This is a genomic window from Pseudomonas sp. GD03875 (genome assembly GCF_029840585.1).
Lineage (GTDB): Bacteria > Pseudomonadota > Gammaproteobacteria > Pseudomonadales > Pseudomonadaceae > Aquipseudomonas > Aquipseudomonas paralcaligenes.
Window position 1 is genome coordinate 107,750 of record NZ_JAOCCV010000009.1, and the last position, 56,432, is coordinate 164,181.

Sequence of the window (56,432 nt, forward strand, 5' to 3'; positions counted from 1 at the left end):
ACTGAAAGGAGCTTTTCCATGCAATACGTCACTCCCGATCTGTGCGACGCCTACCCGGAGCTGGTGCAGGTGGTCGAGCCCATGTTCGCCAACTTCGGCGGCCGCGACTCCTTCGGCGGCGAGATCGTCACCGTCAAGTGCCACGAAGACAACTCGCTGGTCAAATCCCAGGCCGACGAGCCGGGCAAGGGCAAGGTTCTGGTCGTGGATGGCGGCGGCTCCCTGCGCCGCGCGCTGCTGGGCGACATGATCGCCGAGAAGGCCGCGAAGAACGGCTGGGAAGGCATGGTGATCTACGGCTGCGTGCGCGACGTCGACGTGCTGGCGCAGACCGACCTGGGCGTGCAGGCCCTGGCCAGCCACCCGATGAAGACCGACAAGCGCAACATCGGCGACCTCAACGTGCCGGTGACCTTTGGTGGCGTGACCTTCAAGCCGGGCGACTACGTATATGCCGACAACAACGGCGTGATCGTTTCCCCCGAGCCGCTGAAGATGCCGGAGTGATGCCGTCGGGGCTCGTCTTCAGCGGGCCCCGACAGGATGCGAATAGGGATGTACGAGAAAGACAACCTGCACTGGGGGCTGGTACATGCCTTCGTGCTCAATGGCGAGGGCGGCGCCCGCAGCCTGGAATGGGACCAGCTGGAAGGCCTGCGCCTGGCCGAGCACGAGAGCCTGTGGCTGCACTGGGATCGCGGCCATCCGCAGACCGGCGCCTGGCTGCGCGAGCACAGCGGCCTCAGCGAATTCAGCTGCGACCTGCTGCTGGAAGAGAACACCCGCCCACGCCTGCTGACGCTGCCGGAGCACGAGCTGCTGCTGTTCCTGCGCGGCGTCAACCTCAATCCTGGCGCCGATCCCGAGGACATGGTGTCGGTGCGCATCTTCGCCGGCGCGCGCCGGGTCATTTCCCTGCGTCTGCGCCCGCTGCGCGCCACCGAGGAGCTGATCGCGCTGCTGGAGAAGGGACAGGGGCCGCGCAACAGCGCCGAACTGGTGCTGGAGCTGGCCCATCACCTGACCGATCGCGTCGATGGGCTGATCGACAATCTGTCCGAACAGCTGGAGGGGCAGGAGGAACTGCTCGACGGCGACGAGCGCTTCATGCCCGACCACGGGCTGGTGCTGCATGTCCGGCGCAGGGCCGCCGGCCTGCGTCGCTTCCTGGCGCCGCAGCGGGATATTTTCGGCCAGCTCACGCGCAGCGGCTTCGGCGATGGCGACTACTGGAACGAGCTGAACAACCGGCTGACCCGCTACCTGGAAGAGCTGGAGATGGTCCGCGAACGGGTGGGCTTGATCCTCGAAGCCGAGCATCGGCGCATGAGCGAGAAGATGAACCGCGCCATGTACCTGCTCGGTGTCACCACGGTGTTCTTCCTGCCCATGAGCTTTCTCACCGGCCTGCTCGGCATCAACGTCGGCGGCATACCCGGGGCGGACAGCCGGTATGGCTTCCTGCTCATCTGCGCCATCCTCGCGGGGATCGGCACCCTGCAGTGGTGGCTGTTCCGCCGTCTGCGCTGGCTGTAGATGTGACCTCGCCCGCGAGCGCCACGTCTAGCCAACAAATCCGTGCGAGGTAGGCATGTACGATCCTTTCGAAGAGTCCCTGCGCAATCTGCTGAATTCGTCGCCCTCCGAGCATGACGATGATGCGGCCCTCGGGCGCGTGCTCAAGACCGCCAATCGCCAGGTGGGCGCCGGCGATCTGTTCGGCCTCATGGGCCGTGGCCTGGAGGCTCTGATGATCGCCCTCAACAACGGCTCGGGCCACCTGACGCCGGTTTCCCGCTCCACCGCCCGCTCTGCAGACAAGGCTGACTGACTATGGAACTCGATCCCTGGACCCAAGCGCTCGTGGCCGCCATGACCACCCTGTGGAGCAAGATCGCGGGCTTCATTCCCAATCTGTTCGTCGCGCTGATCCTCGGCCTGCTCGGCTTCGTGGTGGCCAAGCTGCTCGACACCCTGATCTCCAAGCTGCTGGCCAAGCTCGGCCTCGACCGCCTGATGGCGGGCACCGGCCTGACCAAGCTGATGGCGCGGGTGGGCATCCAGGTGTCGGTGTCGACCCTGATCGGCAAGATCATCTACTGGTTCGTGCTGCTGATCTTCCTGGTCTCCGCCGCCGAGTCGCTGGGCCTGCAGCGCGTGTCCGCGACCCTCGACGTGCTGGCCCTGTACCTGCCCAAGGTATTCGGCGCGGCCCTGGTACTGCTCGCCGGCGTGCTACTCGCCCAGCTGGTCAGTAGCCTGGTCCGCGGCGCCGCTGAGGGTGTCGGCCTGGACTACTCGGCGGGCCTCGGCCGCATCGCCCAGGGCCTGGTGATCATCATCAGCATCTCGGTGGCCATCGGTCAGCTGGAAGTGAAGACCGACCTGCTGAACAACGTGATCGCCATCGTGCTGATTTCCGTGGGCCTGGCCGTGGCCCTGGCGCTCGGCCTGGGCAGCCGCGAGATCGCCGGGCAGATCCTGGCCGGCATCTATGTGCGCGAACTCTACGAGGTCGGGCAACAGGTGAAGGTCGGCGAGGTCGAAGGTCAGATCGAGGAGATCGGCACCGTGAAGACCGTGCTGCTCACCGACGACGGTGAGCTGGTCTCGGTGGCCAACCGCACTCTGCTCGAGCAGCGCGTCAGCAGCCGCTGACGCGCCAATCCCTGCTAATGTATGCGACCGGCGCCACTCGCGTTGCGCTGTGGCGCTGCCATCTGATCTGACTGTCGGCACGAGCTGTTTTGAACAAGGCCCAATCGCTTCCCACGCGGTACGACCCACGCGAGCTCTCGGACGAGGAGCTGGTGCAGCGTGCTCACGTCGAGCTGTTCCACGTCACCCGTGCCTATGAAGAGCTGATGCGGCGTTACCAGCGCACCCTGTTCAATGTATGCGCGCGTTACCTTGGCAACGAGCGCGATGCCGACGATGTGTGTCAGGAAGTTATGCTCAAAGTTCTTTATGGTCTGAAGAACTTCGAGGGCAAGTCCAAGTTCAAGACCTGGCTCTACAGCATCACTTACAACGAATGCATCACCCAATACCGCAAGGAGCGCCGCAAGCGCCGACTGCTTGATGCGCTCAGCCTGGACCCGCAGGAAGAAGCCTCGGAGGAAAAGGCGCCGAGGCTGGAGGAGAAGGGCGGTCTCGACCGCTGGCTGGTTCACGTCAATCCGATCGACCGGGAAATACTGGTGCTGCGTTTCGTCGCCGAACTGGAGTTCCAGGAGATCGCAGACATCATGCACATGGGATTGAGCGCCACGAAGATGCGTTACAAACGTGCGCTGGACCGGCTTCGGGAAAAATTCGGGAATATTGGTGAAACTTAATTAGCCCGAGCGCCTCTTACGCGCTGGGTGCGTGAAATATCAACTACACCACCGTGTGTGGTTTTGTTACACTCGCCGCCCTGTTGTTCTCGGTCTCTGGAGCGGGCAACTACTAATCGTCTTTTTGATGGGGATTTACGGATGAAACTTAAAAACACCTTGGGCGTAGTCATCGGCTCGCTGGTTGCTGTCTCTTCTCTGAATGCACTGGCCCAAGGCCAGGGCGCCGTTGAAATCGAAGGCTTCGCCAAGAAGCAGTACTTCGACAGCGCTCGCGAGTTCGACAACGACGGCAACCTCTTCGGCGGTTCCATCGGTTACTTCCTGACCGATGATGTCGAGCTGCGCCTGGGTTACGACGAAGTGCACAACGCTCGTTCCAACGATGGCCGCAACATCAAGGGCTCCAACACCGCCCTGGATGCTCTGTACCACTTCAACTCCCCGAGCGACAGCCTGCGTCCGTACATCTCCGCTGGCTTCTCCGACCAGAGCATCGGCCAGAACGGCCGCAGTGGTCGTAATGGCTCCACCTTCGCCAACCTGGGCGGCGGTGCCAAGTACTACTTCACCGAGAACTTCTACGCCCGCGCTGGCGTTGAAGCTCAGTACAACATCGACCAGGGCGACACCGAGTGGGCCCCGAGCATTGGCATCGGCCTGAACTTCGGTGGCGGTTCCGCCCCGGCTCCGGCCCCGGTTGCCGAGCCGGCCCCGTACGTCGAAGAAGCTCCGGCTACTCCGGAAGCCGCCGAGACCGTACGTGTCGAGCTGGACGTGAAGTTCGACTTCGACAAGTCCAAGGTCAAGGAAGAAAGCTACAGCGACATCAAGAACCTGGCCGACTTCATGAACCAGTACCCGCAGACCAACACCACCGTTGAAGGCCACACCGACTCCGTCGGCACCGACGCCTACAACCAGAAGCTGTCCGAGCGTCGTGCCAACGCCGTTCGTGACGTACTGGTCAACGAGTACGGTGTAGGTTCCGAGCGCGTTGGTTCCGTTGGCTACGGCGAGTCCCGCCCGGTTGCCGACAACGCCACCGAAGCCGGTCGCGCGGTCAACCGTCGCGTAGAAGCCGAAGTGGAAGCCCAGGCCAAGTAATCTGGTCTGACGCTCTGCAGAAAACCCGGCCTCGGCCGGGTTTTTTGTTGCCCGCGATTTGTCATGTCCGCGTCATTCCTCCGCCATATCACTGCGCTGCAATCGCCATACAAGGACTCTCGGGAGCCAGGCGATGCGACTGTGCGTGATCGGTGCGGGTTATGTGGGGCTGGTGACGGCGAGCTGCTTCGCCGAGATGGGCAACCGGGTGGTCTGCGTGGAGCGCGACCCAGGCCGGCTGGCGCAGCTGGCCCGCGGGGAGTCGCCGATCTACGAGCCAGGCCTAGAGCCGATGCTCAGGGCCCATCTCGCCAGCGGCCAGCTGAGCTTCACCGGGATGCTGGCCGAAGGCGTGCGCCAGGCCCAGGTCGTGTTCATCGCCGTGGGCACGCCGACCGGGGAAGACGGCTCGGCCGACCTCAGCCATGTGCTGGCGGTCGCCGACCAGTTGGGGCAGTGCCTCTCCGCGCCGTGCCTGATCGTCGACAAGTCCACCGTGCCGGTGGGCACGGCGGAGCGGGTCGGCCAGCGCATCAACCGGGGGCTGGCCGACCGTGGCCTGCCGTTCCGGGTGAAGGTGGCGAGCAATCCCGAGTTTCTCAAGGAGGGCAGCGCCGTCGAGGATTTCATGCGCCCGGACCGGGTCGTGCTGGGCTGCGACGACGGCGAAAGCCAGGAGCAGCTGCGCCGCCTCTATGCGCCGTTCCTGCGCAACCACGACCGGGTGTTGTGCATGGGGGTGCGCGCGGCCGAGTTCACCAAGTACGCGGCCAACGCCTTTCTCGCTACGCGGATTTCCTTCATGAACGAGATGGCCGGGCTCTGCGCGCGCCTGGCGGTGGACATCGAGGACGTGCGGCGTGGGATCGGCAGCGACAGGCGAATCGGCACCCACTTCATCTACGCCGGGTGCGGTTACGGCGGCTCCTGCTTTCCCAAGGATGTGCGCGCGCTGATCCGCAGCGCCGAGCTGGAGGGCTTCGAGCCTGGCATCCTGCGTGCGGTGGAGGCGCGCAATGCGCTGCAGAAGACCCTGCTGTTCCAGGCCCTGCGCGAGCATTTCAACGGTTTCCTGCAGGGCCGTGTGATCGCCCTCTGGGGACTTTCCTTCAAGCCGGGGACCGATGACCTGCGCGAGGCACCGAGCCTGGTCCTGCTCGATGCGCTGCTGGCCGCCGGTGCCCGCGTGCAGGCCTGCGACCCGGTGGCGTGCGCCGCTGTGGCCGGGTGCTATGGCGAGGCGCTGGAAAGCGGGCAACTGAGCCTAGGCGAGTCGCCCTATGCGGCGGTGCAGGGTGCCGATGCCCTGGTGCTGGTCACCGAGTGGAAGCAGTTCCGCCAGCCGGATTTCCAGCGCGTGCGGGCGACGATGCGAATGCCGGTGCTGTTCGATGGTCGGAACATCTACGATCCGGCCGAGATCGCCCGGTCGGGCTTCCTCTACCGGGGTATCGGCAGGCCACCGGCGGGGCATTGTAAGGCCGACGCCGCCTGATTAGACTGCGCGGCAATTCCGCCCCGCAGTTCCAAGGATTGCCATGATCAAGAAATGTCTGTTTCCGGCGGCTGGCTACGGCACCCGCTTCCTGCCCGCCACCAAGGCCATGCCCAAGGAAATGCTGCCGGTGGTCAACAAGCCGCTGATCCAGTACGGCGTCGAGGAGGCCCTGGAGGCCGGCCTGAGCGAAATCGCCATGGTCACCGGCCGTGGCAAGCGCGCCCTGGAAGACCACTTCGATATCAGCTACGAGCTGGAGCACCAGATCCAGGGCACCGACAAGGAGAAGTACCTGGTCGGCATCCGCCGCCTGATCGAAGAGTGCACCTTCTCCTATACCCGCCAGATCGAGATGAAGGGCCTCGGCCACGCCATCCTCAGCGGCCGCCCGCTGATCGGCGATGAGCCGTTCGCCGTGGTGCTGGCGGACGACCTGTGTTTCAACCTCGAAGGCGACGGCGTGCTGCAGCAGATGGTCAAGCTGTACAACCAGTTCCGCTGCTCCATCGTCGCCATCCAGGAGGTGCCGCGCGAGGAGACCTCCAAGTACGGCGTGATCGCCGGCGAGATGATCCGTGACGACATCTTCCGGGTGAACAACATGGTGGAGAAGCCGAAGCCCGAGGACGCCCCGTCGAACCTGGCGATCATCGGCCGCTACATCCTGACCCCGGACATCTTCGACCTGATCGAGAAGACCGAGCCGGGCAAGGGCGGCGAGATCCAGATCACCGATGCGCTGATGAAGCAGGCCCGGGACGGCTGCGTGATCGCCTACAAGTTCAAGGGCAAGCGTTTCGACTGCGGTGGTGCCGAGGGCTACATCGAGGCGACCAACTTCTGCTACGAGAACCTGTACAAGACCGGCAAGGCCTACTGACGGGCCGCCAGCCGATCGAAGCCACCTGCGGGTGGCTTCGTCGTTTCCGGCGCCCCGGTTCAGGGTATGGGCATCGCCTCGGAGCCCGGCCGCAGCGGCTGGCCGTAGCTGAACTCGACGTAGTTGCCCGCCGGGTCGCGCAGGCCGCAGTAGTAGCCGACCGGGTAGGGCTCGTCGCGCGGCGCCCAGACCAGGCAGCCGCGTTCGGCGGCCCGCGCGGCAATCGCGTCGACCTCCGCGCGGCTGGCGACGGCGAAGCCGAAGTGGCTGTAGTCGTCGGCGGCCAGTTCGCGGTCCGTGCCGCCGGGCATGATCACGAAGATGAAACGGTGCTCCTGGCCCGGTTCGGCCATCCAGACGATCCTGGAGCCCTTGCCGGCGCGCTCGTGGATCACCCGCATGCCGCAGAAGTCCCGGTAGAAATCCACGCAGGCCTGCAGGTCCGGCACGTGCAGGGCGACGTGGGTGAGGGCGGGGCGCATGGCGTTCCTCCCGACCCGAACCGCTGCGTTCGGTCGCGGGTCTAGTCAACATGGATGCATTTCAGCATACACCCAGCCCGCCGGGCTTCTCCGGTATGCTGTACGGCCTGCGAGGAGACCTTCGATGTCCTATGAATTCGACCTGTTCGTGATCGGCGCCGGTTCCGGCGGCGTGCGTGCCGCCCGTTTCGCCGCCGGTTTCGGCGCCAGGGTGGCGGTGGCCGAGAGCCGCTACCTGGGCGGCACCTGCGTCAACGTCGGCTGCGTGCCGAAGAAGCTGCTGGTCCACGGTGCGCATTACGCCGAGGACTTCGAGCAGGCCGCCGGCTTCGGCTGGAGCGCGGGCGAACCGACCTTCGACTGGCCGACCCTGATCGCCAACAAGAACCGCGAGATCCAGCGCCTCAACGGCATCTACCGCAACCTGCTGGTGAACAGCGGCGTGACCCTGCTGGAAGGCCACGCCAGGCTGCTGGGCCCGCACGAGGTCGAGGTGAATGGCGAGCGCCACAGCGCCAGGCACATCCTGATCGCCACTGGCGGCTGGCCTCAGGTGCCGGACATTCCCGGCAATGAACTGGCGATCACCTCCAACGAGGCGTTCTTCCTCGAACAGTTGCCCAGGCGCGTGCTGGTGGTCGGCGGCGGCTACATCGCCGTCGAGTTCGCCTCGATCTTCCATGGCCTGGGCGCGCAGACCTCGCTGCTGTATCGCAAGGACCTGTTCCTGCGCGGCTTCGACGGCGCGCTGCGCAAGCACCTCAAGGAGGAGCTGGAGAAGAAGGGGCTGGACCTGCAGTTCAATACCGATATCGACCGTATCGAGCGGCAGGACGACGGTAGCCTGCTGGCCACGCTCAAGGACGGGCGTCAGCTCGAGACCGACTGCGTCTTCTATGCCACCGGCCGCCGGCCGATGCTGGACAACCTGGGGCTGGAAAACACCGGCGTGAAGCTGAACGACAAGGGTTTCATCGAGGTGAACGACAACTTCGAGACCCACGAGCCGTCGATCCTGGCCCTGGGCGACGTGATCGGCCGGGTGCAGCTCACCCCGGTGGCCCTGGCCGAGGGCATGGCGGTGGCGCGCCGGCTGTTCAGGCCCGAGGAATACCGCGAGCTGGACTACGACCTGATTCCCACCGCCGTGTTCAGCCTGCCGAACATCGCCACCGTCGGCCTGACCGAGGAGCAGGCGCGCGAGCGCAGGCATGAGGTGAAGGTGTTCGAGAGCCGCTTCCGGCCGATGAAACTGACCCTCACCGAGTGCCAGGAGCGCACCCTGATGAAGCTGGTGGTGGATGGCAAGACCGACAAGGTGCTGGGTTGCCACATGATCGGGCCGGAGGCCGGCGAGATCGTCCAGGGGCTGGCCGTGGCGCTGAAGGCCGGCGCCACCAAGCGCGTCTTCGACGAGACCATCGGCATCCACCCGACCGCCGCCGAGGAGTTCGTCACCATGCGCACCCCGGTCGCCGACTGAAGGCGCCATGCAGCAACTGTTCTACCTGGCCGACCTGTTCGGCGTCGCCGTCTTCGCCATCACCGGCGCGCTGATGGCCGGGCGCAAGTCCATGGACCTGTTCGGCGTGCTGGTGATCGCCGTGATCACCGCCCTCGGTGGCGGCACCCTGCGCGACCTGATCCTGGACAACCACCCGGTCAGCTGGATCCGCAACGACACCTACATCCTGGTCGCCTCGCTGGCGGCGGTCGGCACCGTGCTCTGGGTGCGGCTGACCCGGCCGATCCACGAGCGCGGCCTGCTGGTCGCCGACGCCTTCGGCCTGGCCGTGTTCACGGTGATCGGCACCGAGGTGGCACTGCAGCACAACATGCCTTACAGCACCGCGGTGATCATGGGCGTGGTGACCGGCGTGGCCGGCGGGGTGATGCGGGACGTGATCTGCAACGAGATACCGCTGATCTTCCAGAAGGAAATCTACGCCACCGCCTGCATCTTCGGCTCGCTGGTCTTCATTGCCCTGCGCGAGCTGCAGACGCCGCACTGGCTGGACACCGGCATCGCCATGCTGAGCGTGCTGCTCACCCGCCTGGCGGCGATCCGCTGGCGCCTGTCGCTGCCGCGTTTCCACCTGCTGGACCGCGACTGAGGCGGTCGCTGTCAGCGGCGGGTAATATCCGGCGCATACCGCTCGAGAGGTGAAACATGGAGCATGCCGACAAACCGACCCCCGGCCAGCTGCCGCCGCTGGAGGCGCTGATCGCCTGCCACGAGTGCGACCTGCTCATGCAGCATCCGCGGATCGGCGAGGAGCAGAAGGCCTGTTGCCCGCGCTGCGGCTACGAGATGGTCGTCCACCGCGCGCACATGCGCCGCCGCTCCCTGGCCCTGGTGCTGACCGCGCTGATCCTGTTCGTGCCGGCCAACTTCCTGCCGATCATGAGCCTCAACGTGCTCGGCCAGAATGCCGTGGACACCGTCTGGAGCGGGGTGCTGGGGCTCTACGAGTCGGGCATGCAGGGCGTGGCGCTGGTGGTGTTTTTCTGCAGCATGCTGGTGCCGCTGCTCAAGCTGCTGTGCCAGCTGTTCGTCCTGCTGGCGATGCCCAACCCGGCGCTGCGGCCGCTGGCGTGCCACTGCTACCGGGTCTACCACCACATGCGCGAGTGGGGGATGCTCGAGGTCTACCTGTTCGGCATCCTGGTCTCCATCGTCAAGCTGATCGACATGGCCGAGCTGCACCTGGGCGTGGGGCTGGGCTGCTTCATCGCGCTGATGCTGGCCCAGGTCTGGCTGGAGGTGACCATGTCGCCGCACCAGGTCTGGGATGCGCTGAGCGAGGACGAGGAGGGCGACCATGCGCGCGCTTGATGCCGGCATCATCGTCTGCGGCGAATGCCACAAGCTGGAGTACCTGCGCGAGGGCGAGGTGCAGCACTGCACCCGCTGCGGCGCGCGCCTGCACGCCCGCCGGCCGGACAGCATCGCCCGCACCTGGGCACTGCTGGTCACCGCCGCGATCCTCTACATCCCGGCCAACCTCCTGCCGATCATGACGGTGAACTTCCTCGGCAAGGGCACGCCGGCGACGATCATGGAAGGGGTGGTGGAGCTGATGCACGCGGGCATGCTGCCGATCGCCATGGTGGTGTTCGTCGCCAGCATCCTGGTGCCGACCTTCAAGCTGGTCGGCATCGCCCTGCTGCTCTATTCGGTGCAGCGCCACCAGCCCATGTCGGCGCGCCAGCGCATCCTGATGTACCGCTTCATCGAGTGGATCGGGCGCTGGTCGATGCTGGACATCTTCGTCATCGCCATCCTGGTGGCGGCGGTCAACTTCGGCAACCTGGCGAGCATCGAGGCCAACCTGGGCGCGGCCGCCTTCGCCAGCGTGGTGATCCTCACGATGATGGCCGCGGTCACCTTCGACCCGCGCCTGATCTGGGACAACACCTTCGATGGCAGCGAGGACGAAGAGAAGGGCGAAGAAGGAGTGGAGGGAGAGGGCGAGGGTGCTGCGGCGCAGGGCCGACGGGGCTGACAGCCAAGACCGCAGCGTGAGGGAGGAGCCTCCGCTCCGCCCTCGAACCACTCACAGACTAATTGCGTCCGCCGTGGCTGTTCTGGCCGCCCTTGCGGCCGGCCTCGGAGGCACGCTGTGGGTCGTTCCGGAAATTCCCGCCGCTAACATGGCCGCCTTTCTTGCCAGCTTCGGAAGCGCGCTGGGGGTCTTCTGCAAAGTTGCCTTTACCGCCTCTATGTCCAGCCATAGTCACTATCCTCGTCAGTAATTTAAGGGTTGTGCCAACCGGCACCCTTATTCGGAGGTGTGGGGGCAGGCGGTGTTCAGTATTTTTTGATTCCTTGTCGGTATATCAGGCCGGGTTCGGGCTTCGGAAGGTCCGAAAGATGCGCCCGGTCAAACAGCCTGAATCATTGCCCGCCCAGGCGAGTCGACAGAGAAACCACTGCGACTGGAGCAGCCCCATGAGCGAGCACAAACCCCGAGTGACAGAGATCGACGACGTTGAGGACCGCATGGGCTCCATGCATGAGCTGGACTTCAGCGAGCGCCGCGACGAGCGCCAGGGGCGGATCGGCGACGAGCGGCCGGCGGACGAGGTGGCCAGGGAGTTCCCGCCGGAGCGAGAGGCCCAGGCCGGCATGAGCGGTGGCGAGGCGCTCTCGGAAAGCGTCCACGAGGACAACGTGACCCTGGACGACCTCAGCCCCGAGACGCTGATCGACGAGAGCGGCGCCTATTCCCCGGGCGAGCGCGGTGAGGTTCGGCCGGCGGACAAGGAACTGAGCGTGGTGGACGGATCGGAGATCGGCGGCGGCATCGGTCTGGACGAGGCCGAACTGGCGCGCTCGGCCCCCCTGGACGGCCAACCCTGGACCGACCAGGTGTCGCCGCCGGACGAGGAGCGCTAGCGCAGGGCTTCGAGCAGTTCAGCCTTGCGCATGCTGGAGCGGCCGCGGATGTCGCGCTTGCGGGCCAGTTCCATCAGCTCCTGGCGGGTCATGGACTCCAGCTTGGCGCCGGGCCGGGGTGTGCCGCGACGGGTCGCCACGGCGCGGCGCGCCGAGGACTTGCGGGCCGCCGCCTTCTTCTGCGGGCTGGTGTCCTGGCCCGAGCCGCCCTTGCGCTCGCCGCCGCCGGACTGCTTGTTCACCGTGGCCCAGGCGCGGGCCTCGGCTTCCTCGCTGGGAACGCCGCGCGCCTCGTAGCTTTCTTCGATATGCGCGGCCTTGCGCTTCTGTTTGTCCGTGTACTTGTCCTTGCTGCCGCGTGCCATGGTCTTCACCTCTCGGGTTCGCGTGAGTACGGCTTCATCTCAAGAGAAGCGCGGCATTTCCGATAGTTCGAAATTTCTCAAACCTTCCGCGCTGCGCCAGGGTCATCTTTCTGAGACCCATGGAGATGGAGCCTGCGTCATGAGACTGCTTTGCCTGATTTCCGGTTGCCAGTGGCTGCCGGGCCCGTCCGAGGCGGCGCCGCGTGTGTGCGGCAGCGACCTGGTGCACGAGTGCTGCAGCCGCTGCGGATTCCGCCGCTATCTGTTGCCGGGCGAGCCGCGCGCGCTGTTCAACTTGCGTCCCGGCCAGCGTCTGCCGTGGAGCTGAGCGACTACCTGTGGGCGGTCGTCTATGACGAATTCGCCGACCTGGGCCAGCCCGAGCAGATGTTCCGCGCCGGCCTGCGCCTGGTAATGGCCGCGGCGCTGGGCGGGTTGCTGGGCTTCGAGCGCGAGGCCAAGGGCAAGGCGGCGGGGCTGCGCACCCACATGATGGTCACCCTCGGCGCGGCGCTGTTCGTCATGGTGCTGGACCTCGACGGCGCCGAGCACGACGCCATCAGCCGCGCCATCCAGGGCATCGCCGCGGGTATCGGCTTCCTCTGTGCCGGCACCATCCTCAAGGGCGACCGCACCAGCGAGATCAAGGGCCTCACCACCTCGGCCTCGCTCTGGTTCAGCACCGGCATCGGTATCGCTGTCGGCCTCGGGCGCGAGGGCACGGCGCTGCTCGGCACCGTGCTGGCCCTGCTCATCCTGCACGCCCTGCCGCTGCTCGAGCGCGAGGCGCGGCAACAGCAGCCACCCGGCAACGATCCGTAACCGAGAGAGTCGCGCCATGTTCCGCGAATTCGAACACTGCACCGCCTGGACCGACGCCATGTACAACGGCGCCAGCTTCATCGGCCTGATCGAGTACCAGCCCAAGCGCTACGGCGGCGAAGTGACCGTGCTCTGGGTGATCGACCCGAGTTGTGTCTGCGAGCGCGAGGCCGAGGACGCCGCCGAGCGCATGCTGTGCGCCATCCTCGACATCCACCCGGACCGCGGGGTGCTCTACGCCGACGGTATCCCGCTCTAAGCGACCTGAACTTTTGCCGGCGCGGCGGGCTCGGAATTCCATGAGCCGGCGCCCGACGCCGGCCTTCATCCCGTTCCCCAGACAACGTCCTCCAGGCGTCAAGGAGCCCGCCGAGATGCACTCGATTCGTCAGGACGAAGCCCGTACCCACGCCATCCGCGCCGCCAGCGCTCCCCGCATCGCCATCGAATCCGTGACGCCCCAGGTGGAGGGCGGACGCTTCGCCGCCAAGTGCGTGGTCAACGAGGCGCTGGAGGTGGGCGCGGTGATCTTCACCGACGGCCACGACCAGATCGCCGCCGCGCTGCTCTGGCGCCAGGAGGGCGAGAGCGACTGGCGCAGGGTGCCGATGCGCGCCCTGGGCAACGACCACTGGCAGGCCTGGCTGACCCCCGAGGCGCTGGGCCGCGCCGAGTTGGTCGTCGAGGCCTGGCAGGACATCTATGCCAGCTACCAGCACGAGCTGAAGAAGAAATACGCGGCCGGCGTACCGGTGAGCCTGGAGGTGCAGGAGGGCGAGGCGCTGCTCCGGCGCATCGGCGCCGAGGCGCCAGCGGAACTGGCCGGGCGCCTGGGTGAGCTGCTGGCGCGCTTCGCCGATTGCGAATCCCTGGATCAGCGCGTGGCGGTGCTGCTCGACCCGCAGACCGGCGAGCTGCTGGGGCGCGCCGAGCACCGCCCCCACCGGGTGCGCAGCGAGACCTTCGCCCTGGACGTGGATCGCAAGCTGGCCCGGTTCGCCAGCTGGTACGAGCTGTTCCCCCGTTCCGAGAGCGGCGACCCGGCCCGCCACGGCACCTTCCACGATGTGCACCGGCGCCTGCCCGAGATCGCCGCGATGGGCTTCGACGTGCTGTATTTCCCGCCCATCCACCCCATCGGCCGGACCCATCGCAAGGGGCCGAACAACAGCCTCAAGGCCGGCCCGGACGATCCCGGCAGCCCCTACGCCATCGGCAGCGAGGATGGCGGCCACGAGGCGGTGCATCCGCAGCTGGGCAGCCTGGAGGATTTCCGCGAGCTGGTGCGGACGGCACAGGAGCACGGCCTGGAAGTGGCGCTGGACTTCGCCATCCAGTGCTCGCCGGACCATCCCTGGCTGAAGCAGCACCCCGGCTGGTTCAGCTGGCGCCCGGACGGCACCATCCGCCACGCCGAAAACCCGCCGAAGAAGTACGAGGACATCGTCAACGTCGACTTCTACGCCGAGGCGGCGGTGCCCGAGCTGTGGATGGGTCTGCTGGAGGTGGTGCTGGGCTGGGTGGAGCAGGGCGTCACCCTGTTCCGCGTGGACAACCCGCACACCAAGCCGATGCCGTTCTGGGAATGGCTGATCGCCGAGGTGCGGCGCACGCACCCGGAAGTGATCTTCCTCGCCGAGGCGTTCACCCGCCCGGCCATGATGGCGCGCCTGGGCAAGCTCGGCTTCGCCCAGAGCTACACCTACTTCACCTGGCGCAACACCAAGGAGGAACTGGCCGAGTACCTCGCCGAGCTGAACCAGTCGCCCTGGCGCGAGTGCTACCGGCCCAACTTCTTCGTCAACACGCCGGACATCAACCCCTTCTTCCTGCACCACGCCGGGCGCGCCGGGTTCCTCATCCGCGCCGCGCTGGCGACCATGGGCTCGGGCCTGTGGGGCATGTATTCCGGCTTCGAGCTGTGCGAGTCGGCGCCGGTGCCGGGCAAGGAGGAGTACCTGGACTCGGAGAAGTACCAGCTGCGCGCTCGCGACTACCACGCGCCGGGCAACATCGTCGGCGAGATCACCCGGCTCAACCAGATCCGCCGCGACAACCGCGCGCTGCACAGCCACCTCGGCTTCCAGGCCTACAGCGTCTGGAACGACAACATCCTGCTCTTCGGCAAGCGCACCGCCGAACTCGACAACTTCATCCTGGTGGCGGTCAGCCTCGACCCGCACCAGGCCCAGGAGGCGCATTTCGAGCTGCCGCTGTGGGAGTTCGGCCTGGCCGACGATGCCGCCCTGGAGGGCGAGGACCTGATGAACGGCCACCGCTGGACCTGGCACGGCAAGGTGCAGTGGATGCGCATCGAACCCTGGCATCTGCCATTCGGCATCTGGCGCGTGCGCCCGGTGCGTTGACAGGAGTAACCCGATGGCCCGAAGCAAGCCCTTCCTCGACGACCCGCAGTGGTACAAGGACGCGGTGATCTACCAGCTGCACGTGAAGTCCTTCTACGATGCCAACAACGACGGCATCGGCGACTTCGCCGGGCTGATCGACAAGCTCGACTACATCGCCGACCTCGGCGTGAACACCCTGTGGCTGCTGCCGTTCTACCCCTCGCCACGGCGCGACGACGGCTACGACATCGCCCTGTACAAGGGCGTGCACCCGGACTACGGCACCCTGGCCGACGCCCGCCGCTTCATCGCCGAGGCGCACAAGCGCGGGCTGCGGGTGATCACCGAGCTGGTGATCAACCACACCTCGGACCAGCACCCCTGGTTCCAGCGCGCGCGCCGCGCCAAGAAGGGCTCCAAGGCGCGCGACTGGTACGTCTGGTCGGACACCGACGACAAGTACACCGGCACCCGGATCATCTTCCTCGACACCGAGAAGTCCAACTGGACCTGGGACCCGGTCGCCGGCCAGTACTTCTGGCACCGCTTCTACTCGCACCAGCCGGACCTCAACTTCGACAACCCCCAGGTGCTGCGCGCGGTGCTCGGGGTGATGCGCTACTGGCTGGACATGGGCGTCGACGGTCTGCGCCTGGACGCCATTCCCTACCTGATCGAGCGTGACGGCACCAACAACGAGAACCTGGCCGAGACCCACGTGGTGCTCAAGCGCATCCGCGCCGCGCTGGACGAGCGCTACAGCGACCGCATGCTGCTGGCCGAGGCCAACCAGTGGCCCGAGGACACCCGTCCGTACTTCGGTGGCGAGGACGGCGGCGAGGGTGACGAGTGCCACATGGCCTTCCACTTCCCGCTGATGCCGCGCATGTACATGGCCATCGCCCAGGAAGATCGCTACCCGATCACCGACATTCTGCGCCAGACACCGGACATTCCGGCCAACTGCCAGTGGGCCGTGTTCCTGCGCAACCACGACGAGCTGACCCTGGAGATGGTCACCGACGACGAGCGCGACTACCTGTGGAACTACTACGCCGCCGACCACCGCGCGCGCATCAACCTGGGCATCCGCCGGCGCCTGGCGCCGCTGGTGGAGCGCGACCGGCGGCGGGTCGAGCTGCTCAACAGCCTGCTGCTGTCGATGCCCGGCACCCCGGTGCTGTACTACGGCGACGAGATCGGCATGGGCGACAACATCTACCTCGGCGACCGCGACGGTGTGCGCACGCCCATGCAGTGGTCGATGGACCGCAACGGCGGCTTCTCCCGCGCCGACCCGGCCAAGCTGGTGCTGCCGCCGATCATGGACCCGCTGTACGGCTACCAGACCATCAACGTCGAGGCCCAGTCCCGGGACAACCACTCGCTGCTCAACTGGACGCGGCGCATGCTCGCCGTGCGCGGGCAGCAGAAGGCCTTCGGCCGCGGCAGCCTGAAGATGCTCTCGCCAAGCAACCGGCGCATCCTCGCCTACCTGCGCGAGCATCGCGGGGCGGACGGCCGCGAGGAGAGCATCCTGTGCGTGGCCAACCTGTCGCGGGCGGCCCAGGCGGTGGAGCTGGAACTGTCCGCCTACGACGGCCGGGTGCCGGTGGAGATGGTCGGTGGCGCCTCGTTCCCGCCGATCGGCGAGATGACTTACCTGCTGACCCTGCCGCCCTACGGCTTCTACTGGTTCTACCTGGCCGACGCCTCGCAGATGCCGAGCTGGCACGTGGTGCCGGTGGAGCGAATGGCCGAGCTGCCGACCCTGGTGATCAAGCGCGACCTGCAGGAACTGACCCGGGCGCCCGCCCGGCACACCCTGGAGAAGGACCTGCTGGGCAGCTACCTGGGTCGCCGCCGCTGGTTCAGCGCCCGCGAGAACGACACCGCCGCGCCGGAACTGGCCTACGTGCAGCCCTTCGGCGACCTGCGCGCGCTGGCCGAGGTCACCCTCGGCGACGAGCGCTACCAGCTGCCGCTGGCCTACGTCGACGAAGGCTCGGCCGGCAACCCACTGGCCCAGCAACTGGCCCTGGCGCGCCTGCGCCGCGGCCGCCAGGTCGGCCTGCTGACCGACGGCTTCAGCCTGCCGGAATTCACCTACGAGGTGCTCGCCCACCTGCACGGCCGACAGGTGCTCCAGGCCGGCGACGGCGAAATCCACTTCCTGCCCGCCAGCCAGTTCGCCGACTACCCGGCGGTGGCGGGCGAGGAGACCCGGCTGATCTCCGCCGAACAGTCCAACAGCTCGGTGATCATCGGCGAGCGCATGGTGCTCAAGCTGGTGCGCCGCCTGTTCCCCGGCGTGCACCCGGAGGCGGAGATGGGCGGCTTCCTCACCGCCCGCGGCTACGCCAACATCGCGCCGATGCTGGGCGAGGTGCGGCGGGTCGGCGCCGACGGCGAATCCGTCACCTTGATGATCCTGCAGGGCTACCTGAGCAACCAGGGCGACGCCTGGGAATGGACCCTGACCAACCTGCAGCGGGCCATCCGCGACGAACTGAGCGGCGGCATCTCCAGCCTGGAGAGCGAATACGACGCTCTGGCCGAGCTGCAGAACTTCGCCGCCACCCTGGGCCGGCGCCTCGGCGAGATGCACCTGGTACTGGCGCAGCCCAGCGAAGACCCGGACTTCGGCGCGCGCCCGACCGATCAGCGCGACAGCGCCGAGTGGGGCGAGTCCGTCGGCGCGCAGCTGGGTGAGGCGCTGGATGCTCTCGACCGCGGCCGCGAGCGCCTGGGCGAGGCCGACCGGCGCCAGGTCGACCTGCTCCTGCAGCAGCGCGACGAGCTGCAGCGCCTGGTCCATGACCTGGCCCGCCTGGCCGCCGGTGGCATCCGCATCCGCGTGCACGGCGACCTGCACCTGGGCCAGGTGCTGGTGGTGCAGGGCGATGCCTGCATCATCGACTTCGAGGGCGAGCCGAGCCGGCCGCTGGAGCAGCGCCGCCAGCGCCACAGCCCGATGAAGGACGTGTCCGGCATGCTCCGCTCCTTCGACTACGCGGCCGCCGTGGCCCTGCGCCACAGCCAGGGCGGCGACTCCTCGGACGAGGCCTCGGTGGCGCGTCAGCGCATCGCCTCGCGCTACCGCAGCGAGGCGCGCACCGCCTTTTACGATGCCTACCGGCTGGCCGCCGCCGACCTGCCGCACGAATGGCACGCCCGCGAAGGCGAGGGCGCCGCGCTGGCGCTGTTCAGCCTGGAGAAGGCCGCCTACGAAATCCTCTACGAGGCCGCCCACCGTCCCGACTGGCTGGACGTACCGCTGCACGGGCTGCTGGAACTGATCCATCAACTACAGGGAAACCGTCGATGACCGACCTGGAACGCCTGCGCCGCGCCGAGCACGGCGACCCCTTCGCCTTCCTCGGGCCGCGGCCCGATGGCGAGGGGGTGCTGGTGCGGACCTGGCTGCCCGGCGCGCTGGCCGTGGAACTGCTGGCCGCCGACAGCGGCGAGACGCTCGGCGCCATGCAGCTGGAGGACGCCGCCGGGCTGTTCACCCTGCGCCTGTCTGCGCCGCGGCCCTATCGCCTGCGCATCCACTGGCCGGAGGCCGAGCAGGAGACCGAGGACCCCTACGCCTTCGGCCCGCTGCTCGGCGAGATCGACCTCTACCTGTTCGCCGAGGGCAACCACCGGGCGCTGGGGCGCTGCTTCGGCGCCCAGCTGACGGAGCAGGACGGCATCCCCGGCGTGCGCTTCGCGGTGTGGGCGCCCAACGCACGGCGGGTGTCAGTGGTGGGTGGCTTCAACGGCTGGGACGGCCGCCGCCACCCGATGCGCCTGCGCTACCCGACCGGGGTGTGGGAGCTGTTCATCCCGCGCCTGGGGGCGGGCGAGGTGTACAAGTTCGAGATCCTCGGCGCCGATGGCCTGCTGCCGCTCAAGGCCGACCCGGTGGCGCTGGAAGGCGAGCTGCCGCCGGCGACCGGTTCCCGCGTCGCGGCGCCGCTGGACTTCGACTGGCACGACCAGGACTGGCTGGCGCGTCGCCAGGAGCTCCAGGGCCACGACCGGCCGCTGAGCATCTACGAGATGCATGTCGGTTCCTGGCAGCACGTCGACGACCGCCCGCCGACCTGGGCCGAGCTGGCCGAGCGGCTGATCCCCTACGTGCAGGACATGGGCTTCACTCACATCGAACTGCTGCCGGTGATGGAACATCCGTTCGGCGGCTCCTGGGGCTACCAGCCGCTGTCCCTGTTCGCGCCGACCTCGCGCTACGGCTCGCCGGCCGACTTCGCCGCCTTCGTCGACGCCTGCCACCGGGCCGGGATCGGCGTGATCCTGGACTGGGTACCGGCGCATTTCCCCACCGACGAGCACGGCCTGGCGCGCTTCGACGGCACCGCGCTGTACGAATACGAGCACCCGTTCGAGGGCTTCCACCAGGACTGGGACACCTTCATCTACAACCTCGGCCGCACCGAGGTGCATGGATTCATGCTGGCCTCGGCGCTGCACTGGCTGCGCGTCTACCACATCGACGGCCTGCGCGTGGACGCGGTGGCCTCGATGCTCTACCGCGACTATTCGCGCAAGGACGGCGAGTGGATTCCCAACCGCCATGGCGGGCGCGAGAACCTGGAGGCCATCGAGTTCCTCCGTCACCTCAACGAAGTGGTCGCCAGCGAGGCGCCCGGCGCCCTGGTGATCGCCGAGGAATCCACCGCCTGGCCGGGCGTGAGCCGGCCGAGCGCGGAGGGCGGCCTGGGCTTCTCCTACAAGTGGAACATGGGCTGGATGCATGACAGCCTGGCCTACATCCAGCAAGACCCGGTGCACCGCAGCTTCCATCACCACCAGCTGACCTTCGGCCTGATCTACGCCTTCTCCGAGCACTTCGTCCTGCCCATCTCCCATGACGAGGTGGTGCACGGCAAGGGCTCGCTGCTGGGCAAGATGCCCGGCGACCGTTGGCAACAGTTCGCCAACCTGCGCCTGTTCCTCAGCAACATGTGGACGCACCCGGGCAAGAAGCTGCTGTTCATGGGCTGCGAGTTCGGCCAGTGGCGCGAGTGGGACCACGACCAGCAGCTGGACTGGTACCTGCTGCGCTACGGCGAGCACGCTGGCGTGCAGAGCCTGGTACGCGAACTCAACCGGCTGTACCGCGAGCGCCCGGCACTGCACCGCCAGGACGGCCGCGCCGAGGGCTTCCAGTGGCTGATCGGCGACGACCAGCGCAACAGCGTGTTCGCCTGGCTGCGGCATGCCGGGGAGGGCGAGGCGCCGCTGCTGGTGGTGCTCAACTTCACCCCGTTGCCGCGCAGCGGCTACCACGTCGGCGTGCCCGTGCGGGGGCGCTGGCAGGTGCTGCTCAACAGCGACGACGAGCACTTCCTCGGCTCCGGCGCCGGCAGCCGCGGCGAACTCGACTGCACCGTGGAGTCGGCCCACGGCCAGCCCCAGTCGCTGTGCCTCGACCTGCCACCGCTGGGCGCGCTGATCCTCGCCCCAGTGAGCTAAGTGATTGATCTATCGAACCATACCGCCCATCGGGTAGGTGGAACACCCATCGAAACGGCGCAGTCGACACTTCAGGCGGCGCGAAAGCAGGACAACACCGCGCCACTGCGATCATCCCACCCAACCGCCGGCACGACCGGCAAAGGAAGACAGTGATGAGCGATACCGTCAAAGACACTATCAAGGTCCTCAACAACCTGATCGAAACCAGCAAGGACGGCGAAGAAGGCTTCCGTACCTGCGCCAAGGACGTCAAGGACCCGCAGCTGCAGGCACTGTTCAGCAACCGCGCCCGCGAGTGCGCTGCTGCCGCTGGCGAACTGCAGGGCCTGGTTCTGGAACTGGGCGGCAAGCCGGAAGACAGCACCAGCCTGGGCGGCGACATCCACCGTCGCTGGGTCGACCTCAAGGCCCTGGTCACCGGCAAGAGCGACGAAGCCATCCTCAACGAGTGCGAGCGCGGCGAGGACGTGGCCAAGAAGCATTACGCCGAGGCACTGGAAGAAAAAGCGCTGCCGATCAAGGTGCGCGAAGTGATCCAGCGCCAGTACGCCGGCGTGCTGCGCAACCACGACCAGATCAAGGCCCTGCGCAACATGGCGCGCGCCAGCTGATCCTGTTGTAGCGAACCGCGGCCGGCATTTTGCCGGCCGTTTTCGTTTTCATCGTTCTGTCATGGGGAATCTTCAGGCTGTTGGCATGGTCCTTGTTGGGAACATGATGCAACCACAGGAGGATGAACCTATGGACGACTACGTCGAAGAACTGCTCGAGTCCCGCGCCTTCGAGCAGGACACCCTGGAACCGGCCGACGACGCCACCGAACTCTAGACTCCCCCCACCCTAGGGTGCGCCGAGCACGCCAGCCTCCTGCGCCTCAGGCCAGCAGGCGCTGGTGGCGGCGGAATTCCCCGGGCGTCTGCCCGCTCCAGCGCTTGAAAGCACGCTGGAATGCCTCCGCCGAGGCGAACCCCAGCAGGTAGGCGATCTCGCCGAACGTCAGTTCGGTATCGCGGATATAGGCCATCGCCAGGTCGCGCCGGGTCTCGTTGAGCAGGGTGCGGAACTGGGTGCCTTCCTCAGCCAGCTTGCGCCGCAGTGTCCAGCTCGGCAGCTGCAGCCTTCTCGCCACTTCTTCCAGCTCCGGCTCCCGCCCGTGCAGCATCGGCCCCAGTAGGTGGATGATGCGCTCGCGCAGACTGCGGGTGCGGGTCAGCTGCTCCAGTTCCCGCTCGGCCAGTTCCAGCAGTTGCTGCCAGGTGCTCGGGCAGTGCTGCGAAAGTGGCTGGTCGAGGCTGGCGTTGGCCAGGCGCAGCCGGTTGTGGGCGGCGCCGAAGTCCACCGGGCAGCCGAAGCAGGTCTCGTAGCGCTCGGCGTAGATCGGGGCGGGGAATTCGATCTCCACCCGCTCCAGCGCCAGGGTCTCGCCCAGCAGGGCGCCGAGCTGGTGGTGCCAGCTGGACAGTACCGAATCCACCACGAAGCGGTTGAAGCCGTTGTACGGGCTGATCGAGTAGAAGCTCAGCCAGGCGCCGCCGGCGTCCTCGGTGAAGCTCGACTGGCCCCGGTAGTTGTGGGCGTAGAGGGGCTCGAAGCGGATCAGCGTGCGCGCGGCCTCGCGCAGGGTCGGCGCCTGGGCGGCGGTGACGCCGGCCAGCCCGGCCTGGCTGATGCGGCTGTGACGGCCCATTTCCAGGCCCAGGGCCGGGTCGCCGCACAGGCCGATGGCGCTGTGGCCCAGGCGCATGTAGCGCGGGATCGACAGGCGCTCGCGGGGCAGGGCGAGCCGCGCGGCGTCCAGGCGGAACTGGCGCAGCAGCTCGTCGCTGGCGACGCCCTTCTCGTGCAGCGCGGCCACCAGGCTGTGGACGAAGGCGACGGAGAGGTCGCCCAGCCGCACGCGGGTCGGTTTCATCACAGCCACAGGTTGAGCAGGCGCGCGCCGGGCATTTCGTCGACCACCTGCTGGCCGTCCCGCTGCACCGCCATGCTGCGTCCGTCGCTGCCCAGGCCCCACAATTGCCCACGCATGAACACCGCCATGCCGGCCCGTGCCGGCGTTTCCGCCAGCTGCGCCGGCAGCGAATGGCGCAGCCAGGCCTCGCCCTCGCTGAGCTGGCTGGCGCGGCTGCGCAGGTCGCTCGGCGTGCCGGCCCAGGTGCCGTTCCAGTGGCCGTTGCCGTGAAGGAAAGCCGGCACCGCGAGCAGTTCGACCTGCTGCGTCGCCAGCCGCGCGTAGCTCTCCGGCCGCCAGCTGTCGGTGCCGATCAGCACGCCCAGGCGCCCGGCCGGCGTGCTGACCACCTGCAGCGCCTGGTCGGAGGCGGCGGCGGTGAAGCTGTCCTCGTCACGGTGCGGCAGCACCTTGCGCTGCGGCTGGCCGATCGGCAGCCCGTCGCTGCCGAACACCAGGCTGACGTTGTACAGCGGGCCGTCGCCGACCTGCAGCACGCCTTCCGCCACGCTGGGCTCGGGCAGCACGATGGAGCCGGCGACGATGGTCACCCCGTAGGTCTCGGCCAGGCCGCCGAACAGGCTCTGGTAGTCGGCGGCCATCTGTTCGGCCTTCATCCGCAGCAGGGCGTCGCTGAAGCGCGCGGTACCCTGGTTGGCGAGCAGCGCGCGGATCAGCTCCAGCGGGTGGCTCAGGCCCAGCCAGACGCGGGCCTCGGCCAGGTCGCGAGCGGCGAACACCTCGCGCTTCTCGCCGACCGCGACCAGCCAGGTGCCGATGTGCTCGGGCAGCACCACCACCGTCTTCGGGTTGAGCAGGCCTTCGTCCTGGGCCTGGTCCAGGTAGGCGGCCAGCTTGCGGTGCAGGTGCAGGGCGCTGCGGTAGTCGGCGCGGTACAGCTCGGGCTGAATGCCCAGCAGATTGCCGCGGCCCTGGTCGCTGCCCTGGCTGAAGGCCAGCGAGCTGCGCAGGTCGCTGAGGAAATGGCTGGCGGGGCGCCACTGGATCCAGGCGGCGTAGGCGACCAGAAGGACGACGAGCAGCAGCCAGAAGGTGCGATGGAGCAACTTGAGCATGATGAGGCCTGGTGGTGATGAAGCCGCCAGCCTAGGGCAAGGGGGGCCTCCTTGGCTAGTCGACCTGTAATTTACGATCAATAACTTGTGCTTTTCGATCATTGAGCGGTCGGCGGCCGCTCTTTATCGTCTGCCGCAACAACGACCGCGCCCCTTCGAGCGCGCGGCGCCCCGTGACGAGCCCGACGCTGTGGAGATGACCATGAGCAACGCCTACCCGAACCTGCTGGCCCCCCTGGACCTGGGTTTCACCACCCTGAAGAACCGCACCCTGATGGGTTCCATGCACACCGGCCTGGAAGAGAAGCCGAACGGCTTCGAGCGCATGGCGGCCTACTTCGCCGAGCGCGCCCGCGGCGGCGTCGGCCTGATGGTCACCGGCGGCATCGGCCCGAACGAGGAGGGCGGCGTGTACTCCGGCGCGGCCAAGCTGACCACCCCGGAAGAGGCCGAGAAGCACAAGATCGTCACCCGCGCGGTGCACGAGGCGGGCGGCAAGATCGCGATGCAGATCCTTCACGCCGGCCGCTACGCCTACAGCCCGAAGTCGGTGGCGCCGAGCGCCATCCAGGCGCCGATCAACCCGTTCAAGCCGCGCGAGCTGGACGAGGAAGGCATCGAGAAGCAGATCCAGGACTTCGTCACCTGCTCCGTGCTGGCCCAGCAGGCCGAGTACGATGGCGTCGAGATCATGGGTTCGGAAGGCTACTTCATCAACCAGTTCCTCGCCGCCCACACCAACCACCGCACCGACCGCTGGGGCGGCAGCTACGAGAACCGCATGCGCCTGCCGGTGGAGATCGTGCGCCGGGTGCGCGAGGCCGTGGGCCCGAACTTCATCATCATCTACCGCCTGTCCATGCTCGACCTGGTCGAGGGCGGCAGCACCTGGGACGAGATCGTGCTGCTGGCCAAGGCCATCGAGCAGGCCGGCGCCACCATCATCAACACCGGCATCGGCTGGCACGAGGCGCGCATCCCGACCATCGCCACCAAGGTGCCGCGCGCGGCCTTCACCAAGGTCACCGCCAAGCTCAAGGGCGAGGTGAACATCCCGCTGTGCACCACCAACCGGATCAACACCCCGGAAGTGGCCGAGCAGGTGCTGGCCGAGGGCGACGCCGACATGGTGTCCATGGCCCGCCCGTTCCTCGCCGACCCGGACTTCGTCAACAAGGCCGCCGCCGGCCGCGCCGACGAGATCAACACCTGCATCGGCTGCAACCAGGCCTGCCTCGACCACACCTTCGGCGGCAAACTGACCACTTGCCTGGTCAACCCGCGCGCCTGCCACGAGACCGAGCTGAACTACATCCCCACCACCACGGTGAAGAAGATCGCCGTGGTCGGTGCCGGCCCGGCCGGGCTGTCCGCCGCCACCGTGGCGGCCGAGCGCGGCCACCAGGTGACCCTGTTCGACGCGGCCGGCGAGATCGGCGGCCAGTTCAACGTGGCCAAGCGCGTGCCGGGCAAGGAAGAGTTCTACGAGACCCTGCGCTACTTCAAGAAGAAGGTCGAAAGCACCGGCGTCGACCTGCGCCTGAACACCCGCGTGAATGTCGATGACCTGGCCAAGGGCGGCTTCGACGAAGTGATCCTGGCCACCGGTATCGCTCCGCGTACCCCGGCCATCGACGGCATCGAGAATGCCAAGGTGATCAGCTATCTGGACGCCATCCTGCAGCGCAAACCGGTCGGCCAGCGGGTCGCGGTGATCGGCGCCGGCGGCATCGGCTTCGACGTCTCCGAGTTCATCACCCATAGCGGCGAGGCCACCAGCCTCGATCGCGACGCCTTCTGGAAGGAGTGGGGCATCGACACCGCGCTGGACGCCCGTGGCGGCATCGCCGGGATCAAGGCCGAGGTGCACCCGGCGGCGCGCGAGGTGTTCCTGCTGCAGCGCAAGAAGACCAAGGTCGGCGACGGCCTGGGCAAGACCACCGGCTGGATCCACCGCACCGGCCTGAAGAACAAGAACGTGCAGATGCTCAACTCGGTCGAGTACCTCAAGGTCGACGACGAGGGCCTGCACATCCGCATCGGCGAAGGCGAGCCGCAACTGCTGCCGGTGGACACCGTGATCGTCTGCGCCGGCCAGGACCCGCTGCGCGAGCTGCACGACGGCCTGGTGGCCGCCGGCCAGAACGTGCACCTGATCGGTGGCGCCGACGTGGCCGCCGAGCTGGACGCCAAGCGTGCGATCAACCAGGGCTCGCGCCTCGCCGCCGAGCTGTGACCGGAACGCCCCGCCCCGTGCGGGGCGTCTTCCTTATGGCACCACAACAACAAGGAGAAGCCCGATGTCCCTCGAAAACCAACTGAACCCCGCCGCGGCCGCCAGCCTGCAACGCTGGCACCAGCTGATCGCCGCCAAGGACCTGAGCCCGCTGCCGGAACTGCTGCATGCCGACGCGGTGTTCCGCTCGCCCATGGCGCACACGCCCTATCCGGGCGCGCAGAAGGTCAACCTGATCCTCAACACGGTGCTGCAGGTGTTCCAGGACTTCGCCTACCACCGCGAACTGGCCAGCGCCGACGGCCTCAGCGTGGTGCTGGAGTTCAGTGCCCGGGTCGGCGAACGCCAGCTCAAGGGCATCGACATGATCCGCTTCGACGAGAGCGGCAAGATCGTCGAGTTCGAGGTCATGATCCGTCCCATGAGCGGCCTGCAGGCCCTGGGCGAGGAAATGGGCCGGCGCCTGGCGCCTTTCCTGGCCGCCAAGCAGGCCTGATTCGCCCAACCCGTCACACTTTCGCTTCGTCGCCGGCCCTAGAGCGGTCGGTGGCGGGCGGCTGCCAACCCAGTCACATTGCCCGCATTCCGTTTTCCCCTAGACTTGCCCGAAACAAGGGATTGCGCCTGCCTCGCAGGCTGTGCGCACGCAGGGCAGGCCCGCTGCGTGCCGACCATGATCCCGATGGCCTTGAGGAAAACCCATGAGCATGCAGAACAAAGCGCAGATGGTCGAGGCCGTCCTGTTCTTCAACGAGCGCGGGATCTGCAAGGAGATGCTGTTCCCCGAGTTCGAGGCGCTGCTCGACAACGTGGTGAGCATGGCGGAATTCGCCGATCAGCAGATGCGCCTGGCCTACGTGCTGATCAACCCGCGCCTGCTGGTGCGCGCCGTGGTGTTCTTCTACCTGGACTTCGACGAGAACGGCTCCGCCGACAAGGGCTGGAACCTGCCGCTGCGCCACCTGGCCGACAACGCCGGGCGCGGCCCGGACCTGGGGGCTGGCCCCATCCGCCTGGCCTGCCGCAGCCAGTGCCCGGTGTCCTGGCACCAGATGCACTTGTGGGACCCGAGCCTGGCGCCCGGCAAGAACGACCTGGTGCTGTTGCGCGACACGGTCAAGCGCAACGCCCTCGGCCTGCTGGTGGAGGAAGAGGCGCCGGTGGTGCTGCCCGAGCGCCTGCAGGTGGCCGCCGAGGATACCTGGCAGGCGCCCGACCCGGCCCGCGAGCAGGCCGAGAAGCAGGCCGAGCAGAAGGAGCAGGAGAACCGTCTGAAGACGGCGCAGCTGATCAAGCAGCAGCGCCTGCGCATCAGCACGCTGGGCAAGCAGCACGAAGAGGATCTGGCCCGCATCAAACTGGCGGCGGAGGAGCGCCATCGCGCCCTGCAGGCGGAGATCGGCGCCCTGCAGCAGTCGCTGCGCCAGCAGGAAGAACTGAACAACAGCCTCAAGACCCAGCTCGGCGCCCAGGCCGACAGCATGCAGCAGAGCCGGGAGGACATGTCCCGCCAGCTGCGCGACCTGGAGCGCCACGGCCGTACCGAGGCCGATATCCTGCGATCCCAGTTCGATTCCGAGTTGCAGGCCCGGGTGGCGGCGGCCGTGGCCGAGTACCGGGAGCAGGTGGCGATCCGCGACGTCGAGCTGGCCTACCGCGCCGAGCAGGACACCCAGCTGCAGCAGGAAATTGACCGCCTGCGCCGCGAGCGCGACGACCTGGCCAGCCAGGGCGGCGAGCAGATTCTCGAGCGCCTGGCCAAGCTCGGCGTGGTGTTCGTGGTCTATCACCCGGGCGCCGGCCACCTGACCATCCCGCTGCAGGACATGGCCCGCTACCAGAACAATCCCCTGGGCTACGCGGCGGCCAAGTGCTTCGTCTCCGAGGAGCAGTACCGCCAGTGGCTGGCCCACTACCAGCAGCCGACCTGCGAGAGCACGCTGCCGTCCGGCGAGCGCTGCGCCATGCCCATCGACCGGGTGGAGACGCCGAGCCGCTTCGTCTTCGGCGAGACCAACTGCTGCGCCCGGCACAAGGCGGGCGCACGCCTGCGCACCGTGAGCGGATGATCCGGCGGGCGCCCGATCCGCGGCCCGTCGTCCTTCCCTCCTGGCAGCCCTCGGCCCCCCTGCAACCGCTGTCGATCGACTGGCTGGCACGCGCCGGCGTCGAGGTGGCGGTGTTGCGTCTGGACCTGCTAGACCCGCTGATCTCGGGCAACAAGTGGTTCAAGCTGAAACCCCATATCGAGGCCGCCGCGGCCAGTGGCGCCGAGGGTCTGATGAGCCTGGGCGGCGCCCATTCCAATCACCTGCACGCCCTGGCCGCGGCCGGGCGGCGCTTCGGCTTCGCCACGCTCGGCCTGCTTCGCGGCGAGCCGCAGGACACGCCGACGGTGCGCGACCTGCAGGCCTTCGGCATGCGCCTGCACTGGCTCGGCTACGCCGGCTACCGCAAGCGCCACGATGCGGACTTCTGGACTGCCTGGCAGGCCCGCTACCCGGGGCTGCTGCCAGTGGCCGAGGGCGGCGGTGGGGTGCTGGCGGCCAGGGCCTGCGCGGCGATAGCCGAGTTGGCGAGGGCGCAGCTGGCCGGCCTAGGCTGGAGCGACTACCACGGCTGGTGGCTGGCCGCCGGTACCGGCACCACGGCGGCCGGCCTGGTGCTGGCCGAGCGAGGGGAGCGAATCGTCCACGTGGCCATGGCGGTGCCGCCCGGCCATGGCGTGGAGCAGCAATTGCCGGCGATCCTCGACGAGGCGGGGCAGGCCGATGCCGGCTACCGGCTGGTGGATGCCAGCCGTGGCGGCTTCGGCCGGGTGGATGCGGCGCTGGCGCGCTGCATTCTCGATAGCGAACGGTGCTGCGACCTGCCACTGGAGCCGCTCTACACGGGCAAGGCGCTGCTGGCATTGCGCGGCGAGGTGGAGGCCGGTTACTTTGCTCCGGGTACGCGCCTGCTGTTGCTCCATACCGGAGGGCTGCAAGGACGCCGGGCCATGGCCCAACGCCTGGAAGAACTGGCTGCGGTACGCCAAGAATAATGAAGGACAGGTGTCGATGACCGAGCCGCTGAACCCTGAACAGCTGCGCAGTTTCACTCCCCTCAACGTGCTTTCCGAACAGCAGTGGCGAGAGCTGCGCAACCAGCTGGTGCCGCAGCCGCTGCTTGCCGGCCAGCTGCTGTTCCGCCAGGGCGACCATGCCCGCACCACCTACTACCTGCTGTCCGGCGAGCTGCTGCTGCGCGACGGCGACGGCCGCGAGGAGCTGCTACAGGCCGGCAGCGAGGCCAGTTGCCACCCGCTGTCGCCGACCCTGCCGCGCCAGCACGAGGCGCGGGCGCTGAGCGATGTCAGCGTGCTGGCGCTGGACAGCGCCAACCTCGGCCGCCTGCTCACCTGGCGCCTGTCCTACCAGGACCTGCTGCTGGACCTGGGCGGCGGCGGCGAGGACGTCGAGTGGCTGGAGCGCCTGCTGGAAAACCCGCTGTTCACCAAGGTGCCCTCGGCCAACGTGCGGGCCATGCTCGATCGCCTGCACCCCATCGACCTGCCGGCCGGCAGCCGGGTGCTGATCGAGGGCGAGGGCGGCGACTGCTGCTACTTCCTCAAGAGCGGCCGGGCCGAAGTGTTCCGTGGCGGCGAGGGCAGCACCCGCCAGGTGCTGGCCGAGCTGGACGTCGGCGCCTGCTTCGGCGAGGAAGCGCTGCTGTCCGACCAGCCGCGCAACGCCACGGTGACCCTGATCGAACCCGGCGTGGTGATGCGCCTGGACCGCCAGGACTTCTTCGCCCTGCTCAAGGCGCCGGTGGTGGACGAGGTGTCGTTCGGCGAGGCCGCGCGCCTGCTGTCGTCCGGCGCCCAGTGGCTGGACGTGCGGCTGCAGTCCGAATACGAACGCAGCCACGCCCAGCAGGCGCTGAACATGCCGCTGCACCTGCTGCGCCTGAAGGTGCGCCTGCTGGACAAGGAACGCACCTACCTGTGCTACTGCGACAGCGGCAAGCGCAGCGCCAGCGCCGTGTTCCTGCTGTCCCAGCTGGGCTTCACCGCCTATGCCCTGCGCGACGGCCTGGACGCGCTGCCGGCGGTGCACCGCGCCGGCCTGCTGTGCGAGAGCGGCCCCGGCTACCTGGCCCGCTCCGGCGGGCGCACCGAGCGCAGCGGCTAGCCCCGCGCATCGCCCATTGCCGCATCGAGAACGACCGGAGGCCGGGATGGCTCCGGTCGTTTTTCATGGGCGCTGGAAGGCGAGGAGGGTGCGCCGGGCGATCTCGAGGATTTCTTCCCCGGCGAACGGCTCGCCGGTGATCACCCCGCGGAAGAACAGGGGCGACGAGGCCAGTTCGAGGAACTGCCGGGGATCGGTGCCCACGGGCAGTTCGCCCCGTTCGATGGCCCGTTCCACGAACCGGCCGCTGACGGCGAACCGCTCGGCCCAGAAGCGCACCCGGGCCTGTCGGATCGTCTCGATGTCCCGCCCCTGGGTCACCACGGCCTGGAGCAGGCCGGCGATCAGCGGCGAGCGCAGCGTCGCCTCGATATCCAGCAGCAATCGGTGCAGGTCGCCCAGCAGCGTGCCGGTGTCCGGTAGCGGCACGTCCTGCCGCATGCGCAGCAGGGCGATCTCGAGTACCAGCTCCGCCTTGGTCGGCCAGCGGCGGTAGACGGTGGTCTTGTTGACCCCGGCGCGGGCGGCCACCTCGGGCAGTTCCAGGCGCTCGTAACCCCCTTCGCCGAGGATTTCCAGGGTGGCGGCATGGACCGCCGCGACCACCTGGGCCGCCCGCCCGCCGGGGCGCGCGCGCTTGCCGGCGCCGGCTGCCTGCTCGGTCTCGCTCATCCGAATCTCCCTGCTGGTTTTCCTGCCTCTGTCGCAACGATTGTTGCATTTGCGCGCCGAGCAGAGAAAGCCGGCGATCCGTGCCCACGCCATGGGGGCGGTTTACTTGTCTTTTAAAAGCAACTAAAGTTGCTATTAAGGGTGCCAAGACAACCAGATCCATGACCGCTTCGGTTCGTCGCTTGCGATGGGCCGGGCGGAGCAGGGCAGGCAGGCGCCCGTCAGCGTACCCACCAACTCCAGTGGAACTGCCATGAAAACAACAACAACGCACCATGGGCGGCAGCGGCCCCTCGGTGCCATCGCGGCGGCCCTCGCCGTGGTCGGCGCGCCGGCCGCGCAGGCCATCACGTTCAACCTCGGCGATATCCAGGGCCAGCTCGACAGCAGCCTCTCCGTTGGCGCCAGCTGGGCGCTGCGCAGCCCGGACCGCGACCTGATCGGCGACGACAACGGCGGTCGCGGCTCGTCCACCACGGCCGACGACGGCCGCCTGAACTTCAAGAAGGGCGAGACCTTCTCGAAGATCTTCAAGGGCCTCCACGACCTGGAGCTGAAGTACGGCGACACCGGCTTCTTCCTGCGCGGCAAGTACTGGTACGACTTCGAGCTGAAGGACGAGCACCGCCTGCTCTACGACATTGACGACGGCAACCGCAAGACGGGCGCCCGCAGCGCCGGCTACGAGCTGCTGGACGCCTTCGTCTACCACAACTACCTGATCGGCGACCTGCCGGGCTCGGCCAGATTGGGCAAGCAGGTGGCGAGCTGGGGCGAGAGCGTGTTCATCGGCAACAGCATCAACGCGATCAACCCGGTGGACGTGGCGGCCTTCCGCCGGCCCGGGGCGGAGATCAAGGAAGGCCTGATCCCGGTGAACATGTTCTACCTGTCCCAGGGACTGTCGGAGAACCTGTCGGCCGAGCTGTTCTACCAGCTGGAGTGGGACCAGACCGTGGTCGACAACTGCGGCACCTTCTTCGCCTCCGTCGACTTCGTCGCCGACGGATGCACGCAGGGGCTGAGCGTCGCCGGCACGGATTTCGACCGCGACGACCCGGGCTACATCCACGTCCCGCGCCGCGGCGACAACGACGCGCGGGACGCCGGCCAGTACGGGGCGGCCCTGCGCTGGTTCTCCGAGGCGCTGAACGGCACGGAATTCGGCCTGTACGCCCTGAAGTACCACAGCCGCATGCCCTTCACCAGCATGTACGGCACCACGGCCAACCCGCTCACGGCGCCGGCCTTCGGCGCCGCCGACACGGCCTATCGGATCGAATACCCCGAGGACATCCGCCTGTACGGCCTGAGCTTCCAGACCAACGCCGGTTCGGCGAGCCTGGCCGGCGAGATCAGCTACCGGCCCAACCAGCCGTTGCAGCTCAACGCCTTCGACTTGGCCACCACCTCCTACAACCTGGGGCCGTTCCTGCCGACCCAGCTGGGCGCGGCCGGGCTGCCGGACGAATACATCCAGGGCTATCGGCGCAAGCCGGTGACCCAGGCGCAGGTGTCGCTCACCCAGACGTTCGACCAGGTGCTGAAGGCGAGCCGCCTGATCCTGATCGGCGAAGCGGGCTACAACCACATCGCCGGCATCGGCGAAGGCAGCGGCGACGAGCCCCGCTTCGGCCGCGACTCCGTGTTCGGCTCCGGCGAGTACACCCAGCCGTCGCTGCTGGGCGGCAACCTCTGCGAGACGCTGCTGAACCCCCAGGCCGAAAACTGCAACGACGACGGCTTCTACACCCGCCATTCCTGGGGCTACCGCCTGCGGGCCAGCCTCGAATACGCCAACGTTATCGCCGGCATCAACCTGACGCCGACGCTCGCCTGGTCCCACGACGTCGACGGCTACGGCCCCAACTTCAACGAGGGCGCCAAGGCCATCAGCGTCGGCCTGGGCGCGGACTACCTGAACACCTACACCGCCGCCATCACCTACACCGACTACTTCGGTGGCGATTACAACTCCCTGGTCGACCGCGACTTCCTGTCCGTCACCGTTGGCGTCAATTTCTAAGGATCGAACCGATGATCACTGCAACCAGACTCGCCTCGGGCGTGGCGCTCTGCTGCGTCCTTTCCGCCCCCGTCTTCGCGGCCGTTAGCCAGGAGCAGGCCGCCCGCCTGGGCAGCTCGCTGACGCCGGTGGGCGCCGAACGGGCCGGCAACGCCGACGGCAGCATCCCCGAGTGGCAGGGCGGCCTGCCGACGAACGCGGGCGACGTGCGCAACGGCTTCAGGAGCAACCCGTTCGCGGCCGAGAAGCCGCTCTTCGTCATCGACGCGCAGAACCATGCCCAGTACCTGGACCGGCTCAGCCCCGGCCAGGTCGCCCTGTTCAAACGCTACCCGGCGAGCTATCGGATGCCGGTGTACCCCACCCACCGTTCTGTGGGCATCCCCGACGATGTAGCGCAGAGCATCGGCAAGAACGCGCTCGCCACCCGCCTGATCGAGGGCGGCAACGGCGTCGAGCACTTCACCACGGCCGTTCCGTTCCCGATCCCGCAGAACGGGCTGGAGGTGATCTGGAACCACATCGCCCGCTACCGCGGCAAGAGCATGCAGCGCCAAACCTCCCTCGCCGCGCCTCAGGCCAACGGCGTGTTCGTCCAGGTGGACGCCGAGGAACGCTACGTGCTCGCGGACCAGGCGACCGACTACGATCCGCGCAACGCCGGCAACCTCCTGTACTACTACAACTCCCGGATCACCGCGCCGTCGCGCCTGGCGGGCAACGTCCTGCTGGTGCACGAGACCCTCAACCAGGTCAAGGAGCCGCGACTGGCCTGGCTCTACAACGCCGGCCAGCGGCGCGTGCGCCGCGCGCCGCAGGTGTCCTACGACGGCCCGGGCACCGCCGCCGACGGCATGCGCACGGCGGACGGGCTGGAGCACTTCAACGGCTCCCCCGACCGCTACGAGTGGAAGCTGGTCGGCAAGCGCGAGATGTACATCCCCTACAACAGCTATCTCGCCGGCTCGCCGGACATCAAGCTGAAGGATCTGCTGCTGCCCGGCCACCTGAACCCCGACTTCACCCGCTACGAGCTGCACCGGGTGTGGGAGGTGGTGGCGACGCTCAAGCCCGGCGAGCGCCACATCTACGCCAAGCGCCACCTCTACATCGACGAGGACACCTGGGCCATCTCTCTGGCCGACCACTACGACAACCGCGACGCGATATGGCGCGTCGGCGAATCCCACCTGCAGTACTTCTACGACGTGCAGACCAGCCACCCGACGCCGGAGGCCCTCTACGACCTGATCGCGGGGCGCTACATCGCCTCCGGGATGATCAACGAGCGGCCCATGGCCTACGACTTCGCCTTCAAGGCGTCGAAGAAGGACTTCCTGCCGGCGACGCTGCGCACCATGGGGATTCGCTGAGGCCCAGGGCCGAATCGACGGCGCCCGCGGTTTGCGCGCGGGCGCTGCTCCTGTCGACGGCGCGAGCCCGAGACCCTCGGCCGCCCCCGTGGCGGCCTTTTTTATGGCTATGTCCCCGTTAGTTGTTGCACACCTTGTGGGAGCGGATTTATCCGCGAATTTCGCGGCCAATCGGAATGCCGCCCAGCCGCTCCCACAAGAGCAGGATTGCGCCACCAACACGTAACGGGGACACAGCCTTTTTATCACCCGGCGATACGTCCGGGCGTAGATCACAACAACAACGGAGCTGGGCTCATGGCTATCGGTATCAGAACCTTCATCGGCGAGCGCGAGATTCCCCGCGGGCACGTGCTGGAGTGGGAGCGGCGGCGCGCGCTGGTGGTGCTCCGGAGGCTGGGCGAACGACCCGGCGACGGCGAGGACCTGGAGAGCCTCAGGCAACAACTGTTGGAGCGCAAGATCGCCCTCGGCGCCGACGGGGTCCGGCACATCCTCCGGCGCGAGCTGGCCGTGGCCCAGCCGCTGGCCAATGCCGTCGCCCGGATCTCGTGCGGGTTCCGTCGCTTCAGCGTGACCGAGCTGCTGGTCGACCGCGGCTCGGCGAAGGATTTCGTCGAATGGTTCCTCGAGCGTGCCGAGCGCAACGACGAGATCGCCATGCTGGCCGCGTGTCCCGACCATTACCTGATCCGGACCAACGCCGAAGGCGCCCAGGAGGTGATCGAGACCACCGGCGGCTCGCCGCTGGTGGGCCGCTTCCTGATCGACTACCGGGACCTCTCCAGCCTGCGTTCAGTGCCCGATCCCCGCTATCCCTGCCAGGCCGCCGGCGTCGCGCGGGCGGAGAACGGCCTCGCTCTCGGCGGGGTGCGCCACCAGTTCAGGAACGAGGGCTTCGGCTTCCGCGCCAGGCTGACGGTCGAGTTCCCGGCCATGATCCTGCCGGGGGTCGTATCCGCCCACCGCTGGCACCTGGCGAGCGAGTTCTCCAACTGGATCGAGGCGGCGCTCGGCTAGTCCGTGGCTGAGCATGGAGAAGCCTATGCCGAACGGTTGGTTAATCCTGCTGCCGCTGCTCGCGGGCGCGATGCTGGCGCTGCAGGCCGGCATCAACGGGCAGCTGGCGAAGAGTCTGCCGGGAGTGCTGGCGGCATCCCTGGTGTCGTTCGCGGTCGGTGGCGCCGCGTTGCTGCTGCTGGCCCTGGTCCTGGCGGGCCAGCTGGGGATGGCCCTGCTGCTCGACCACCACGGCTGGGCCGGCTTCCGCGAGTCCCCGCTGACGCTGGGCAAGGTCCTGGGCCTGGCGCTCATCGTCGGTGGGATATGGCTGATCCGCCGGGGTTGAGATCGCTAGCCGCTGTCCTAAGGCGGAGCGGGCCAGTCGTCGCTCACCAGGAACAGCCGCTCGCGCTCCCACCAGTCGCCGTCCGCTCCCTGTTCCAGGCGTACCAGCAGTTGCGCCGGCGCGTGTGCGTCGAGCTGGTCCAGCCAGGCTCCCAACTGCCCCTGGGGCCAGCACTGGGCCAGGCGCGCGGGTGCCAGCCAGGCCTGGCGCGGCAGCGGTTGCCAGTGCTGTTGTGCAGTCGTCAGCTTCGGCCAGTCGTGTCGGTGCAGCCAGCGCCCGCGCAAATGGTTGGCCGCGCAGCCGTTGGGCGCCGTGCAGGAGTGTTCGAAGGGGTAGAACAGATAGCCGCCCAGCCAGGCGGCGGCGTTTGGCGCGGCCGGCGTCAGCGTCGCCAGCGCCTGGCGCCCGGCCGGGCTTGCGGAGAGCGGTAGCTGGTGCCGGCGCAGGTGTTCCAGCTTGAGCCCCAGGCGGTCCTCGCTGGCGGGGCCCAGCCAGTGGCCCGGGTCTTCCCCCGAGTCCCGCTTCGGGCCTAGGTACAGCTTGATCGCCAGTTCCAGGTGGTGGACGCCCTCGGCGTCGCGCAGCAGCAGGTCCAGTTCGCCCAGGGTGCGACCGTGCTCGCGCACGGGCAGGTTGGCCGCCAGCAGCTCGACATCGGGTGCGGCGGCCAGGGCGAACAGCCAGAGCCGTTCGTAGTAGCGGCCCAGGCGCCTCGATCCGCTGGCCAGGTGGGCGTGCAGCGCGGTGGGGTCGGCCTCCTGGCGCAGCAGCCAGTCGGCCAGGCGCTGGTGGTCGGCGAACCAGGCGCTGGCGGCCAGCGGATGGCGCAGCGGCGGGTCGCCGCCAGCGAGCAGGGGCGGGGAGAGCAGGGCCCAGGCCAGATCGCGCACCCGGGGCTGGCGCAGCCGCGCCAGCAGGTCGTCCAGCGGCAGGTTCATCGGCCGAGCATAGCCGAGCCGGTTTGCTGCGGTCAGCGCCTTTCGCCCATAATCCGGGCGAATCTACCCCCGTTGCAGAGCGCCCCATGGAGCAATTCCGCAATATCGGCATCATCGGCCGGCTGGGCAGCGCCCAGGCGCTCGACACCATCCGCCGCCTGAAGAAGTTCCTGCTCGAGCGTCACCTGCACGTGATCCTCGAAGACACCATCGCCGAAGTGCTGCCCGGCCACGGCCTGCAGACCAGCTCGCGGAAGAACCTCGGCGAGGTCTGCGACCTGGTCATCGTGGTCGGCGGCGACGGCAGCATGCTGGGCGCGGCGCGGGCGCTGTCGCGCCACAAGATCCCGGTGCTCGGCATCAACCGCGGCAGCCTGGGCTTTCTCACCGACATCAAGCCGGACGAGCTGGAGGTGAAGGTCGCCGAGGTGCTGGAAGGGCGCTTCCTCGAAGAGAGCCGCTTCCTGCTGGAGGCCGAGGTGCGCCGCCACGGCGAGGCCATCGGCCAGGGCGACGCGCTCAACGACGTGGTGCTGCACCCGGGCAAGTCGACCAAGATGATCGAGTTCGAGCTGTTCATCGACGGCCACTTCGTCTGCAGCCAGAAGGCCGACGGCCTGATCATCGCCACGCCCACCGGCTCCACCGCCTATTCGCTGTCCGCCGGCGGGCCGATCATGCATCCGCGCCTGGACGCCATCGTGATCGTGCCCATGTACCCGCACACCCTGTCCAGCCGGCCCATCGTGGTCGACGGCAACAGCGAGCTGAAGATCGTGGTGGCCGACGACCTGCCGATCTACCCACTGGTCTCCTGCGACGGCCAGAACCACTTCACCTGCGCCCCCGGCGACACCATCACGGTGGCCAAGAAGCCGCAGAAGCTGCGCCTGATCCACCCGCTCGACCACAACTACTACGAGGCCTGCCGGACCAAGCTCGGCTGGGGTGGCCGCCAGTGGAGCCACGACTGACATGCTGCTCGACAGCGGGCGCGGCTACGATCTGATCGGCGACGTGCACGGCTGCGGACGCAGCCTGGCGCGCCTGCTCGAACAGATGGGCTACCACCGCGAGAAGGGCGTCTGGCGGCATCCGCAGCGGATGGCGCTGTTCCTCGGCGACATCATCGACCGCGGCCCGCGCATCCGCGAGGCGCTGCACCTGGTGCACGACATGGTCGAGGCCGGCCAGGCGCTGTGCATCATGGGCAACCACGAGTACAACGCCCTCGGCTGGTACACCGAGGCGCCGCCGAGCAGCGAGCGGCGCCATGTGCGCGAGCACACGCCGCGCCACGAGCGCCTGCTGCAACAGACCTTCCGCCAGTTCGAGAACCACCCGGCCGATTGGCACGACTTCCTCGACTGGTTCCAGCGCATGCCGCTGTTCATCGACGCCGGGCGCTTCCGCCTGGTCCACGCCTGCTGGGACAACCGCCTGATCGGCGCGCTCAAGGCCGACTACCCGGACGGTCGCATCGACCGCGACTTCGTGGTGGCCTCGGCGGTGCCGGGCAGCTTCGCCAGCCGGGTGTTCGAGCGCCTGCTGCGCGGCACCGACCTGCGCCTGCCCCAGGGCCTGACGCTGACCAGCGAGGAGGGCTTCACCCGGGCCTATTTCCGCACCAAGTTCTGGGAAGACGACCCGCAGACTTACGGCGACGTGGTGTTCCAGCCCGACGGCCTGCCCGACGGGGTGGCCAGCCTGCCGCTGAGCGCGACCGACAAGGGCCGCCTGCTGCAGTACGGCCTGGACGAGCCGATGCTGTTCGTCGGCCACTACTGGCGCCGCGGTCGCCCGGCGCCGCTGCGCCCCAACCTGGCCTGCCTGGACTACAGCGCGGTGATGTACGGCAAGCTGGTGGCCTACCGCCTGGATGAAGAGACGCGGATCGACCCGGACAAGTTCGTCTGGGTCGAGGTGGAACGCCCGGAGGTGCCGCAATGAAACCGGTGGAAGCGCTGCGTCGCCCGCTGCAGGAAGACCTCGGCGGTTTCGTCGCCCTGCTGCGTCGCCTCCAGGTGCCGCACCGGGTCAGCGAGGAGCGCGGCTCGCAGGTGCTCTGGGTGCCGGCCGAGCCGCTGGCCGCCCAGGTGCGCGAGCTGTACCTGCGCTACCCGCACGGCGCCGCGGAGGAGGAGCTACCGAGCCCGGCGCTGCCCCAGCGGCCCGGCTTCGTCGCACAGCTGCGGGCGAGCTGGATGACCGCGCTGGTGCTGCTGGCGACCCTGGTCGTGGCCGGCCTGACCCTGCTCGGCGACAACTTTGCCGCCCTGCGCTGGCTGACCTTCCAGGACTTCCACATCCAGGGCGAGTACCTCTACTTCGTGCCCTGGGAGGCGAGCCTGGAGGCGGGGCAGTGGTGGCGCCTGGCGACGCCCATGCTGATCCACTTCGGCATCCTCCACCTGGCAATGAACAGCCTGTGGTACTGGGAGCTGGGCCGGCGCATCGAAGCGCGCCAGGGCGGCTTCGCCCTGCTGGGGCTGACGTTGCTGTTCGGCGTGCTGTCCAACCTGGCCCAGTTCCGCTTCGGCGGGCCGGCGCTGTTCGGCGGCCTGTCCGGCGTGCTCTACGGCCTGCTCGGCTACTGCTGGATCTTCCAACTGCTGGCGCCGACGCCGGCCTACGTGCTGCCGCGTGGCGTGCTGGGCATGATGCTGATCTGGCTGGTGGTGTGCCTGAGCGGGGTGATCGATACCCTGGGCTTCGGCTCCATCGCCAACGCCGCCCACGTCGGCGGCCTGGTCGCCGGCTGCGCCGCCGGCCTGATCGGCGGTGCGCTGGCGCGCGCGCGCCGGTAAACTGCCCCCCAGATTGTGGGAGCGGCCTTGGCCGCGAAGCTGTTCCTGCATGCGTTCTGACGTTACCGGAGCCCCGTATGTCGTCCTTTGCCGAAATGATCGAGAACATCACCCCCGAGATCTACCAGAGCCTCAAGCTGGCCGTGGAGATCGGCAAGTGGCCGGATGGCCGCAAGCTCACCCAGGAGCAGAAGGAGCTGTCGCTGCAGGCCATGATCGCCTGGGAGATCCAGAACCTGCCCGAGGAAGAGCGCACCGGCTACATGGGCACCTCGGAGTGCGGCTCCAAGTCCGAGCCGATCCCCAACCTGCTGTACACCTCCGTGGACACCCTGCACTGATGGTCGAGCTGGCCCGTGGCTCCCTGAGCAAGATGAAAGCGCAGCTGGATGCGCCGGTGCAATACGCCTTCCGCCTGGGCGACGAGGAGGTGCCGGTCAACCCGCTGATCGGCAAGACCCTGCGCCTGGAATACCTCGGCGCGATCCACTGCAGCCACTGTGGGCGGCGGACCAAGACCAGCTTCAGCCAGGGCTACTGCTACCCGTGCATGCAGAAGCTGGCCCAGTGCGACATCTGCATCGTCAGCCCGGAGCGCTGCCACTTCGAGGCCGGCACCTGTCGCGAGCCGAGCTGGGGCGAGCAGTTCTGCATGACCGACCACGTGGTCTACCTGGCCAACTCGTCCGGGGTGAAGGTCGGCATCACCCGCGCCACCCAGATTCCCACCCGCTGGATCGACCAGGGCGCGACCCAGGCGCTGCCGATCCTGCGCGTCGCCACCCGCCAGCAGTCGGGCTTCGTCGAAGACCTGCTGCGCAGCCAGGTGGCGGACAAGACCAACTGGCGCGCGCTGCTCAAGAGCGATGCCGCGCCGGTCGACCTGCCGGCGATCCGCGAGCGCATCCTCGACGCCTGCGCCGAGGGCCTGCACGCCCTGCAGCAGCGCTTCGGCATCCAGGCCGTGCAGCCGCTCGGCGAGCAGCCGGTGGTGGAAATCCGCTACCCGATCGAGGCCTACCCAGCCAAGATCACCAGCTTCAACCTGGACAAGGAGCCGCTGGTGGAGGGCACCTTGCTCGGCATCAAGGGTCAGTACCTGATGTTCGACACCGGGGTCATCAACATCCGCAAGTACACCGCCTACCAGTTGGCCGTGCACCACTGAGCCACTCGAACTCATCGCCAACGGGCCGTATCGCCGGCCCGCACAACAAGGGCCACAAGCCATGCGTACCGAACAGCCGAAAATGATCTACCTCAAGGACTATCAGGCCCCCGACTACCTGATCGACGAGACCCACCTGACCTTCGAGCTGTTCGAGGACCACACCCTGGTGCACGCCCAGCTGGTGATGCGGCGCAACCCCGAGGCCGGCGCGGGCCTTCCGCCGCTGGTGCTGGACGGCCAGCAGCTGGAGCTGCTGGAACTGAAGCTGGACGACCGCGAGCTGGGTGCCGGCGACTACCAGCTGAGCGACAGCCACCTGACCCTGCAGCCGACCCAGGAACGCTTCGTGGTCGACAGCAGCGTGCGCATCCACCCGGAAAGCAACACCGCGCTGGAGGGCCTGTACAAGTCCAGCGGCATGTTCTGCACCCAGTGCGAGGCCGAGGGCTTCCGCAAGATCACCTACTACCTCGACCGCCCGGACGTGATGAGCACGTTCACCACCACGCTCAGCGCCGAGCAGCACAGCTACCCGGTGCTGCTGTCCAACGGCAACCCGATCGCCAGCGGCAGCGAGGAGGGCGGTCGCCACTGGGCAACCTGGGAAGACCCGTTCAGGAAGCCGGCCTACCTGTTCGCCCTGGTCGCCGGCGACCTCTGGTGCGTGGAAGATACCTTCACCACCATGAGCGCCCGCGAAGTCACCCTGCGCATCTATGTCGAGCCGGAGAACATCGACAAAGTGCAGCACGCCATGGACAGCCTGAAGAAGTCGATGAAGTGGGACGAGCAGGTGTACGGCCGCGAGTACGACCTGGACATCTTCATGATCGTCGCGGTCAACGACTTCAACATGGGCGCCATGGAGAACAAGGGCCTCAACATCTTCAACTCGAGCTGCGTGCTGGCCCGCGCCGAGACCGCCACCGACGCCGCCCACCAGCGTGTCGAGGCGGTGGTGGCCCACGAATACTTCCACAACTGGTCCGGCAACCGGGTGACCTGCCGCGACTGGTTCCAGCTGTCGCTCAAGGAAGGCTTCACCGTGTTCCGCGACGCCGAATTCAGCGCCGACATGAACTCGCGCACGGTCAAGCGCATCGAGGACGTGGCCTACCTGCGCACCCACCAGTTCGCCGAGGACGCCGGCCCCATGGCCCACCCGGTGCGCCCGGACGCGTACATGGAGATTTCCAACTTCTACACCCTGACCATCTACGAGAAGGGTTCCGAAGTACTGCGCATGATCCATACCCTGCTGGGCGCGGAGAAGTTCCGCAAGGGCTCGGACCTGTACTTCCAGCGCCACGACGGCCAGGCCGTGACCTGCGACGACTTCGTCAAGGCCATGGAAGACGCCAGCGGCGTCGACCTGAGCCAGTTCAAACGCTGGTACAGCCAGGCCGGCACCCCGCGCCTGGAGGTCAGCGAGAGCTACGACGCGGCGGCCAACACCTATCGCCTGCAGTTCCGCCAGAGCTGCCCGGCCACGCCGGGCCAGGCCGAGAAGTTGCCCTTCGTCATCCCGGTGGAGCTGGCGCTGCTCGACGCCCAGGGCCGCGAACTGCCGCTGCAGCTGGTCGGCGAGGAGCGCCCGGCCGGCCGCTCCCGCGTGCTGCAGGTGACCCAGGCCGAGCAGGCCTTCACCTTCGTCAATATCGCGGAGAAGCCGCTGCCGTCGCTGCTGCGCGGCTTCAGCGCGCCGGTCAAGCTGAGTTTCCCCTACGGCCGCGACCAACTGATGTTCCTCATGCAGCACGACTCCGACGGCTTCAACCGCTGGGAGGCCGGCCAGCAGCTAGCCGTGCAGGTGCTGCAGGAGCTGATCGGACAGCACCAGCGCGGCGAGGCCCTGGCGCTCGACCAGCGCCTGGTCGCCGCGCTGCGCAGCGTGCTGGAGAACGAGTCCCTGGACCAGGCCATGGTCGCCGAGATGCTGTCGCTGCCGGGGGAGGGCTACCTCACCGAGATCGCCGAGGTGGCCGACGTCGACGCCATCCACGCGGCCCGCGAGTTCGCCCGCGCGCAACTGGCCGAGGCGCTGTTCGAGCCGCTGTGGAAGCGCTACCAGGCCAACCGCGAGATTTCCCGCGCCACCGCCTACGTGGCCGAGTCCAGCCACTTCGCCCGGCGCAGCCTGCAGAATATCGCGCTGTCCTACCTGATGCTCACCGGCAGGCCGGAGGTGCTGGCCGCGACCCTGGAGCAGTACGAGGCCTGCGACAACATGACCGAGCGCCTGACCGCCCTGGCCGTGCTGGTCAACTCGCCGTTCGAGGCGGAGAAGGCCAAGGCGCTGGAAGCCTTCGCCGAGCATTTCAAGGACAACGCCCTGGTCATGGACCAGTGGTTCAGCGTGCAGGCCGCCTGCACCCTGCCGGGCGGCCTGGTGCGGGTGCAGACGCTGATGCAGCACCCGGCCTTCACGATGAAGAACCCGAACAAGGTGCGCGCGCTGATCGGTGCCTTCGCCGGGCAGAACCTGGTCAACTTCCATGCGGCCGACGGCAGCGGCTACCGCTTCCTGGCCGACCAGGTGATCAGCCTGAACGCCTCCAACCCGCAGATCGCCTCGCGCCAGCTCAGCCCGCTGACCCGCTGGCGCAAGTACGACGCGCCGCGCCAGGCGCTGATGCGCGGCGAGCTGGAGCGCATCCTGGCCTCGGGCGAGCTGTCCAGCGACGTCTACGAGGTGGTCAGCAAGAGCCTGGCCTGATCGGTGATGGCGTTACCGAGCGCTTGCTTGGTAACGCCATCTGTTACCGACTGTTTCCTTTCTACCTGATCAGCTTTTCCGCCTCGCCGCAGGCCCCGCCGCAGACGCCTTTTCCTCTGCGGAAGCCCCGGATTCTCAAGGCTAGACTGCGCCAGGCAGGGGACAAATTGAGACAACCTCGGGTGTGATCGGCCATTTTCCGGACCGCGATGGCGGAAGCGGGAAATCGGGCCTTCTTGGTATCGATCTTGAATGGCAGGTGCTCGGCCGCCGTCGCGGTCCCGTGGCCCAGTGCCCATAACAAGAACAATCGATCCATGGAGTTGCCGATGGCCATCCCCTTGCGCAAGTCGTCCCTGTCCCTCGCTCCCGCCAAGGCGGGCTTCGCCCTCGCCGGGCTGGTTCCGCTGCTGCTGGCGGCGCCGGCCTCGGCCGTCGAATTCAGCTTCGTCGATGGCGAAGTGACCGGCTCGCTGGACACCACCGTATCCTACGGCCAGCTGTACCGGGTGCAGGGCCAGGACAAGACCAACGACGACACCAACGGCAACGACGGCAATCGCAACTTCGACACCGGTCTGGTCTCCGAGGTGTTCAAGATCACCTCCGACCTGGAGGCCAACTACCGCAACTACGGCATGCTCGTGCGCGGCACCGCCTTCTATGACACCCAGATCATGGACAAGCGCAACGACAACGACGACTTCCGGCCGAGCCAGAGCTACCCGCACAACGATCGCTTCACCGACGCGACCCGGCGCAGTGCCGGCCGCAGCGCCGAAATCCTCGACGCCTACGTCTACGGCAACTGGGACGTGGGCAGCATGCCGCTGACCGTGAAGGTCGGCCGCCAGGTGTTCAACTGGGGCGAGGGCATCTTCTACCGCGGTGGCATCAACACCACCAATCCGATCGACGCCGGCAAGTTCCGCCTGCCGGGCTCCGAACTCAAAGAGGTGCTGGTCCCGGTGGAGGCCTTCAACTTCAACGTCGGCCTGACCGACAACCTGTCCCTGGAAGGCTTCTACCAGTGGAACTGGAAGGAGTCGGCGATCGACCCGTCCGGCACCTTCTTCTCCGAGACGGACCTGTTCGCCGAGGGCGGCAACACCGCCTACACCCGTTTCGACGACCCGCTGGTGAGCCAGCTGCTGGCGGCCTATCCGCTGGCCGCCCAGTTCGGCCTGGTGGGCAGCGGGCCGTACGGCCCGAACGCCTACCTGGACCCGACCAACAACGTGTTCAAGGTGGCCAACATCGGCAGCGACATCAATGCCAAGAACGATGGCCAGTACGGCTTCGCCCTGCGCTACGTGGCGGAGGAGCTGAACCTCACCGAGTTCGGCTTCTACTTCATCAACTACCACGCCAAGGAGCCGCAGATCGCCGTCGACCTGGGCAGCTACCAGGGCGTGGACTTCACCAATCCGCTGTGGGGCGCGGTGCCCGACGCCGCCCGGCCCGGCCTGGCGACCCTGGACGCCGCCAGCAACGCCATCGCCCGCCGCGAGTACGTGGAGGACATCCGGGTCTACGGCTTCAGCTTCAACACCACCATCGGCGAGGCCTCGGTATTCGGCGAACTGGCCTACCGGCCCAACCTGCCGGTAGGCATCAGCGCTACCAACGACCTGCTCGGCGACCTGCTGGGCCAGGGCTTCTTCGGCCTGACCGACATCTACGACGCCGGCGTGGCGGGCGACCAGGCCTGCGCCGACATCTCCGGCAAGCGCCTGTGCCGCGGCCCGACCTTCCACAACTACGAGCGCATCGAGGCGTTCAACCTGTCCATCGGCACCATCTACAACTTCGGCCCCGCGCTCAGCTTCGACTCGCTGATGGGCGTGGCCGAACTGGCCTCCGAGCACGCCCGCGCCAGCAGCCTGAGCTACACCGCCTACGACGGCAGCAAGCGCGGCTTCTCCGGCCGGCCGAACGGCGCCTACGTGTCCGGCTACGACGACAAGGACCAGCTCGACCGCGACGCCTACGGCTACACCCTGGCCCTGTCCGGCACCTGGAACGACGTCTACGCCGGGGTCAACCTGTCGCCCTTCGCCGTGTTCAAGCACAACTTCAAGGGCAACTCGCACCAGACCGGCAACTTCGTCGAAGGGGCCATGGCCTACTCGGTCGGCCTGCGCGCCAGCTACCTGAACAGCCTGGAGGCCGAAGTGCAGTACACCGAATACTATGGCGGCGGGCAGAACAACAGCGGCCGCGACCGCGACAACGTCGGCGTCAACCTCAAGTATTCCTTCTGAAACCGCATCCCAGGGCAGGGCGGCCAGGCCGCCCGGCCCGTTCGTACGGAGAATCGACAATGCTGATGAAACACACGCTGATGGGCGCCGCAGTCGCCCTCGCGCTTTCCGCCGGTAGCGCCCTGGCGGCCGTCTCCGCCGACGAGGCGGCCAAGCTGGGCACCAGCCTGACGCCGTTCGGCGCGGAAAAGGCCGGCAACGCCGATGGCAGCATCCCGGAATGGACCGGCGGCATCACCCAGCCGCCGGCGGGCTTCAAGGGCGGCGGCCAGCACCACATCGACCCGTTCCCGGACGACAAGCCGCTGTTCACCATCACCAAGGCCAACCTGGACCAGTACCGGGACAAGCTGAGCGCGGGCCAGATCGCCCTGTTCGAAGCCTACCCGGAGACCTTCCAGATGCCGGTGTACCAGAGCCGTCGCTCCGGCTCGGCGCCCCAGTGGGTCTACGACAACACCATCAAGAACGCCACCAGCGCCAAACTGGTCGCCGGTGGCAACGGCTTCGCCGACGCCTATGGCGGGATTCCCTTCGCGATCCCGCAGAACGGCCTGGAAGCCCTGTGGAACCACATCGTGCGCTACCGCGGCACCTACATCACCCGGCGCTCCGCCGAGGTGGCGGTGCAGCGCAACGGCGCCTACTCGCCGGTGGTGTCGGAGACCGAGGCGCTGTTCCGCTACTACGACCCGAAGGGCAGCTACGGCGACCTGAAGAACATCCTCTTCTACTACCTGTCCTTCACCAAGAGCCCGGCGCGCCTGGCCGGCGGCGCGGCGCTGGTGCACGAGACCCTGGACCAGGTCAAGGAGCAGCGCCAGGCCTGGGCCTACGCGGCCGGCCAGCGCCGCGTGCGGCGTGCGCCGAACCTGGCCTACGACACACCGATCGCCGCCTCGGAAGGCCTGCGCACCGCCGACGACACCGACATGTTCAACGGCGCGCCGGACCGCTACGAGTGGAAGCTGCTGGGCAAGAAGGAGCTGTACATCCCCTACAACAACTACAAGATCTCCAGCCCGGGGGTGAAGTACAAGGATGTGCTGCAGGTCGGCCACCTCAACCCGGCGCTGACCCGCAACGAACTGCACCGCGTCTGGGTGGTGGAGGGCACGCTCAAGCCGGGCGCCCGCCACATCTATTCCAAGCGCACCCTGTACCTCGACGAGGACAGCTGGCAGGCTGCCATCGTCGACCAGTACGACGGCCGTGGCGAGCTGTGGCGCGTGTCGGTCGCCTACCTGAAGAACTACTACGACCTGCCCACCACCTGGTCGGCCATGGAAGCCTTCCACGACCTGCAGAGCCGTCGCTACCACGTGCAGAACCTGGACAGCGAAGAGCCGGCCACCGTCGACTTCACCAAGGCCACCCCGGAAGACAGCTACTTCACGCCGTCCGCCCTGCGCCGCCGCGGCACCCGCTGAGGTATCGACGCCCTGGCCGCCGGCTTGGCGCGGCCTCTTTGCGACCCGGCCCCGGCCGGGTCGCCTTTTTCCAGCAGGCCATTTCGGGTAGGGTGCGCCGTGTTCGTTCTGGGCTGTGGGGCTCGTCACAGAGCCGCTGCGGCGCTTAACAAAACATAACGTCACGCCGATTGTCAGTTTTTTCCAAAGCCGTATAGCATGAGGTCCGCCTAACACAAGGCTTGAACCCACCTATAAGAATAAAGGGGGAATACATGCGTGAGCCCGTCATGCGGCGCACCCGCTCCGGTTGCCTGACATCCGTCCAGGCCCAGGCCCGTCATCCATCGCCGCTGGCGAAGGCGCTGTCCTTGTTCAGCGTCTGTTCCGTTCTGGCTTTCGCTGCGCCTCTGCCGCTCCAGGCCGCGGACGCCGCCACCGTCACTTCCATCGAATCGCCCAAGGCCGTCACCAGCCTGCTGCTGGACATCGCCCATGCCGGCAAGCGCCTGGTCGCCGTCGGTGATCGCGGCCACATCCTGTTCTCCGAAGACGCGGGGCGCAACTGGGTCCAGGCCCGGGTGCCGAGCCGCCAGCTGCTGACCGCGGTGTACTTCGTCGACGACAAGCATGGCTGGGCCGTCGGCCACGACGCGCAGATCCTCGCCACCGACGACGGCGGCGCCAACTGGACGCTGCAGTTCGAAGACCTGGAGCGCGAGGCGCCGCTGCTGGACATCTGGTTCCGTGACGCCAGCAACGGTTACGCCGTGGGTGCCTACGGCGCGCTGCTGGAAACCAGCGATGGCGGCAAGCACTGGGAAAACGTCAGCGATCGCCTCGACAACGAGGACGGCTATCACCTCAACGGCATCGCCGCGGTGAAGGACGCCGGCCTGTTCGTCGTGGGCGAGGCGGGCAGCATGTTCCGCTCCGCCGACTGGGGCCAGACCTGGGAAAAGGTCCAGGGGCCGTACGAGGGCACCCTGTTCGGCGCCATCGGCACCTCCAGCGCCAATACCGTCCTGGCCTACGGCCTGCGCGGCAACCTGTACCGCTCCACCGACTTCGGCAATACCTGGCAGCAGGTCAAGCTGCTCTCCGACAGCGGCCCGCTGGAGTTCGGCCTGGCCAACGCCAGCCTGCTCAAGGACGGCACCGTGGTCATCGTCGGTCATGGCGGCAGCGTGCTGACCAGCAAGGACTCCGGCCGGACCTTCTCGGTGGTCAACCGCGCCGACCGCGCCTCGCTTTCCGGGGTGACCGACGATGCGGCGGGCAACCTGATCCTGGTGGGTCAGGGCGGCGTGCATGTCGCCGATTCGACTGGCGAAGAGCCAGGCACAAAACAATAAGTCGGGGCGAATGAGCATATGAGTTCCACCAGCAGCCATCACCAGGACAAGGCGACCTTCCTCGAGCGCCTGATTTTCAACAACCGGCCCGTGGTGATCGCGCTGTGCGCGCTGATCACCATCCTGCTCCTGTGGCAGGCGTCGCACATCCGCCCCTCGACCAGCTTCGAGAAGATGATCCCGCTGGAGCATCCCTTCATCGAGAAGATGCTCGAGCACCGCAACGACCTGGCCAACCTGGGCAACACCGTGCGCATTTCCGTGGAGGCGAAGGATGGCGACATCTTCTCCAAGGAATACATGGAGACCCTGCGCCAGATCCACGACGAAGTGTTCTACATCCCCGGCGTCGACCGTTCCGGTCTGAAGTCGCTGTGGAGCCCGAGCGTGCGCTGGACCGAAGTGACCGAAGAGGGCTTCGACGGCGGCGAAGTGATCCCGCAGACCTACGACGGCTCGGCGCGCAGCCTCGGCCAGTTGCGCGGCAACGTGCTGAAGTCCGGCCAGGTCGGCCGCCTGGTGGCCAACAACTTCAAGTCCAGCATCGTCGACGTGCCGCTGCTCGAGCAGTACCCGGACCCGAACGACCAGAGCAAGCTGCTCAACCTGGACTACCGCCAGTTCTCCCATGAGCTGGAAGAGAAGATCCGCGACAAGTACCAGGCGCAGAACCCGAACGTGCAGATCCATATCGTCGGCTTCGCCAAGAAGGTCGGCGACCTGATCGACGGCCTGCTCATGGTGGTGGCCTTCTTCGGCGTGGCCCTGGCCATCACCCTGGTGCTGCTGTACTGGTTCAGCTGGTGCATCCGCTCGACCATCTCGGTGGTGTCCACCACCCTGATCGCGGTGGTCTGGCAGCTGGGCCTGATGAACCTGGCCGGCTTTGGTCTCGACCCGTACTCGATGCTGGTGCCGTTCCTGATCTTCGCCATCGGTATTTCCCACGGCGTGCAGAAGATCAACGGTATCGCCCTGCAGTCGAGCGACGCGGACAACGCCCTGACCGCCGCGCGGCGAACCTTCCGCCAGCTGTTCCTGCCGGGCATGATCGCCATCCTGGTGGACGCCGTCGGCTTCATCACCCTGCTGATCATCGACATCGGCGTGATCCGCGAACTGGCCATCGGTGCCTCCATCGGCGTCGGCGTGATCGTGTTCACCAACCTGATCCTGCTGCCGGTGGCGATCTCCTACATCGGCATCAGCAAGCGCGCGGTCGAGCGCAGCAAGCGCGAGGCCAACCGCGACCAGCCGTTCTGGCGCCTGCTGTCCAACTTCGCCCATCCGGTGGTGGCGCCTATCTCGGTGGTCATCGCACTGACTGCCGGCGTGTCCGCCTTCTGGTATCAGAAGGCCCACCTGCAGATCGGCGACCTCGACCAGGGTGCGCCGGAGCTGCGTCCGGACTCGCGCTACAACAAGGACAACGACTTCATCATCAACAACTACTCGACCAGTTCCGACGTACTGGTGGTGATGGTCAAGACGCCGAACGAAGGCTGCTCCACGCACCAGACCCTGGCGCCGATGGACGAGCTGATGTGGCGCCTGGAGAACACCGAGGGCGTGCAGTCGGCCATCTCGATGGTCAGCGTGTCCAAGCAGGTGATCAAGGGCATGAACGAAGGCAGCCTCAAGTGGGAAAGCCTGTCGCGCAACCCGGACATCCTCAACAACTCCATCGCCCGCGCGGACGGCCTGTACAACGCCGACTGCTCGCTGGCGCCGGTGCTGGTGTTCCTCAACGACCACAAGGCCGCGACCCTCAAGCGTGCGGTGGGCGTGGTCGAGGACTTCGCCAAGGACAACAACAAGGACGACCTGCAGTTCATCCTCGCCGCCGGTAACGCCGGTATCGAGGCGGCCACCAACGAGGTGATCGCCACTTCCGAACTGAAGATCCTGGTGCTGGTGTACATCTGCGTGGCGGTGATGTGTCTGATCACCTTCCGTTCCTTCGGCGCCATGCTGTGCATCATCCTGCCGCTGATCCTGACCTCCATCCTGGGCAACGCCCTGATGGCCTGGCTGGGCATCGGCGTGAAGGTGGCGACCCTGCCGGTGATCGCGCTCGGCGTGGGCATCGGGGTGGACTACGGCATCTACATCTACAGCCGCCTGGAAAGCTTCCTGCGCGCCGGCATGCCGCTGCAGGAGGCCTACTACCAGACCCTGCGCTCCACCGGTAAAGCGGTGCTCTTCACCGGTCTGTGCCTGGCCATCGGCGTGGTGACCTGGATCTTCTCGGCGATCAAGTTCCAGGCCGACATGGGGTTGATGCTGACCTTCATGCTGCTGTGGAACATGTTCGGCGCGCTGTGGCTGCTGCCGGCCCTGGCCCGCTTCCTGATCCGCCCGGAGAAACTCGCCGGCAAACAGGGCGGCTCGCTGTTCGCGCACTGATCGCGACCCGACCCTGGCTGTACCGGAACGCCCGATGCTTCGCATCGGGCGTTCTGCTTTGGGGGGCGGATATCAGAGGTAGGACAAGTGAAACCCGCGAGCTGTGCTGCGCCTAGCGCGGGTTTCTCCCGTTGTGTACAGCCTGTGGCCGTGGCCCGGATGCAATCCGGGATGGACGGGTGGGATTTCCCACGAGGCAGCGTTTCGGTGCGCGCGGCGCACCCTACGGGGTGCTATGCCGCATTCAGCACTGGCCACCACAACTCAGTTCTGGCGCTTGGCCGTGTGGGTGAAAGCCGTGAGCTGCGCTGCACCTAGCGCGGGTTTCACCCGCCCTACGGTTTGTGCACGTAGGGATGGGCGGGTGGCGGTTTCCCGCGAGGCAGCGTTTCAGTGTGCGCGGCGTACCTACAGTAGGGTGCGCCGTGCGCACCTTGGAGCGCGATACCTCGACTCAGCGCCGATAGATATCCAGCAGCACCTGGTCGAGGATAGCCGAGGCCCCCCAGGGGCGTGGGTCGTTGAGGATGGCGACCACCACCCAGTTCTGCCCCTTGGCCGTGCGGGTGAAGCCGGCGATGGCGCGCACGTTGTTCAGGGTCCCGGTCTTGATATGGGCCTGGCCTTCCATGCCGGTGCGCTTGAGGCGCTTGCGCATGGTGCCGTCCATGCCCACCAGCGGCATCGAGGCGATGAACTCCGGCGCATAGGGGCTGTGCCAGGCCGCCTGCAGCATGCCAGCCATCTCCCGGGCGCTGACCCGTTCGGCGCGGGACAGGCCGGAGCCGTTCTCGATCACCAGATGCGGCGCGGTGATGCCCTTCTTCGCCAGCCAGCCGCGGATCACCCGCTGGGCGGCCTTGGCGTCGTCGGGGTCGGCGCGATCGCGGAAGGTCTGGCCCAGGCTGAGGAACAGCTGCTGGGCCATGGTGTTGTTGCTGTATTTGTTGATGTCGCGGATGACTTCGACCAGGTCCGGCGAGAAGGTGCGGGCCAGCAGCTGGGCCTTCTTGGGCACGTCACCGACCCGGTCCTTGCCGAGGATGCTGCCGCCCAGTTCCTGCCAGATGGCGCGCACGGCGCCGGCGGCGTAACCCGGGTGGTCGAGCAGGGCCAGGTAGGTCTGCGCGCTGCATCCCTCGTTCAGCTTGCCGGTCACCACCAGGGTGGTGCCGTCGAACTGGGTGACCGGGTTGTAGCGCACGTCCGGCCAGGCGGGGCACTTGGCGGCGCCGAGGGCCTTGACCTGATTGTCGATGCGCACGTTGGTCAGCGGCGGCTCCATCATCACGCTGACCTTGCCGCCACTGGTGCGGGTGACCATGCGCACTGCCTTGAGGTTGACCAGCAGCGAGTCGGGGGTGACCAGGAACGGCTTGTTCGGGTCGCCACCGTCGTCGTTGAAGGCCGGCAGCTGCGGGGGGTTGAAGTGGTTGCGGTCCAGCACCAGATCGCCGGTGATGCGCTGCACGCCGTTGGCGCGCAGGTCGCGCATCATCAGCCAGAGCTTTTCCATGTTCAGCTTGGGGTCGCCGCCGCCCTTGAGGTAGAGGTTGCCGTTGAGCACCCCGTCCTTCAGCGGGCCGTCGCCGTAGAACTCGGTGCGCCACTGGTGGGTGGGGCCGAGCAGTTCGAGGGCGGCGTAGGTGGTGACCAGCTTCATGGTCGAGGCCGGGTTCACCGATACGTCGGCGTTGTGGATGATGCCTCCGCCGCTGCCGTCCAGCGGCAGGGCCACCAGCGACAGGCTGCCAGCCTTCAGCTTGTTGGCCGTGAGCGCCTGCTGCACCTTGGCCGGCAGTGTGCTGCTGACCTGGGCGGCGGAGAGGGGAAGGGTGACCGGGAGGAGGAGCGAAGCGATGACGATGTTGCGCAGCGTTCTGATCATTTGGCACGGGCCCAGGCAGAAAAAAGGGCGAAAAGAGGGTGCAGCTGGAGTGATTTTGTCGCGCATTATGCCCCATGCATCTCGTCCTCGGGGCCCTGAAAGCCGGCTGCGCGGGCTTTTTTCCGAACGGGCGGGCAGCTGGCGCGGCAACCTGCTAGAGTGCCGCCCGTTGCAATCATGAGTATCTAGGAGTGTTTATGGCCACCAACCGTTCCCGCCGCCTGCGCAAGAAGCTGTGCGTCGACGAATTCCAGGAGCTGGGCTGCGAGTTGACCCTCGACCTGCGCGAGGGCCTTGGCGAGGCCGAGATCGACGATTTCCTCGATGCCTTCCTGCGCGACGCCATCGAGGGCAACGGCCTGGGCTACGTCGGCGGCGAGGACTACGGCTTCGTCTGCCTGTCCAGCCGTGGCTCGGTCAGCGAGGAGCAGCGCTCCCGGCTCGAGGCCTGGTTGAAGGATCGCAAGGAGCTGAGCGGCTACACCCTCAGCCCGCTGCTGGACGTGTGGTACCCGGAGAACCCGATCAACCCTCAGGGCTGATAGCCCGACGATCGAGTCCGACTGGCCGGGTACTGGCTGGTCTAGGAAGGCGCCGTTTTCTCTTGGAGGAAGCGGCGCTTTTTTTATGGGCCTGATGCTCTTTCCCGATGTGCAGGAGCGCACTGTGCGACCTTGTTGACATGCTGTCCAGTATCGGACAGCGATTCAGCAAAGTGTTCCGAATGGTCAGGGATGAACACCTGCGGAGCCTCGCCAGGCCCCGCGTTTGCTGGGCTGGCGACTTGGCACGGGGCCTGCTTTGACGGCTGCCCCCAGATCGACCGTGGAAACCGAGATGACCGCCGCTCCAGTCCCCGTCCTGATCCGCCCGGCCCGGCCGGAGGACGCCCGCGCCATCGCCGCGCTGCATATCCGCAGCTGGCAGGCGACCTACCGGGGCCTGCTGTCGACGGGATTCCTCGCCGGGCTGGACGCCAGCCTGGAGCGCCGCGTGGCCTGGTTCGAGAAGGCCATTAGCGATGGCGTGCCGACGATCCATGTGGCCGAGGCCGAAGGAGCGCTGTTGGGCTGGTGCTCCTGCGGCGCCAGCCGCGACGAGGACGTGGCGCCGGCCACCGGCGAGCTGATGGCCATCTACCTGCAGCCGGAGGCCTGGGGCCGGGGCATTGGCGGCCAGCTCTGGCGCGTCGCCCGCCAGGCCCTGGAGGAGGCCGGCTTCACCGCCGTCACCGCCTGGGTGCTGGACGGCAACCTGCGCCATCCGTTTCTACCAGGGCGCCGGCTTCGTCGCCGACGCCGCCAGCCAGCGCACCTTCGAGGAGAACGGCGAACCGCTGCCCCTGACCCGCTTCCACCTGCCGCTCCGCACTTCCGCCTGACTCCGTTCCCTGCCGCAAGGACATTTACGCCGATGAGCGTCTTCAGATTCACCCCGCGCGCGCCTAGCGCCTTGCTCGACTGGAACATCCGCAGCCTGCCCGACACGCCGCTGAAGTTCGTGCTGTTCTTCGTCCGCCACTATCGGCCCTGGTACCTGGCCATCCTGCTGCTGCAGGTCGCCGCGGTGGTCTGCACCATCCTCGTTCCCTGGGGGCTGGGCCAGATCACCCGGCTGGTTAGCGAGGGGCTGAGCGCCGAGCGCGCGCTGGTGGTGCTGCAGTGGCCGGTGCTGGCCTTCGCCGCGCTGGTGCTGCTGGAGGTGCTGTTCACCCGTGGCGCCACGGGGGTGCATATCCGGGTGCTGCCGCAGCAGCGGCGCACCGTCACCCACGCGGTGTACGCCTACCTGCAGCAGCACTCCCACCGCTTCGTCAGCAGCGAGTTCGCCGGCGCGCTGGCGCACCGGGTGGCCGAGGTGGCGCTGGGGGTCAACCAGACCCTGAGCATCCTGCTGTTCGACCTGATCCCGCTGATCGTCACCCTGACCCTGGCCACCGCGCTGCTGTGGACAGCCTCGGGGCTGCTGGCGGCGTTCATGTTCGGCTGGTCGGTGCTGTTCATCGTGGTCTGCTACCACCTGGCCAAGCGCAGCCACCCGCTGGCCCAGCACTACTCCGCGGCGCGCAGCACCAGCACCGGCAAGGTGGTGGACGCGGTGAGCAACCTGACCAACATCCGCCTGTTCGCCCGCCACTCCTACGAGCACGGCTACCTGGGCGACTACCTGGAGCGGGAAGTGGGCGCCGCCTACCGTTCGTTCGGCTACATGGAGAAGATCCGCTGGTTCCAGTCGGTCTCGGGCATGCTGCTGAAGGTCGGCGTGCTGCTGCTGTCGCTGTACCTGTGGCGCAGCGGGCAGATCAGCATCGCCACCTTCGTCATGTCCACCAGCCTGTCGCTGCTGATCATCAACGACGTGGCCAGCCTGTCGCGGCGCTTCCTGGAGTTCTTCGAGGCCACCGGCAACATCGCCAACGGCGTGCGCACCCTGATCCGCCCGCACGAGGTGGTGGACAGGCCGGATGCCAGGCGGCTCGAAGTCAGCCGCGGCGAGGTGGAGTTCCGCGACGTGGCCTTCGGCTACTCGCCGGACCGGCCGATCTTCCAGGACCTCAACCTGCGCATCCCGGCCGGCCAGCGGGTCGGCCTGGTGGGCTCCTCGGGCTCGGGCAAGTCGACCCTGCTCAACCTGCTGCTGCGCCTGTACGACGTGAACGCCGGCCAGGTGCTGATCGACGGGACCGACGTGCGCGAGGTGACCCAGCACTCGCTGCACCAGCAAATCGGCCTGATTCCCCAGGAGCCGGGGCTGTTCCACCGCAGCATCCGCGAGAACATCCACTACGGGCGCCTGGACGCCTCGCCGGAGGAGGTCGCGGCGGCCATCCACCGCGCCGGGGCCAGTGCCTTCATCGAGTCCATGGACAAGGGCTACGATTCGCTGGTCGGCGAGCGCGGGGTCAAGCTCTCCGGCGGCCAGCGCCAGCGCATCGCCATCGCCCGGGTGCTGCTGAAGAACGCGCCGATCCTGGTGATGGACGAGGCCACGTCCAGCCTGGACTCGATCACCGAGCGCTTCATCCAGGACAAGCTGGACGAGATCATGGACGGCAAGACGGTGATCGTCGTCGCCCACCGTCTGTCCACCGTCGCCCACCTGGACCGTATCCTGGTGTTCGACAAGGGCCGGGTGGTGGAGGACGGCAGCCACCAGGAGCTGCTGAAGAAGCGCGGTTACTACTACCGCCTGTGGAGCCGGCAGTCCGACGGCTCCTTCCACGAGGACTCCGCCGAGGCGGTGTAAGCCATCCACATGTGGGAGCGGGCTTGCCCGCGAATGACACGACACAAGCGCTTCGCGGGCAGAGCCCGCTCCTACAATCCACCACAGGAGAACGCAATGAGTCACCGTCCCCTGGGCCGCTCCGGCCTGCTGGTCTCGCCCCTGACCCTCGGCAGCATGATGTTCGGCGGGCCGACCGACGCCGACACCTCGCGGCGCATCATCGACACCGCCTTCGACCAGGGCATCAACTTCATCGACACCGCCGACGTGTACAACGCCGGGCATTCCGAGGAGATCGTCGGCCAGGCCATCGCTGCCCGGCGTGACGACTGGGTGCTGGCCTCCAAGGTCGGCATGGGGCCGGCGGACGGGCCTGCCAACCAGCGCGGCCTGGGCCGCAAGCATATCCTGCGCTCCATCGAAGCCAGCCTGCGCCGGCTGGGCACCGATTACCTGGACATCTATTACCTGCACCGCGAGGACCACCAGGCGCCGCTGGAGGAGACCGTCTCGACCCTCGGCGACCTGCTGCGCCAGGGCAAGATCCGCTACTGGGGCGTGTCCAACTTCCGCGGCTGGCGCATCGCCGAGATCGTCAACGTCGCCGAGCGCCTGGGCGTGGCCAGGCCCATCGTCAGCCAGCCGCTGTACAACCTGGTCAACCGCCAGG

The 56,432-nt window shown here is 67.5% G+C and carries 49 protein-coding genes and 2 pseudogenes (1 of these 51 cut by a window edge); 43 read left to right on the top strand and 8 right to left on the bottom strand.

Annotation, left to right across the window (positions count from 1 at the left end; translation table 11 throughout):
* Positions 1-18 precede the first annotated feature (18 nt).
* The 8 genes from rraA to galU all read left to right on the top strand — a co-directional run bounded on the left by rraA (position 19) and on the right by galU (position 6,823).
* On the top strand, positions 19-507 hold the full coding sequence (gene rraA / locus N5D30_RS10625) for a ribonuclease E activity regulator RraA (protein ID WP_220815258.1): 489 nt from the start codon (positions 19-21) through the stop codon (positions 505-507).
* 48 nt (positions 508-555) lie between these two features.
* The gene (locus N5D30_RS10630) at positions 556-1,536 is read left to right on the top strand and encodes a zinc transporter ZntB (protein WP_279908959.1); all 981 of its coding nucleotides are present in this window, start codon (positions 556-558) and stop codon (positions 1,534-1,536) included.
* Positions 1,537-1,591: 55 nt separating this feature from the next.
* Positions 1,592-1,831, top strand: a complete 240-nt coding sequence (locus N5D30_RS10635; protein ID WP_220815256.1) for a CrfX protein — start codon at positions 1,592-1,594, stop codon at positions 1,829-1,831.
* Between the two features lie 2 nt (positions 1,832-1,833).
* The gene (locus N5D30_RS10640; protein ID WP_220815255.1) at positions 1,834-2,658 is read left to right on the top strand and encodes a mechanosensitive ion channel domain-containing protein; all 825 of its coding nucleotides are present in this window, start codon (positions 1,834-1,836) and stop codon (positions 2,656-2,658) included.
* A gap of 89 nt (positions 2,659-2,747) precedes the next feature.
* Entirely contained in the window at positions 2,748-3,338 is a 591-nt protein-coding gene (gene sigX / locus N5D30_RS10645) for an RNA polymerase sigma factor SigX (protein ID WP_279904904.1), read from the top strand.
* 141 nt (positions 3,339-3,479) lie between these two features.
* A complete protein-coding gene (locus N5D30_RS10650) occupies positions 3,480-4,445 on the top strand; it encodes an OmpA family protein (protein WP_220815253.1) in 966 nt (321 codons plus the stop codon).
* A gap of 133 nt (positions 4,446-4,578) precedes the next feature.
* Complete coding sequence (locus N5D30_RS10655) at positions 4,579-5,940, top strand: UDP-glucose/GDP-mannose dehydrogenase family protein (RefSeq protein WP_279908962.1); 1,362 nt, start codon at positions 4,579-4,581, stop codon at positions 5,938-5,940.
* A 43-nt stretch (positions 5,941-5,983) separates the two neighbouring features.
* Positions 5,984-6,823: a UTP--glucose-1-phosphate uridylyltransferase GalU gene (galU, locus tag N5D30_RS10660; protein ID WP_220815251.1), complete on the top strand. Its 840-nt coding sequence runs from the start codon at positions 5,984-5,986 to the stop codon at positions 6,821-6,823.
* Between the two features lie 59 nt (positions 6,824-6,882).
* Here galU and N5D30_RS10665 read toward each other — a convergent pair whose 3' ends face one another.
* A complete protein-coding gene (locus tag N5D30_RS10665) occupies positions 6,883-7,305 on the bottom strand; it encodes a VOC family protein (protein ID WP_279908965.1) in 423 nt (140 codons plus the stop codon).
* 124 nt (positions 7,306-7,429) lie between these two features.
* Here N5D30_RS10665 and gorA point away from each other — a divergent pair, with 124 nt between their 5' ends.
* From gorA to N5D30_RS10685, 4 genes and pseudogenes are all read left to right on the top strand, one after another.
* A complete protein-coding gene (gorA, locus tag N5D30_RS10670) occupies positions 7,430-8,788 on the top strand; it encodes a glutathione-disulfide reductase (protein WP_279908967.1) in 1,359 nt (452 codons plus the stop codon).
* A 7-nt stretch (positions 8,789-8,795) separates the two neighbouring features.
* Positions 8,796-9,419 (top strand): trimeric intracellular cation channel family protein, encoded by a 624-nt coding sequence (locus N5D30_RS10675; RefSeq protein WP_279908969.1) that lies wholly within the window; start codon positions 8,796-8,798, stop codon positions 9,417-9,419.
* A 56-nt stretch (positions 9,420-9,475) separates the two neighbouring features.
* Positions 9,476-10,141, top strand: a complete 666-nt coding sequence (locus N5D30_RS10680; RefSeq protein WP_220815247.1) for a paraquat-inducible protein A — start codon at positions 9,476-9,478, stop codon at positions 10,139-10,141.
* Positions 10,128-10,724, top strand: a pseudogene (locus tag N5D30_RS10685) (paraquat-inducible protein A); the annotation flags it as partial. The gene N5D30_RS10680 and the pseudogene N5D30_RS10685, both read left to right, overlap by 14 nt.
* 145 nt (positions 10,725-10,869) lie before the next feature.
* Here the strand turns inward: N5D30_RS10685 and N5D30_RS10690 are convergent.
* Complete coding sequence (locus N5D30_RS10690; RefSeq protein ID WP_192322170.1) at positions 10,870-11,040, bottom strand: general stress protein; 171 nt, start codon at positions 11,038-11,040, stop codon at positions 10,870-10,872.
* A gap of 217 nt (positions 11,041-11,257) precedes the next feature.
* On the opposite strand from N5D30_RS10690, the gene N5D30_RS10695 reads away from it, so the two are divergent.
* Complete coding sequence (locus N5D30_RS10695; protein WP_279908972.1) at positions 11,258-11,704, top strand: phosphotransferase system, HPr-related protein; 447 nt, start codon at positions 11,258-11,260, stop codon at positions 11,702-11,704.
* On the opposite strand, the gene N5D30_RS10700 is transcribed toward N5D30_RS10695, so the two are convergent.
* Positions 11,701-12,069: a Rho termination factor N-terminal domain-containing protein gene (locus tag N5D30_RS10700; protein WP_279908974.1), complete on the bottom strand. Its 369-nt coding sequence runs from the start codon at positions 12,067-12,069 to the stop codon at positions 11,701-11,703. The two genes, N5D30_RS10695 and N5D30_RS10700, sit on opposite strands and share 4 nt — an antisense overlap.
* Positions 12,070-12,208: 139 nt before the next feature.
* Here N5D30_RS10700 and N5D30_RS10705 point away from each other — a divergent pair, with 139 nt between their 5' ends.
* The 7 genes from N5D30_RS10705 (at position 12,209) to N5D30_RS10735 (ending at position 21,337) form a co-directional block, all read left to right on the top strand.
* A complete protein-coding gene (locus N5D30_RS10705) occupies positions 12,209-12,397 on the top strand; it encodes a PSPA7_2676 family Cys-rich small protein (protein WP_220815243.1) in 189 nt (62 codons plus the stop codon).
* Entirely contained in the window at positions 12,388-12,891 is a 504-nt protein-coding gene (locus tag N5D30_RS10710) for an MgtC/SapB family protein (RefSeq protein ID WP_220815242.1), read from the top strand. The genes N5D30_RS10705 and N5D30_RS10710 overlap by 10 nt, the downstream gene beginning before the upstream one ends.
* A gap of 16 nt (positions 12,892-12,907) precedes the next feature.
* Positions 12,908-13,150, top strand: a complete 243-nt coding sequence (locus N5D30_RS10715; RefSeq protein WP_220815241.1) for a hypothetical protein — start codon at positions 12,908-12,910, stop codon at positions 13,148-13,150.
* A 115-nt stretch (positions 13,151-13,265) separates the two neighbouring features.
* Positions 13,266-15,257 (top strand): alpha-1,4-glucan--maltose-1-phosphate maltosyltransferase, encoded by a 1,992-nt coding sequence (locus N5D30_RS10720; RefSeq protein ID WP_279908976.1) that lies wholly within the window; start codon positions 13,266-13,268, stop codon positions 15,255-15,257.
* A 13-nt stretch (positions 15,258-15,270) separates the two neighbouring features.
* Positions 15,271-18,567, top strand: a complete 3,297-nt coding sequence (treS, locus tag N5D30_RS10725) for a maltose alpha-D-glucosyltransferase (RefSeq protein WP_279908977.1) — start codon at positions 15,271-15,273, stop codon at positions 18,565-18,567.
* Positions 18,564-20,723: a 1,4-alpha-glucan branching protein GlgB gene (gene glgB / locus N5D30_RS10730; RefSeq protein ID WP_279908978.1), complete on the top strand. Its 2,160-nt coding sequence runs from the start codon at positions 18,564-18,566 to the stop codon at positions 20,721-20,723. The genes treS and glgB overlap by 4 nt, the downstream gene beginning before the upstream one ends.
* Before the next feature lie 155 nt (positions 20,724-20,878).
* Positions 20,879-21,337, top strand: coding sequence for a PA2169 family four-helix-bundle protein (locus N5D30_RS10735; protein ID WP_279904891.1), 459 nt, complete (start codon positions 20,879-20,881; stop codon positions 21,335-21,337).
* Between the two features lie 263 nt (positions 21,338-21,600).
* Here N5D30_RS10735 and N5D30_RS10740 read toward each other — a convergent pair whose 3' ends face one another.
* The gene (locus N5D30_RS10740) at positions 21,601-22,638 is read right to left on the bottom strand and encodes an AraC family transcriptional regulator (protein ID WP_279908980.1); all 1,038 of its coding nucleotides are present in this window, start codon (positions 22,636-22,638) and stop codon (positions 21,601-21,603) included.
* Entirely contained in the window at positions 22,638-23,753 is a 1,116-nt protein-coding gene (locus N5D30_RS10745; protein ID WP_279908983.1) for a carbon-nitrogen hydrolase family protein, read from the bottom strand. The genes N5D30_RS10740 and N5D30_RS10745 overlap by 1 nt, the downstream gene beginning before the upstream one ends.
* Positions 23,754-23,949: 196 nt before the next feature.
* Between N5D30_RS10745 and N5D30_RS10750 the strand changes: the two genes are divergently transcribed.
* The 5 genes from N5D30_RS10750 (at position 23,950) to N5D30_RS10770 (ending at position 30,161) form a co-directional block, all read left to right on the top strand.
* Positions 23,950-25,989 (top strand): NADPH-dependent 2,4-dienoyl-CoA reductase, encoded by a 2,040-nt coding sequence (locus tag N5D30_RS10750; RefSeq protein ID WP_279908985.1) that lies wholly within the window; start codon positions 23,950-23,952, stop codon positions 25,987-25,989.
* A gap of 64 nt (positions 25,990-26,053) precedes the next feature.
* On the top strand, positions 26,054-26,485 hold the full coding sequence (locus N5D30_RS10755; protein ID WP_220815233.1) for a nuclear transport factor 2 family protein: 432 nt from the start codon (positions 26,054-26,056) through the stop codon (positions 26,483-26,485).
* Between the two features lie 205 nt (positions 26,486-26,690).
* Positions 26,691-28,058: a chromosome partitioning protein ParA gene (locus tag N5D30_RS10760; protein WP_220815232.1), complete on the top strand. Its 1,368-nt coding sequence runs from the start codon at positions 26,691-26,693 to the stop codon at positions 28,056-28,058.
* Complete coding sequence (locus N5D30_RS10765) at positions 28,055-29,032, top strand: 1-aminocyclopropane-1-carboxylate deaminase (protein ID WP_279908987.1); 978 nt, start codon at positions 28,055-28,057, stop codon at positions 29,030-29,032. The genes N5D30_RS10760 and N5D30_RS10765 overlap by 4 nt, the downstream gene beginning before the upstream one ends.
* A gap of 16 nt (positions 29,033-29,048) precedes the next feature.
* Positions 29,049-30,161 carry a cyclic nucleotide-binding domain-containing protein gene (locus tag N5D30_RS10770; RefSeq protein ID WP_279908988.1) on the top strand — a complete coding sequence of 371 codons (1,113 nt, stop codon included), beginning with the start codon at positions 29,049-29,051 and terminating at the stop codon, positions 30,159-30,161.
* Between the two features lie 63 nt (positions 30,162-30,224).
* On the opposite strand, the gene N5D30_RS10775 is transcribed toward N5D30_RS10770, so the two are convergent.
* Positions 30,225-30,833 carry a TetR/AcrR family transcriptional regulator gene (locus tag N5D30_RS10775; protein WP_279908989.1) on the bottom strand — a complete coding sequence of 203 codons (609 nt, stop codon included), beginning with the start codon at positions 30,831-30,833 and terminating at the stop codon, positions 30,225-30,227.
* A gap of 253 nt (positions 30,834-31,086) precedes the next feature.
* On the opposite strand from N5D30_RS10775, the gene N5D30_RS10780 reads away from it, so the two are divergent.
* The 4 genes from N5D30_RS10780 to N5D30_RS10795 all read left to right on the top strand — a co-directional run bounded on the left by N5D30_RS10780 (position 31,087) and on the right by N5D30_RS10795 (position 35,580).
* Positions 31,087-32,859, top strand: a complete 1,773-nt coding sequence (locus N5D30_RS10780; protein WP_279908990.1) for a DUF1302 domain-containing protein — start codon at positions 31,087-31,089, stop codon at positions 32,857-32,859.
* An 11-nt stretch (positions 32,860-32,870) separates the two neighbouring features.
* A complete protein-coding gene (locus N5D30_RS10785) occupies positions 32,871-34,232 on the top strand; it encodes a DUF1329 domain-containing protein (protein WP_279908991.1) in 1,362 nt (453 codons plus the stop codon).
* 297 nt (positions 34,233-34,529) lie between these two features.
* Positions 34,530-35,252: a hypothetical protein gene (locus tag N5D30_RS10790; protein WP_279908992.1), complete on the top strand. Its 723-nt coding sequence runs from the start codon at positions 34,530-34,532 to the stop codon at positions 35,250-35,252.
* A gap of 25 nt (positions 35,253-35,277) precedes the next feature.
* Positions 35,278-35,580, top strand: a complete 303-nt coding sequence (locus N5D30_RS10795; RefSeq protein ID WP_279908994.1) for a DMT family transporter — start codon at positions 35,278-35,280, stop codon at positions 35,578-35,580.
* A gap of 17 nt (positions 35,581-35,597) precedes the next feature.
* Here the strand turns inward: N5D30_RS10795 and N5D30_RS10800 are convergent, their stop codons facing one another.
* A complete protein-coding gene (locus N5D30_RS10800) occupies positions 35,598-36,518 on the bottom strand; it encodes a DUF1853 family protein (protein ID WP_279908995.1) in 921 nt (306 codons plus the stop codon).
* An 86-nt stretch (positions 36,519-36,604) separates the two neighbouring features.
* Between N5D30_RS10800 and N5D30_RS10805 the strand changes: the two genes are divergently transcribed.
* The 10 genes from N5D30_RS10805 to N5D30_RS10850 all read left to right on the top strand — a co-directional run bounded on the left by N5D30_RS10805 (position 36,605) and on the right by N5D30_RS10850 (position 50,646).
* Entirely contained in the window at positions 36,605-37,492 is an 888-nt protein-coding gene (locus N5D30_RS10805) for an NAD(+) kinase (protein ID WP_220815228.1), read from the top strand.
* 4 nt (positions 37,493-37,496) lie between these two features.
* On the top strand, positions 37,497-38,468 hold the full coding sequence (locus N5D30_RS10810) for a metallophosphoesterase (RefSeq protein ID WP_279909024.1): 972 nt from the start codon (positions 37,497-37,499) through the stop codon (positions 38,466-38,468).
* Positions 38,465-39,325 (top strand): rhomboid family intramembrane serine protease, encoded by an 861-nt coding sequence (locus N5D30_RS10815; protein WP_279908996.1) that lies wholly within the window; start codon positions 38,465-38,467, stop codon positions 39,323-39,325. Before N5D30_RS10810 ends, N5D30_RS10815 begins: the two co-directional genes overlap by 4 nt.
* A gap of 77 nt (positions 39,326-39,402) precedes the next feature.
* A complete protein-coding gene (locus N5D30_RS10820; RefSeq protein WP_220815226.1) occupies positions 39,403-39,666 on the top strand; it encodes a DUF1315 family protein in 264 nt (87 codons plus the stop codon).
* Positions 39,666-40,493 (top strand): DUF2797 domain-containing protein, encoded by an 828-nt coding sequence (locus N5D30_RS10825; RefSeq protein ID WP_220815225.1) that lies wholly within the window; start codon positions 39,666-39,668, stop codon positions 40,491-40,493. Before N5D30_RS10820 ends, N5D30_RS10825 begins: the two co-directional genes overlap by 1 nt.
* Positions 40,494-40,554: 61 nt before the next feature.
* Positions 40,555-43,212 carry an aminopeptidase N gene (pepN, locus tag N5D30_RS10830; protein WP_279908998.1) on the top strand — a complete coding sequence of 886 codons (2,658 nt, stop codon included), beginning with the start codon at positions 40,555-40,557 and terminating at the stop codon, positions 43,210-43,212.
* A 329-nt stretch (positions 43,213-43,541) separates the two neighbouring features.
* Positions 43,542-45,476, top strand: a complete 1,935-nt coding sequence (locus N5D30_RS10835) for a DUF1302 domain-containing protein (RefSeq protein WP_279908999.1) — start codon at positions 43,542-43,544, stop codon at positions 45,474-45,476.
* A gap of 59 nt (positions 45,477-45,535) precedes the next feature.
* Entirely contained in the window at positions 45,536-46,906 is a 1,371-nt protein-coding gene (locus N5D30_RS10840; protein ID WP_220815222.1) for a DUF1329 domain-containing protein, read from the top strand.
* Positions 46,907-47,175: 269 nt separating this feature from the next.
* Entirely contained in the window at positions 47,176-48,240 is a 1,065-nt protein-coding gene (locus N5D30_RS10845) for a YCF48-related protein (protein ID WP_220815286.1), read from the top strand.
* An 18-nt stretch (positions 48,241-48,258) separates the two neighbouring features.
* Positions 48,259-50,646: an RND family transporter gene (locus tag N5D30_RS10850; RefSeq protein WP_279909001.1), complete on the top strand. Its 2,388-nt coding sequence runs from the start codon at positions 48,259-48,261 to the stop codon at positions 50,644-50,646.
* Positions 50,647-51,100: 454 nt separating this feature from the next.
* Here N5D30_RS10850 and dacB read toward each other — a convergent pair whose 3' ends face one another.
* Positions 51,101-52,534, bottom strand: coding sequence for a D-alanyl-D-alanine carboxypeptidase/D-alanyl-D-alanine-endopeptidase (gene dacB / locus N5D30_RS10855; RefSeq protein WP_279909003.1), 1,434 nt, complete (start codon positions 52,532-52,534; stop codon positions 51,101-51,103).
* 197 nt (positions 52,535-52,731) lie between these two features.
* Between dacB and N5D30_RS10860 the strand changes: the two genes are divergently transcribed.
* From N5D30_RS10860 to N5D30_RS10875, 4 genes and pseudogenes are all read left to right on the top strand, one after another.
* A complete protein-coding gene (locus N5D30_RS10860) occupies positions 52,732-53,076 on the top strand; it encodes a 50S ribosome-binding protein YggL (protein ID WP_279902387.1) in 345 nt (114 codons plus the stop codon).
* Between the two features lie 295 nt (positions 53,077-53,371).
* Positions 53,372-53,731: pseudogene (locus N5D30_RS10865) on the top strand (GNAT family N-acetyltransferase); the annotation flags it as partial.
* A gap of 216 nt (positions 53,732-53,947) precedes the next feature.
* Entirely contained in the window at positions 53,948-55,780 is a 1,833-nt protein-coding gene (locus N5D30_RS10870) for an ABC transporter ATP-binding protein (RefSeq protein ID WP_279909026.1), read from the top strand.
* A gap of 96 nt (positions 55,781-55,876) precedes the next feature.
* Positions 55,877-56,432, top strand: partial view of an aldo/keto reductase gene (locus N5D30_RS10875; protein ID WP_279909004.1) — the 5' portion only. 452 nt of this gene lie beyond the right edge of the window; 556 of the gene's 1,008 nt are visible here — the first part of the coding sequence; the start codon lies at positions 55,877-55,879; its stop codon lies off the right edge, out of view.

Bases quoted from the DNA above. Each gene is read 5' to 3' on its own strand.
- N5D30_RS10800 (WP_279908995.1), bottom strand. From the start codon at position 36,518: ATGAACCTGCCGCTGGACGACCTGCTGGCGCGGCTGCGCCAGCCCCGG.
- rraA (WP_220815258.1), top strand. From the start codon at position 19: ATGCAATACGTCACTCCCGATCTGTGCGACGCCTACCCGGAGCTGGTG.
- N5D30_RS10735 (WP_279904891.1), top strand. From the start codon at position 20,879: ATGAGCGATACCGTCAAAGACACTATCAAGGTCCTCAACAACCTGATC.
- N5D30_RS10635 (WP_220815256.1), top strand. From the start codon at position 1,592: ATGTACGATCCTTTCGAAGAGTCCCTGCGCAATCTGCTGAATTCGTCG.
- N5D30_RS10790 (WP_279908992.1), top strand. From the start codon at position 34,530: ATGGCTATCGGTATCAGAACCTTCATCGGCGAGCGCGAGATTCCCCGC.
- N5D30_RS10805 (WP_220815228.1), top strand. From the start codon at position 36,605: ATGGAGCAATTCCGCAATATCGGCATCATCGGCCGGCTGGGCAGCGCC.
- N5D30_RS10785 (WP_279908991.1), top strand. From the start codon at position 32,871: ATGATCACTGCAACCAGACTCGCCTCGGGCGTGGCGCTCTGCTGCGTC.
- N5D30_RS10775 (WP_279908989.1), bottom strand. From the start codon at position 30,833: ATGAGCGAGACCGAGCAGGCAGCCGGCGCCGGCAAGCGCGCGCGCCCC.
- N5D30_RS10655 (WP_279908962.1), top strand. From the start codon at position 4,579: ATGCGACTGTGCGTGATCGGTGCGGGTTATGTGGGGCTGGTGACGGCG.
- N5D30_RS10700 (WP_279908974.1), bottom strand. From the start codon at position 12,069: ATGGCACGCGGCAGCAAGGACAAGTACACGGACAAACAGAAGCGCAAG.
- N5D30_RS10745 (WP_279908983.1), bottom strand. From the start codon at position 23,753: ATGCTCAAGTTGCTCCATCGCACCTTCTGGCTGCTGCTCGTCGTCCTT.
- galU (WP_220815251.1), top strand. From the start codon at position 5,984: ATGATCAAGAAATGTCTGTTTCCGGCGGCTGGCTACGGCACCCGCTTC.
- N5D30_RS10815 (WP_279908996.1), top strand. From the start codon at position 38,465: ATGAAACCGGTGGAAGCGCTGCGTCGCCCGCTGCAGGAAGACCTCGGC.
- N5D30_RS10690 (WP_192322170.1), bottom strand. From the start codon at position 11,040: ATGGCTGGACATAGAGGCGGTAAAGGCAACTTTGCAGAAGACCCCCAG.
- N5D30_RS10680 (WP_220815247.1), top strand. From the start codon at position 9,476: ATGGAGCATGCCGACAAACCGACCCCCGGCCAGCTGCCGCCGCTGGAG.
- N5D30_RS10675 (WP_279908969.1), top strand. From the start codon at position 8,796: ATGCAGCAACTGTTCTACCTGGCCGACCTGTTCGGCGTCGCCGTCTTC.
- treS (WP_279908977.1), top strand. From the start codon at position 15,271: ATGGCCCGAAGCAAGCCCTTCCTCGACGACCCGCAGTGGTACAAGGAC.
- N5D30_RS10850 (WP_279909001.1), top strand. From the start codon at position 48,259: ATGAGTTCCACCAGCAGCCATCACCAGGACAAGGCGACCTTCCTCGAG.
- N5D30_RS10650 (WP_220815253.1), top strand. From the start codon at position 3,480: ATGAAACTTAAAAACACCTTGGGCGTAGTCATCGGCTCGCTGGTTGCT.
- N5D30_RS10755 (WP_220815233.1), top strand. From the start codon at position 26,054: ATGTCCCTCGAAAACCAACTGAACCCCGCCGCGGCCGCCAGCCTGCAA.
- N5D30_RS10840 (WP_220815222.1), top strand. From the start codon at position 45,536: ATGCTGATGAAACACACGCTGATGGGCGCCGCAGTCGCCCTCGCGCTT.
- N5D30_RS10765 (WP_279908987.1), top strand. From the start codon at position 28,055: ATGATCCGGCGGGCGCCCGATCCGCGGCCCGTCGTCCTTCCCTCCTGG.
- N5D30_RS10770 (WP_279908988.1), top strand. From the start codon at position 29,049: ATGACCGAGCCGCTGAACCCTGAACAGCTGCGCAGTTTCACTCCCCTC.
- N5D30_RS10740 (WP_279908980.1), bottom strand. From the start codon at position 22,638: ATGAAACCGACCCGCGTGCGGCTGGGCGACCTCTCCGTCGCCTTCGTC.
- N5D30_RS10760 (WP_220815232.1), top strand. From the start codon at position 26,691: ATGAGCATGCAGAACAAAGCGCAGATGGTCGAGGCCGTCCTGTTCTTC.
- N5D30_RS10715 (WP_220815241.1), top strand. From the start codon at position 12,908: ATGTTCCGCGAATTCGAACACTGCACCGCCTGGACCGACGCCATGTAC.
- gorA (WP_279908967.1), top strand. From the start codon at position 7,430: ATGTCCTATGAATTCGACCTGTTCGTGATCGGCGCCGGTTCCGGCGGC.
- N5D30_RS10630 (WP_279908959.1), top strand. From the start codon at position 556: ATGTACGAGAAAGACAACCTGCACTGGGGGCTGGTACATGCCTTCGTG.
- N5D30_RS10795 (WP_279908994.1), top strand. From the start codon at position 35,278: ATGCCGAACGGTTGGTTAATCCTGCTGCCGCTGCTCGCGGGCGCGATG.
- N5D30_RS10780 (WP_279908990.1), top strand. From the start codon at position 31,087: ATGAAAACAACAACAACGCACCATGGGCGGCAGCGGCCCCTCGGTGCC.
- N5D30_RS10640 (WP_220815255.1), top strand. From the start codon at position 1,834: ATGGAACTCGATCCCTGGACCCAAGCGCTCGTGGCCGCCATGACCACC.
- N5D30_RS10695 (WP_279908972.1), top strand. From the start codon at position 11,258: ATGAGCGAGCACAAACCCCGAGTGACAGAGATCGACGACGTTGAGGAC.
- N5D30_RS10835 (WP_279908999.1), top strand. From the start codon at position 43,542: ATGGCCATCCCCTTGCGCAAGTCGTCCCTGTCCCTCGCTCCCGCCAAG.
- glgB (WP_279908978.1), top strand. From the start codon at position 18,564: ATGACCGACCTGGAACGCCTGCGCCGCGCCGAGCACGGCGACCCCTTC.
- N5D30_RS10665 (WP_279908965.1), bottom strand. From the start codon at position 7,305: ATGCGCCCCGCCCTCACCCACGTCGCCCTGCACGTGCCGGACCTGCAG.
- N5D30_RS10720 (WP_279908976.1), top strand. From the start codon at position 13,266: ATGCACTCGATTCGTCAGGACGAAGCCCGTACCCACGCCATCCGCGCC.
- N5D30_RS10750 (WP_279908985.1), top strand. From the start codon at position 23,950: ATGACCATGAGCAACGCCTACCCGAACCTGCTGGCCCCCCTGGACCTG.
- N5D30_RS10860 (WP_279902387.1), top strand. From the start codon at position 52,732: ATGGCCACCAACCGTTCCCGCCGCCTGCGCAAGAAGCTGTGCGTCGAC.
- N5D30_RS10825 (WP_220815225.1), top strand. From the start codon at position 39,666: ATGGTCGAGCTGGCCCGTGGCTCCCTGAGCAAGATGAAAGCGCAGCTG.
- N5D30_RS10820 (WP_220815226.1), top strand. From the start codon at position 39,403: ATGTCGTCCTTTGCCGAAATGATCGAGAACATCACCCCCGAGATCTAC.
- N5D30_RS10870 (WP_279909026.1), top strand. From the start codon at position 53,948: ATGAGCGTCTTCAGATTCACCCCGCGCGCGCCTAGCGCCTTGCTCGAC.
- N5D30_RS10845 (WP_220815286.1), top strand. From the start codon at position 47,176: ATGCGGCGCACCCGCTCCGGTTGCCTGACATCCGTCCAGGCCCAGGCC.
- dacB (WP_279909003.1), bottom strand. From the start codon at position 52,534: ATGATCAGAACGCTGCGCAACATCGTCATCGCTTCGCTCCTCCTCCCG.
- N5D30_RS10705 (WP_220815243.1), top strand. From the start codon at position 12,209: ATGAGACTGCTTTGCCTGATTTCCGGTTGCCAGTGGCTGCCGGGCCCG.
- pepN (WP_279908998.1), top strand. From the start codon at position 40,555: ATGCGTACCGAACAGCCGAAAATGATCTACCTCAAGGACTATCAGGCC.